Genomic DNA, 55,439 nt, shown 5'->3' with positions numbered 1-55,439 from the left:
TAGATGGCCGAATAGCCATCGAGATGGCCGAAGCTGGCATAGCGGTGCGTGTCGGGCAGGGCCTCGAACGGGCTGAGCGCGGACTGGCGCTCGTTCCAGATTGCGTCGAAATCGACTTCGTCCGGCGGGCGATTGTAATAGTTGAGGGAGACACCCGCATAGAGGAGCTGGCGCAGCGTGCCGAGGCCGGTGCCGAAATCGCGCGCGGCATTCATCTTCGCAACGAGGTCACGCGGGATGGTTTCACCTTCGGCATTCACGGCGAACCTGGCCAGCGTGTCATAGTCCCAGATCCAGTTTTCAAGCATTTGCGAGGGGGCTTCGATAAAGTCCCATTCGAGGTTGCTCATGCTGAGGCTGGCGAAATCCGGCTGGCCGGAGAACATCTGGTGGATGAGGTGGCCGAACTCGTGGAGGAAGGTTTCGACTTGGCGGTGTTCCATCAGGCCGGTCGTGTGATCGCCCGCGGGGAAGTTGCACATCAATGCGCCGACCGGCACGCCGTCGGAGGTCGGGCCAAAGCGGATCGGGAAGGCGGCGGCGTGTTTGAACTTGCCGTCGCGCGGGTGCATGTCGAGATAGAAGCGACCGACGAGAGTGCCGTTACGGCGCATTTCATGCGCTGTGACGCTGGCGTCCCAGACCGGTGCGCCTTCCCAAGGGGTGATCTGGACGCCGAACAGGTCTTCGACCAGCGAGAAGATACCGGCACGGACATTGTCATAGGCGAAGTATTGCCGGACTTCCTGGGAATTGAGGGCGTAGTCGGACTGGCGGATCTGCTCGGAGAGATAGGAGCTACTCCATTCAGGCACGGCCGTGGCATCCGGCTGGGTCTCGGCCAGCTTGGCGAGGAGGCGGCCATACTCAATGCCGGCCGCGTTCGTGGCAGCGGCCTCGACGCGTGACAGGAAGGCCTCTGCGACCTCCGGAGACCCTGTCATCTTGTCTTCGGTGATATAGGCCGCCCAGTTTGGATAGCCGAGAAGGGTGGCAAGCTCGTAGCGTTTTTCGAGCAGCTGGCGGAGTGGTGCGACATTGTCAGGATAAGCGCGATTGCCGGTCGCCCGCAGCAGGTCCTTGCGAAGGGACTCGTTCGATGAATAGCTGAACACCGGACCCGTATCGGGATAATCGGTCGTGATCGTTATCTTGCCGTCCTCGCCGGGCTGGTGGGCGTCGATATAGTCCTGCGGCAGGCCGATCAGTTCGTTCACGGAGTCGAGCTGGACGCTGCCCTGGATTTCGCGGAGGTTCTTGCTGAACACCGTACTGATTTCGGCAAGTTCAGCGTTCAGCGCGCGAACCTTGTCGCGGGTCTCTTCATCCTTGTCGATGCCGGCCCGGCGATAGTCGCGCAGGTTGCGGGCAAGGAGACTGGCTTCGCGCGGGTTGAGCGCGGTTGCGTCGATGGACGCAAGGCGATCATAGATCGGCCGCGAGAGGGACAGGCGGGTCAGCACGTCAGACGTGCGCTGCTGGCAGGTGTCGCCGACTTCGCGCAGAGCCGGATCGGGATTGGCCTCGGCGATAACAGCAGCTTCGCCGAATCCCACGGAGACGCCGACATTGACCAGCGTATCGAGGAAGGCGATGTCGGCCGCGCCTGCAACCGAGTCACGCCCTTCCAGATCGGCGATCATCCTGGTCATGAGGTCGAGGGCATTGTTGCAACGGATTGTGAAGGCGTCTGCACTTTCGGGCGCGACAACGAGATCAGACATTATCGACTTCGCTTCGCTGACGAGGACGTTCACCGGGGCGGGTGCGCGCGTGTCGGCCTTGTTTGCAGCAGGCGCGCAGGCTGAGACAACAAGCGCGAGGCTGGCGAGCGGCGCGGCAAAGGGAATGAATTTCATCTGGAGCTTTCCTCAACAGCTGGCGGGGATACCTTCGCTGAGGCGCCGCCGGGATATGGCGGGCAATATGGGCCGCGCGAGCCCTGCGTGTCCAGTCACAAGCGGCCCGGCATGGCGCACAAAAAAGGCGGCCCGAAAGCCGCCTTTTCAAATTCTGGAAGCGCTTGTCAGCCTGCTTTCGACGCGGTGAAGATGCAGTCGATCGTGTCGGCCAGCTTTGCGTTGAATTCAGCGTCGCTCTGCCGGGCCGAAAGCCCTTCGGTGAGCGCGCGCGAGAAGCTGGCAATCATGCCCGTATTGCAGGACAGTTTGTCGTTGGCGACGTCGCGGCTGTAACCGCCCGACAGGGCCACGACGCGCATCACGCGCGGATGGTCAACCAGCGACTTGTACTGGTTCTTCTTTTCCGGGAGCGAGAGCTTCAGCATGACCTGCTTGTCTGCTGCAAGCGCATCAAGCTGCTTGGTGATTTCGGCGAGCAGGATGTCTTCTGCCTCGGCCTTGTCCTTGATCGTGATCGTCACTTCCGGCTCGATGATCGGCATCAGGCCGTGACCGAGAATCTGGCGACCGACGTCGAATTGCTGGGCGACGATTGCGGCAATGCCCTTGGCATTTGCAGCATGGATCACCGAGCGCATCTTGGTGCCGAAGATTCCCTTGGAAACGGCACGCTCCAGCAGTGCGTCCAGTTCCGGCATCGGTTTCATCAGCTGCACGCCGTCAGCCTCGTCGGCGAGGCCCTTGTCGACCTTCAGGAAGGGGACCACGCGGCGCTTTTCCCAGAGGTATTGCGCGGTTGGAACACCGTCGATATCGCCATCCATGGTGCGCTCGAACAGGATCGCACCCATGACCTTGTCGCCGGTAAAGGCAGGCGACTTGATAATGCGGGCGCGCATCTCGTGGATCTTGCCGAACATTTCCTCGTCGTTCGCATATTCGCTTTCCTCGACGCCATACAGGCGCAGGGCTTTCGGGGTCGAACCGCCCGACTGGTCGAGCGCGGCGATAAAGCCGTCTTTCCGGGCGGCCTGTTCGGCCATTGCTGTCTTGTCCATGATCATCACCGCGTCAAAACTCATTGTTTGGGGACCTGCTTGTTGGTTTGCAGGGGCTGCTTTCAAGTACCGTGCCCAAACCCGGCGTCAACAGCCGGAACTGTTCGGCGACACCAGCGCGGAAACCGCTGCATTTCCGGGGGATTGCAGCGTCTGGTGCGGTTAGCGCTCTGTAAATCGACGTGTAAACCGGCCAAGCGCTGCAGGCCGGATTCTTCTGCCATCAGGACGCAGCACGAATGGGATCGCTATCATTTTATCTTGGCTGCGCGATATGCCGCAGGGTGTGCCAATCAGGGTCAGGCCTTCAGGGCGTCAACACCGGGAAGGGGCTTGCCTTCCATCCATTCCAGGAACGCACCGCCGGCGGTGGAGACGAAGGTGAAATCGTCCGCGACACCTGCATGATTGAGCGCGGCGACGGTGTCGCCGCCGCCCGCCACCGCGACCAGCTTGCCTGCCTTGGCACGTGTCGCGGCAGCCTGCGCGGCGGCCACGGTGGCGGTGTCGAAGGGCGTCAGCTCGAAAGCGCCAAGAGGACCGTTCCAGACCAGCGTCTTCGCGGTATCCATGGCGGCAGTAAGCGCCGCAACAGTTTGTGGCCCGGCATCGAGGATCATTTCGTCGGCAGCGACCTCATCAAGGCCACAGGTGCGGTGAGGAGCGTTGGCGGCAAAGTCCCTGGCGACGACTAGATCGGTCGGCAACAGGATTTTGCACCCATTCTTCTTTGCGATGTTTTCGATTTCGTCGGCTGTTTCAGCCAGGTCATGCTCGCAGAGCGACTTGCCCACCGCATGGCCGCGCGCGGCGAGGAATGTGTTCGCCATGCCGCCGCCAATGGCCAGCATGTCGACCTGCGTGACGAGATTTTTCAACAGGTCGATCTTGGAGGAGACCTTGGCGCCCCCGACGACGGCGAGCACGGGCTTGTCCGGTGTGCCAAGGGCCTTGTCGAGGGCGTCGAGTTCGCGCTCCATGGCGCAGCCGGCATAGGCGGGAAGGAGTTCGGCAAGGACGGCAGTCGAGACATGGCGGCGATGGGCTGCGGAAAAGGCATCGTTGACGTAGAGGTCGCCGAGCGCGGCGATTTCCTTTGCGAGCGCCATGTCGCCGTTTGACTCGCCTTCATAGAAGCGGGTGTTTTCCAGCAGCAGCACGCCAGCTGGCTGGAGATCGGCAATCGCGGCCTTCACATGATCACCCTTGCAGTCGGCCACGAACGAAACATTCGAGCCCAGCACTTTGGCGAACGCGCCGGCGATGGGCGCGAGGCTCATCTCCGCGACGCGCTTGCCCTTGGGGCGGCCAAAGTGTGCCAGCAGCACGACCTTGGCGCCCTGCGTGCGCAGGGTCTGTACCGTCTCTACGGCAGAGCGCAGGCGCGTGTCATCGGTGACAAGGCCCTTGTCCATCGGCACGTTGAAATCGACGCGGACGAGAGCTGTCTTGCCCGTGAGGTCGCCGGCGTCGGCGATGCGTTTGAAGTTCATCGCCTTCTGGCCTTTACAGGAATTTAGACATCACGAGCGCGGTGTCGCTCATGCGGGTCGCAAAGCCCCATTCATTGTCATACCAGGTCAGGATCGAGACGAAATTGCCGTCCATGACCTTGGTCTGGTCGAGGTGGAAGATCGACGAGCGGTTGTCGTGGATGAAGTCGGACGAGACGTTCGGCTGGTCAGTGAAGCCCAGCACGCCTTTCATCGGGCCTTCATTGGCCGCAGCGATGATCGCGGCATTGATTTCTTCCGGTGTCGTCTTCTTCTTGGCGACGAATTTCAGGTCGACGACCGAGACGTTCGGCGTTGGCACGCGGATCGAGATACCGTCGAGCTTGCCTTTCAGTTCCGGCAGGACGAGGCCGACGGCCTTGGCGGCGCCGGTCGAGGTCGGGATCATCGAGAGCGATGCGGCGCGGGCCCGGTAGAGGTCCTTGTGCATCTGGTCGAGCGATGGCTGGTCATTGGTGAACGAATGGATCGTGGTCATCATGCCCTTTTCGATGCCGATCAGGTCGTTGAGGACCTTGGCAACCGGCGACAGGCAGTTCGTGGTGCACGATGCATTGGAGACGACCATGTCGTCCTTGGTGATCGTGTCATGGTTCACGCCGTAAACGATGGTCTTGTCGGCATTGGTGGCCGGGGCAGAGACCAGGACACGCTTGGCGCCAGCCGCAAGGTGGGCCGAGGCCTTTTCCTTGTCAGCGAAGATGCCGGTGCATTCCATCGCGATGTCGATGTCGAGTTCGCGGTGCGGCAGGTCTTTCGGGTCGCGGATGGCGGTGCAGAGGATCGGCTTGCCATTGATCACGATCTTGTCGCCGTCGACCTGGACGTCAGCCGGGAAACGACCGTGAACCGAGTCGAAGCGCAGGAGATGGGCATTCGTGGCGACAGGGCCGAGATCATTGATCGCGACGACTTCAATGTCCTTGCGGTCATGCTCGATGATGGAGCGAAGGACGAGACGTCCGATCCGGCCAAATCCATTGATTGCAACACGTATTGCCATTTTGAAAATTCTCCTCAGACGGGACAAAAACTGCGACTTTGCAGGCCCTTTACGATGCTGCGCTCGCCCCGTCCACCCGGATCGCCTGCGGTATCGGGCCGCAAAACGGGACTTTGGGAGATGAGTCAGCGCAAGGCCGGGTTCAATTGGCGCCGCCTGCAAGTTCCATGCAATTCCAGTGTGGACTTGGACCGGGGGGGCTGTATTGCCTGTTCGCCTGCTGTCAGGGGGCCATCCGGTTGAAACGTCGTTTTCATTGCAAGGTATCATTGCGGCGGCCGTTCGGGTGTGCACGCGCATGAAACCTGCCGGCCGTTCTCTCGCCGATTGGGGCCTGTTCTGGCTGCTCAGCCTGATCTGGGCAGGCGCCTACATGCTGACGCGGATGGCCGTCGACAAGGGACATGCCGATGCCGGCCTGCCAGCCGAATGGGTGATATCCGGCCGCCTGACAATCGGCGCTTTGGCACTGTGGATCGTGATGCTGGCCAAGCGCCAGCACCTGCCGCCGCTATCGGACCGGGGCCGGTGGGGCGCCATTGTGGGCATGGCGCTTGTCGGGTCCGTGATTCCGTTTCTGCTGATCACGATTGCGCAGGAGACGGTCAATTCGAGCCTTGCGGCGCTTTACACGGCCGCCGTGCCAATCTTCGTGGCTGTCGGCGCGCATTTCCTGTTTCGGGACGAACGGATGTCCGCCGGGTCGGTTGTCGGCGTCCTGATCGGGTTTGGCGGGGTGGCACTGCTGTTCGGCCCCGAGGCGATGAAGGGGCTGGGCTCTGCCAGCGCCGTGGCGCAATTGATGCTGGTCGGCGCGACGATGGCCTATGCCGCATCCAGCCTGATCGCGCGTGGCGCGCCGCTGATGAGCGCCATCCCGTTCGCCACGGCCTTCGTGTCGGTCGCTGCGGTCGTGTCATGGCCGCTGGCGGCGATGGTCAATCCCGCAGACGTGAACGCCCGATGGGAGAATTGGTTCGCGGTTGTCGGCCTGGGGCTTGGCCCGACGGCGTTCGCGCAGGCCTTGTACATGCTGTTGATCGCGCGGACGTCTGCCACCTTCCTGTCATTGACCGGTTACGCCATCCCGGTCGTCGCTGCCGTGCTCGGATTCGTGTTCTTCGGCGAGATGCAGAGCTGGCAGTCGCTCGCGGCTTTCGCCATGATCCTTGGCGGCGTCTGGCTCGCCCGCCATGGCGGCGGTGGGCGCCGGGCCTAGAGGCCGAGGCTTTCGAGGATGGTCTCGGTATCGGCGCCGAGACAGGGCGGATCGAGGCGGATGCTGGCCGGGCTGTCGGAGAAGGTGACCGGGTGCTTCATGGCGCGATAGGCGCCTGCAACAGCGTGGATGCGTTCCTGGAAAAATCCGACCTGGGTCAGGTGCGGATCGGTCAGCACGGCGTCCATCGTATTGTAGCGCATGGCGGGGATGTTGGCCGCATCCAGCAGGGTGAGCCATTCATCCGTCGTCTTGGTTGCGGCGACTTCCTCGATCATGGCGTAGAGGTCGTTGATGTTTTCGGTACGGGCAGAATAGGTTGAGAAGCGCGGATCCTGGAAGACTTCCGGGCGGCCGCCGATCTCGAAGAACTGGGCCCATTGCTCGTCGGAATAGGGAACGAGCCCGATATAGCCGTCCTTCGTGGGGTAGGGCTTGCGGTTGGCATTGATCGAGCGGGTATAGGCCAGGCGCCCATTACCCGGGATGAAGGTCTCGCCATAGAGGTTTTCGACCAAGTTGAAGAAAGTGAAACTCTCCATCATCGGGACCTGGACGAACTGGCCACGCCCGGTGCGCTCGCGGTGAAACAGCGCGGCGAGCGTGGCGTAGGTGGCGAACAGGCCAACAGTCTTGTCGGCGACGAGGGAGGGGGCGTATTCGGGCGCGCCGCCGGAGCGCATGGCATTGAGTGCGGCAAAGCCTGAAGCGCCCTGGATCAGGTCGTCATAGGCCTGGCGATGTTCGTATTCGCCGCCGGTGCCGAAGCCGGCGCAGTGGACGTAGATGATGTCGGGGTTGATGGCCTTCACGGCCTCGTAGCCGAAGCCCAGCCGGTCCATGCCGGCAAGGCGGACATTGTGGAAGAAAACGTCGGCATCTTTCAGGAGGGCTGTCAGGGCAGCCTTGCCGTCAGTGGTTTTCGCATCAAGGACTATCGAGCGCTTGTTGCGATTGAGGGCGGTATAGATCGGGCCGAGATCGCCGGTCGGCGAGGCGCCGGCATAGCGCATCATGTCGCCCGCCTTGCCCTTCTGGCCCGCCTCGACCTTGACCACGTCGGCACCGAGATCACCGAAAATCAGCGTCGCGAAAGGGCCGAGCACGACCGAGCTCATGTCGACAATCTTGATACCGGCGAGGGGGCCTGAAGGGGCGGGTTCGGTCATGGCAAGGGTCTCGTGAGGGAATGGCTAAGGGGTGGTAAGGGCGTATCTGGACCGCACATCGGCTCAGGGCGCAAGCGCGGAGCGGGCAGCCTCGAGATGCGCCAGCTTCGCGTCGAAGGCGGACCAGTCGTCGTTCTCGGCGATCGGCGCCCAGAGGGATTCGACATCCTCTATCAGGAGGACAACCGGGGAGGCTGCCTGGAAGTAGGGGAGGGCGAGACGGTCGGCGTGGGTCGGCGAGCGGGCAGCGAGCGCATCGCGCACGGGGGTAAAGTCGGCGGTCTCGTAGAGTGCAGCCTGGGGCGAGTCTTTCATGCGCGCCTCGCTGGCAGCGCCGCCATAGAGATCGAAGAAGGTCTGGGGCCAGGAGGCGCCGCTGGTGGTCATCCAGCCATAGAAGCCCTGCAGGAAGGTGAGGTCGGCGCGCAGGTCGCCGGAGCCTTCGAGGCCGAGCAGGAGGTGCGTGTGGGCGGCGAAGGCATGCTGGTAGGCGGCTTCATAGGGGGCAAGGCCCCGGGCGAGGTCGTCGGCGTCTGCCAGCGGCAGGAGGGCGGAGGCGAGCTGTTGCAGCGCCCAGGCGCCCTGCGTCGGCTGGCGTCCGAAGCGGTAGAGGCCGTGCTCGTCGAAATAGGCGGCGGTGAAGTTCGGGTCGGACACGGGCAGGAAGCGCCACGGGCCGAAATCGAATGTCTCGCCTGTCACGTTGAAATTGTCGGTGTTCATGACGCCGTGCACAAAGCCGGCAGCCATCCACTGGCCGATCATGCTGGCGGTGGCGCGGGTGACATGGCCGAGCAGGTTCACCGCCCGGGTGGCCATGTCAGGGGCATCTGCGCCGGGATGGAACTGGGCGACGCAATAGTCGACGAGACGGGCAAGGCCGTCGCGGTCATCGAGATAGGCTGCGCGCTGGAAGGTGCCGAAGCGGACATGGCTTTCCGAGAGGCGGACCAGAACCGCACCGCGGGCTGGCGAGGGCTCGTCGTTTCGGTGCAGCTGCTCGCCTGTTTCGACCAGGCTGAACGCCTTGGACGTGTGCACGCCCAGCGTTTCGAGATAGGTCGCCGCGAGGATTTCGCGGACGCCGCCCTTCAATGTCAGGCGGCCATCGCCCTGGCGTGACCAGGGGGTCTGTCCGGAGCCTTTCGTGCCGAGGTCGAGCAGCCGGCCAGACCGGTCGCGCACCTGTGCGTAGAGAAATCCGCGGCCGTCTCCCAACTGGGGATTGTACGTTCCGAACTGGTGGCCGTGATACCGCATGGCCAGCGGCCGGGGCAGGTTTCCGGGCAGCGAATTGAATCGCGCAAAATGCGCCAGCCACTGGGCGTCATCCAGCGTGCCGAGGCCCACCGCATTTGCCCAGCGACGGTTGCGAAAGCGCAACACTTCTGCAGGAAAGTTTGCTGGTTCTACCGCATCTGCGAAATAATCTGCCAACGCAAGAAAGGGGGCATGAGTGGGGGTTTCGCGCAACATCCATTCATTTCTGACCTGATTTCAGCGGCTTGCGCAACAGGTTTGCTCGAATGCATGGCAGTATTGCAATATTGCGGTGCAGCATAAGTCGGCCCTATCGCTGCGTCAGCATGTGTCTAAGGTTACAAGCCAGTGAGGGAAAAGCCCGGAAGCATAATCCGGGGGACGTCACAGGTATAAACGGAGGAAACCAAATGAAATTGACCACACGATTGGTGCTGGGGGCGTCTGCTCTTGCGCTTACAACGGCTTTGCCGGCCTTTGCGCAGGAAGGCGACGAATCTGAACGCAAGTTGACGACGGTTACCGTGACCGGTTCGTTCATCCAGGGTACGCCGGAAGATGCGGCCCTTCCCGTCGACGTGCTGACAGCCGGCGACCTGAAACTCGAAGGCCAGCCTTCGATTACGGAACTGATCCGCAACCTCGGCCCTTCTTCGGGCGTGGACGGCCAGACCAACCAGTTCGCCTCGAACGGCCTTGAAGGCACATCGAACATCAACCTGCGCGGCCTTGGCCCTGCTCGCAGCCTTGTGCTGATCAACGGCCACCGCCAGACCTATCACCCCTATTCGATCGGTGAGCAGGCTCAGCTCTTCGTCGACACGAACAATATTCCCTCCGTTGCTGTTGGCCGGATCGAAGTGCTGAAGGATGGTGCTGCCGCCCTTTACGGCTCGGACGCCATTGCCGGCGTTGTGAACTTCATCACCAATCGCGACCTTGATGGGTTTGAAGTCGGCGGATCGTTCTCGTCCTTTGACGGTTCGGATGGCGACTATGACATTTCGGCTGCCTACGGCCTGCAGGGCCAGAATTTCAGCTGGGTCACGTCTGTTGGCTACAACAAGCGCAGTGAAGTCGGCCTGATCGAGAAAGACTGGGCCATCCTGCCATATGCGGACAACCCGGTCGGTGGCTGGTCGTCGCTTTCGAACCCTGGCTACTATGTTGCGCTCAACGGGTCAGGCACGGTCCTGGACAACGGGTGTACGGCACTCGGCGGCGTCGAAGCGCCAACTTGCCGCTTCCAGTACACGCAGTATGACAACCTTGTAGAAGAAGAAGAGCGCTACCAGATCTTCTCTGAATACAATCGCAACCTGTCGAATGGCTCGGAAGTTCACCTCGAGGCACTTTATGCCTATTCCGACGTTCCGACCTGGAAGACGTCTCCTTCCTATCCGCCGCAAGCCCTGTTGAACCAGGTTGTCCCTGCCAGCCATCCCGGATTGCAGCAGTACATCACTGACAATCCAAGTGCCGCCGGTCTTGGCGTTGCGGGCGGACTGTTCATTGGCCGCTCATTCGGTTGGGGCGGTTTCCCCGGCACGGGCGGTGCTCAGGAAGGTTATCGCACGAACGAAACCTATCGTTTGTCCGGCTCCTATATCGGCGACTTCGATAACGGCGTTCATTACGATGCCGCGCTCAGCTATTCGGCCACCGAAAGCGAACGCCTGACCAATGACACCTACATCGTCGGCCTGACGGCAGCCCTGCGTGGCTTCGGTGTCTGTGTCGATCCGAACACTGGCTTCGACCCGGCAACCGGAACCCAGCCATGGGCAGCAGGATATGCCGGCTCGCTGACAGCAGGCGGCGGCGCTTGTGAATATTACAACCCGTTCTCGAACGCCATTCCGGCAAGCGGTGTGACCGGCGCAGCCAACCCCAACTATGTGGCTGGCCTCGAAAACTCGGTCACGCTGGCGAACTGGATTACCGACCCGAGCCAGACGACTGCCAACACAGACCTCCTGGTCTTTGATGGCGTCCTTTCAGGACAGAGCAATGTGCAGGCTGCAGGCGGAAGTGTCGGCTGGGCTGCGGGCGTTCAGGTTCGCCGGGAAAGCTACAAGCTGGAACCATCGGCCCTGACCGACCTGAACGTGACGCCGGGACCCGGCGGCACGGGTCCGTACTCGTTCCTTGCAGGGACGACATCGGCCGATGAAGACCAGACGATCTTTGCCATCTTCGGCGAATTGCAGATTCCGTTGTTCGACAATGTCGATATCCAGGCGGCTGTTCGTTACGAAGATTATGGTGGTGACATCGGCTCGACCTTCGACCCGAAAGTGGCAGCCAAGTGGACGTTGACGGAGAATTTCTCCCTGCGTGGCTCGGCCCAGACCTCGTTCAAGGGGCCGACGCTGAACCAGCTGGGCGGTGTCGGTACGACGCTGCAGTTTGTTGCGCCAACCTCCGCGTTCAAGGCGGTCGATACGTTCGGCAACCCTGACCTGAAACCGGAATCGGCCTTCAGCTTCAACATCGGCGGCATCTATGAGATGGGCAACTTCTTCGCCTCGCTCGACTATTACAATTTCGACTTCTCCGATCCGGTCATCGTGGAAGAGCAGTCGAACATTGTGAGTGCAGCGGTTGCCGCGCTTGGGACTGCCACAACGGATGATGATGCCATCCTCAGCCGGATCTCCTTCAACGATCCGCTGAACCCGACTGCGTCCACCATCTCGCGTATCCGTGTGAACATCACGAATGGTCCCGACATCAAGACGTCCGGCATGGACCTGCGCCTGCAGAACAGCTGGGACTTGAGCAATGGCAGCGAATTCGCTGTTGGCGCCGACGCGACCTATATCATCGAGTATGATGTCGATCCTTACTTCGTTGAGGGCCTCGGTATCGGTGGCGGTGACTATGTCGGCCAGTTCAACCGGTCGAACTTCACACGGTCGATGCCGCAATGGAAAGCGAACCTGTTCGCCAACTATTCACTCGGAGATCACAACTTCCGGGGTGTCATGCGCCACATCGACAGCTACAAGGATGAGCGAGCGCTCGGCTTTGGCAACAAGATCGACAGCCAGACGACGTTCGACCTGTTCTATAACCTGCAGTCGGAAGCCTTCGGTGGGTTCGACTTCGGCCTGTCCGTGGTCAACGTGACCGACGAAGACCCGCCGTTCGCGGCCTTCGACGTCAACTACGATCCTTACACGCACAACCCGTTCGGTCGTACGTTCAAGGTCAGCGTGACCAAGCGGTTCGGCGGTTCGGGCAACTAGGCCCCTCCGTCAAAACCCACAAACAAAAAAGGGCGGCCCCAAGGGCCGCCCTTTCCTTTTGGGGTGAGGTTCGAAAAGCCTAGCGGCTGATCGTGAACTCAAGACCGAGCACGCGGCCCTGCTGGAGCGGGGAGAATGTACCCGCAGCCGGATGGTTCGCGAACGGCGCATTGACGCCGGTCGAGTAGTTCGTGCCACCAGGCGCAAAGGCCGCCAGCGTTCCGCCGAACGGGATTTGCGTGTCGCCCCCGGCAACGACTTCGTCGAGCAGGTTCTTACCGAAGAATGACACCGAGACGCCGTCCATAGGCGTGTTCCAGGTCAGGTTACCGTCCAACTGGTCGGCGGGGTTGATCCAGCCAAAGTTGTTGTCGGTATAGGCAAACTTGTCGCGGTGCTGGAAGTTCATGCGCGAAACAAGCGAACCACGCTCGCGCAGGTCGAGATCATAGATGAAGCCGATGCCGTAAGTGGCGTCCGGCACGCGGGGAAGGGCTAGACCGAGGTCTGTGCCGTCCACCACGCCGTCACCCGAGATGTCGTGGCCGACGTCGGTATATTCGGCATCGATCAGACCGAGATTGGCCGTGACCAGGAAGGAATTTGTGATCGCATAGCGGCCTTCAAGCTCGAGACCGAGGATTTCGGCGTCAGCTGTATTGATGATGGTCTGGGCCACGCCGGAGGATGGCGAGGACAGGTTCAGCTCGCGCTGCATGTTCTTGATGTCGTTCAGGAACACAGCGGCGTTGAGCTGGCCACGGCCATCAGCGGTGTTGTGCTTCATGCCGATTTCGAAGCTGTCGACTTCTTCCGCGTCAAAGGCGCGCGATGCGCTTGCCGGGAAGAGGGCTTCGAAAGCTGCCGCATTGGTGATGCGGAAGTTGTAGCCACCCGAACGGAAACCCTTGGTGTAGGTGCCGTAGAACTGGGTGTCGTCGGTATGGGCATATTGCAGGCCGAGCTTTGGCGTGACTTCGCTCCAGTCGTCCTTGTCGGAGAAGCCGTTTGGCTCGCCCGGTACGAACGGGTTGGTGCCGGTTGTCGGGCAGGTGCCGCTCACGACCGAGCAATTCGGGCGAGGACGGACGTAGGTGATGTCAGCGTCCTTTTCCTCGTAGCCGTAGCGCAGGCCGACGATACCGGTCAGCTTGTCGGTGAGGGCATAGTCGACCTGGCCGAAGATGCCGTAGACCGTGTGGTCCTGCGCCCCGCCGCCATTGAACTGGGCTGCCGTCACAGTCGGCAGGTTGCGCCGTTCCGTGTAGGCGATTTCCTGGTCGAAGTAGAACACGCCGGTGGTGACGTCGGCCTTGCCGAACGTGCCCGAATAGCGCAGCTCGTTGGACACCTGTTCCTGCGACAGTTCGGTGTCGGAGTGGAACAGGAACAGCGGCGTTGCATCGATGTCGGCGTCCGTTGCCGAGTCCACCTTGCGGTAGCCGAGGATGTTCGTGACCCGGCCATTGCCGAACGCCACATCATAGTCAGTGCGCAGGGTGGCCAGCGTCGACTCGCTGTCGAGCAGGCCCGGATTGTTGATCGCGATGTCGAAGCTGTTGCGATCGTAGAAGCCACGGTTCTGGCCGTTCGGGCCGTCGGCGCGGGTCTGGAAATGTTCGACCTTGGCAAGGAAGGTCAGGTCTTCGGTTGCCATCCACTCAAGGCCGCCGCGGACGATCGTCGTCTGGGATTCGCCCAGATTGTCGCCGGTTGCGAGGTTCTTGAAATAGCCGTCATCGAAATTGTGGTAGATGCCGAACTTGCCGTTCAGCTTGTCCTCGACCAGCGGGCCGGAGATGGTGCCCTGGAGGGTCGTGTTCGGGCCGCCGCGGCCGTCATCGACAGGCGTTTCGACGGTGGCGCGGGCCTTGTAGTGGAATTCGTCGGTCGGGTTGCCGGTATTGATGAGGACGGCGCCGCCGGTCGTGTTGCGTCCGAAGAGCAGGCCCTGCGGGCCGCGCAGGATTTCGATGCTGTCGAGGTCGAACAGGTCGAGCACGACGCCATTGTTGATGCCGAGATACACGCCATCGACGAACACGCCGACGGTCGGGTCAATCGACGGGATCGACGAGTTGATGCCGAGGCCGCGGATCGAGAAGTTAGCCGTACCCTTTGAGGTGCCGATATCTTCGAGCGAGACGTTGGGGGAGGAATAGCTCAGGCTCTGGAGGTCGCGAACGTTGAGCGCGTCCAGCGTTTCGCTGTTGAACGCGGTGACGGCCACGGGCACGTCCTGCACGTTTTCGACATTGGCCTTCTTGGTGGCGGTGACGGTGACGGTTCCCAGGACGCGGGCAACGGCGTTTTCACGCTCCGGTGCAGTGTCTGCTTCCTGTGCGATGGCTGCGCTTGTGGCGAACACGAGCGCGGATGCTGACAAAGCCAGCATGCTCTTCAATTTCATTCTGTGTTTCCTCTGGATTTTACAAGTTTTCGAAGGCACCCCGAATGCTCTGGGAGGAGGGCGGGTGCACGCGACCCATAGGGTGGAACCGGCCTGTGGAGAAAGCCGTTTTGGATGTTGCCGCGCTGTTTGCGGGCAACCGTCTCAAAAATGCAACGAAAGGTTAAGCAGGGTTTACGGGGCGGCTGTTCAGACCGCGCCCAGCGCCTTGCCGACGACATGCCCGGCATCCCTGATCGCGAGGCGAACCGTGTCCGAAAGGGCTGTCATGTTCATGAAACCGTGGACCATGCCGGGATGTTCGCGAACGGTGACGCGGACGCCGAAACTGGCCATCTTGTCGGCATAGGCGAGGCCCTCGTCCTTGAGCGGATCCCAGCCACAGAGCACGAAATGGGCAGGCGGCAGTCCCTTGAAGGCGTCTGGGCCGGCAAACAGGGGCGAGACGCGCACGTCCATGCGCTGGCTCTCATCGGTGATGTAGCTGTCGCGGAAATATTCGAACAGGTTGGCCGAAATGAAGAAGCCGCCTTCCTGGAAGGTCATCTTCTTGGCCCGGATGTCGACGAACTGTACGAGCGGGTAGAGCAGCAACTGGAACGCCGGGCGCGGGCCGCCGGTGCGGTTCATTTCCTGCGCGAGATAGGCCGAGAGATTGCCGCCGGCACTGTCGCCGCTGACGGCAAGGCGGGCGGGGTCGAGGCCGAGTTTCGCCGCGTTGGCGACGATCCAGTTCCAGGCAGCGAGGGCGTCCTCATGGGCGGCCGGGAAAGCGTGTTCGGGAGCGAGCCGGTAGTCCACCGCGATCACCCGGCAGCGGGCCCCTTCCGCGAGGCGCCTGCAGACCATGTCATGGCTGTCGAGGTCGCCGAGCATGAAGCCGCCGCCATGGAAGAAGACGATGGCGGGGCCGGGCGGCAGGCCGGCGCCGAGCGGGGTGTACAGGCGCGCCTTGAGCGACCCCGCCGCGCCAGCGACCTTCAGGTGCGAGATGTTGGCCATCTCGGGCGCGTCGCGCTCGATGGCCCGGCTGGCGACATGGAATTGTTGGCGCAGCTTGTCGGTCGAGTTTTTCCAGTCGAGCTGGGACAGGTCCGGTATCTGGAACCGGTCCATGAATTGCCGAAAGGAATCGTCGCGCGCCATGGCCGCAAGATGGGAGCGAATTTCGGCCTTGTGAAGGCACAAACCAGAGGCCACACTCCGATTTATGAAAACTGTCGATGTCTACTGGTCGTTCCGCTCTCCCTATTCCTACCTGGCGACAAAGCGCCTGCGCGCCTTGCCGGATAAATGGGATGTCAGGGTGCGGCCCCGACCCGTCTATCCGATCGCCATACGCACGCCTGACTTCTTTTCAGGAATACGGCCGCAATGGGTGCCCTACCTGCTGCGGGATGTCGTGCGCCTGTCGCAATATCTCAAGCTGCCGTTCGGCCCGCTGAACCCGGACCCGGTGGTGATGAACATGATGACGCGTGAGATTGCTGAAGAGCAGCCGTATATCCATCGGCTGACACGGCTGGGCATACTGGCCTGCGACGCGGGTGACGCGGCCGGCTGGGCTTTCATGGACGAAGTGTCAACGCTGATCTGGTCCGGCGGCGCGTGGACAGAGGGCACGGCGCTGGCCGAGGCGGCAGAGCGTGCGGGCTTTGACCTTGCCGAGCTCGACCGGCGCGAGCAGGCCGAGACAGAGCGACTTGAAGCCGTGATTGCCGAGAACCAGGCAGCGCAGGACCCCCATCATTGGGGCGTGCCGCTGATGGTGTTCGAGGGTGAAGCCTTTTTCGGGCAGGACCGGCTGGATGTGCTGGAATGGCGCCTTGGCCAGTCGGGCGTCGCGCGGCGGGACGCCTAGAACTGAGGCAAACTGCCAAGGCCGCCGCCGCCGAGTTCCATTTGGTGCACAATGTCAGCGAAGGCGCGGCCCTTTGTATCCTGGGGCAATGTCTTGATGGCCGAAACTGCCGTTGCGCCGAGATCGCAGACATTGAGCGACGCGACGAGCTCGCGTGAATCTGTTCCGGTCTGTGCGGCCATCAGGAGCGGCATGACCTGCGGATCGGATACCATGGACATGACGACACCCTGCATGGCGGCCTTGTCGGTATGGGTGAGGGCGCCGCGGCTGACCGGATGGGCCCCGGCATCTTCAATCGCGACGAGAAGGTGCGTCATAAGTTCGAAGCCATAGTCGCGCAGCGGTTCTTCCAGCATTGCGAGTTCGTGGTTCAGCGCGTCCTTGTCGCCAAGGATGGACTGGTCGATGTCGGCAAACTGGCGGCCTTGGCACCAGGTGTTCCCGGCATGGGACGCAGACTTCAGCCGGTCACGGGTCATCGTGAGAATCGCGTCGACATGGCGCGTATCGGCCCGGGCGAGATCTGCCGCATGGTCCTTCAGCAGGCCGGTGGCGTGGTCGAAGACGATCCCGGCCTGTTCGACCTGCGGACGCCTGCGGGCCTTTGCAAGGCGTTTTTCGAGAACAGAAGATGCGCCGGGATCAATGCGGGCAAGTGTTTCGAAATAGGCTTTTGCGGGCTTGGACGTGAACGCTGCCGGGATGGTGGCGGGCCGCGCTTCTGCAGCCGCGACAACAGGCCTAGCCTCCTGCTCTTCCGCACCGGGTTTTGACGCGCCGGGAAAGTTCAGGGCAAGGAAAAAAGCGCCGCCTACAACAGCGATAGTCGCGGCAGCGAATATGGCGTTGCTGCCGCGTGCCGGATGCTTGCCTCCGCGAGCGTCAAACGTCATGAGGGAACCCTCCCGAGTGGAGGGAAACCTAGCTGAAAATCCCTGACAAGGCTTTAAGAGGCGGACGGATCAAAGCTGAACGACGCCGGTCGCAGGCGGATTGGCATAGATACCCGTTACCAGATCGGCGCGCCGGTCGATTACGAGACGCTGGTTGACATAGCCCTTGTCCGTTATCTCGCCGGCATCGATGGAAGGTGGTTCCGTGAGCACGAGAAGGCGCTTCAGGCGCCGAGAGGAGCCCGGCTCACCAGCATTGAAGGCTTTCGCCTTCTCCGCGACGGCATCCGTAAACGCCTGCAGGGCCTTGTCGGTATCGTTGCCTGCGGCTTTGACGTATTGCTCCATCACAGCCTGGGACGGCCAGACCATGGCGGATGCGAAATCCTTGTCCTGACCGGCAATGACAGCGTCAAAGATGAGCGGTGAGCAGGCGGCGACAAAGTCCGGACGCAATGTGCCGACGCTGACCCATGTTCCTGACGAGAGTTTGAAATCTTCGCCGACGCGGCCATCGAAGACTAGACCCTTTTCGGGGTGTTCCTCATCGACGAACGTCACGGCGTCGCCGAGGCAGTAAAAGCCTTCTTCGTCGAATACTTCTGCGTTCTTCTCTGGACTGTCGAGATAGCCCGGCATGACGGAGGGGCCTTTGACGCGTACCTCCAGCTTGGATCCGTTCGGGACCAGCTTGAGGGTCATGCCCGGAAGGGGCAGGCCAATCAGGCCGACGCGTTCGGCTTCCCAGTGAACTACAGTGATCCCCTGCGTTTCGGTGGCGCCGTACATGGTGATGATCGGAATGCGGCGTCCGGTGGCCTTGATGGCAAGCGCCTGGAGACGGTCATAAAGGTCGTCGGACAGGGTTGCGCCGCCGTAACCGATTGAACGCATGTTCCGGAAGAAAGCCCGCAGCAGCGTATCATCTGCCTCCATAGCGTCTGCCAGCATGGCGAGTGCGATGGGCGCGGTGCCGAAGGAAGACGGCGAGCAATCGCGGATGTTCTCGATCGTCTGGGAGAAGAGGGCGGGCGTGGGCTTGCCGCCATCAATCCAGAACGTGGCGCCATTCCAGATGGCGCCGTTGAAGTTCACATTGGAGCCGGAAATATGGTTCCAGGGTAGCCAGTCGAGTACATTATGGACCTGTTCCGGATCATGTTCGGGGTCGCGCGCATCGTCACGCAGGCCTTCCTGGCCGCCGATCATTGAACACATGGCGCCCTGCGTGGTCGGAACGGGCTTGGGCAGGCCGGTCGAGCCGGACGTGAAGAGATACTTGCCGATGGAGGAGTCGTTCAGCTTGGCCATGGCGTCGGCAACAGCCGATGTTGGCGCGGTTGCGGCAAGCTCGTCATAGTGGCGCACAGTATTCTCACCACCGGGATCGGCGGAGAAAATCTGGCAGCCATCGGCCTCGAGCGCCTCGATGGCTTTGCGGAATGGTTTGTACTGCTCAGCGAAGATGACGGCTGGCTTCACGGCGCCGAAACAGTGTTTCAGCTTTTCATAGTCTGTCGACATCAGGGAATAGGGCACCGATATGGGCGCAGCCGGCGCACCGATCTTCTGGGCGGCGAGGATGACCATGGCAGAGCGTGTGGAATTGCCCGACAGGATCATGACCGGCGCGTCGGGACCCGCACCCAGATCAAGGAAGGCCTGCGCGAGGCTGTCGGTGATTGCCTTGGCTTCACCATACGTAAGAGTGTTCCATTCATCGGTCTGGACGTCGCGCTCTTTAAGGAAGGCCCGGTCCGGGTGTTCAGCTGCCCGCTCGTCCAGGCAATGCGGGACGGTCTTCGGGCGGTTACCGGGGGCCTGGCGGGGCGTGAGATAGATCGCACCATCATCCGAACGTGTCATGCGAATGTCCGGTGCCTTCATCGGCAACAGGCGAAATTGCGGCAGGCTTTGCCCTTCGGCCATGGCTGCGTACTCCCTTGGATCTGATTATTCGGTTTTGGCCAGTGTATTTCAAATGTGGGGGTTTGCCATACACCAAAGCAAAATCAGGCGCCTGGACACCGACCTGACGTCGAGGCAAGCAGGGGCGGATGCGCTTGCGCCGCGAGGGAAGACCCTATCATTCCTGATAGGGAGCGACGTGCTGTCAGAGAGGCTCAGGCCTCGGCTTCAACCGCGTCGACGACAAGCTGGAGGGCTTGCTTCATCAGGCTGGCTTCAAGAGCTTCAGCCATCACGCGGATCAGGGGCTCGGTGCCGGACTTTCGCACGACCATGCGTCCGTTCCTGCCCATCAGGGCGTTCGCCTCAGAAAGGGCCGATTTCACCCGCGCGCTGTCCATCGGATTGGCGCCCGAATAGCGGATGTTCACGAGTTCCTGCGGAGCCGGCTCAAACACTCGGGCAAGTGCCGACATTTTCTGCCCGCTGTCTGCGAGCACCGAGAGAACCTGAAGGCCAGCCAGCAGGCCGTCTCCGGTGGTCGATACGTCAGACAGGATGATATGGCCTGACGGCTCCCCACCGAAATTGAACCCATGTGCACGCATATGCTCGCCGACATACCGGTCGCCGACGCGGGTGCGCGCAAGCGTGAGGCCAAGCGACTGCAGATATCGGTCGAGCCCCATGTTGGACATCACGGTGGATACGATGCCGCCGCCCTTCAGGCGCCCGGTTGCATGCAGTTCCCGGGCAATCAGCGCCATGATCTGGTCACCGTCGATTTCGGCGCCTGTTTCATCCACGACGATCACGCGGTCTGCATCGCCATCGAGAGCGAGGCCGATATCGGCGCCGCGATTCAACACGGCCGCTTTCAGTGCTGCTGTGTCGGTCGATCCGTACCCGGCATTTATATTGATCCCGTCCGGGCCGGCGCCGATCACTGTCAGGTCTGCGCCGCAATGCAGCAAGGCTTCCGGAGCGGTCTCATATCCGGCGCCATGGGCGCAATCGAGCACGACCTTCATGCCTTTGATCTTGCTGCCCGAACCGACCGTCGCGAGGCAGCTGCGAACGTAGTCGTCGCCGACACCAGCCATCCGCTGCGGCATGGCAATCGTCGCAGGCAAGGCAAAGCTGCCATCAAATGCTTCTGCCATGGCAGCTTCGAGAGCTTCTTCGGTCGGGTCGTCGAATTTCAGGCCTTCAGGGCTGAACAGTTTGATACCATTGTCCTCGTACTTGTTGTGCGAGGCGGAGACCATGAGGCCGAAGCGGGCACCTGTCGTACGGGCTGTCATGGCGACGGCGGGAGTGGGCACGATTCCAGCGAGTTGGGGGGTTAGCCCCATGCTGGTGAGGCCTGCGACGAGGGCCGCCTCGATCATTTCTCCGGACCTGCGCGTGTCGCGGCCAATCACGACAATGCCTTTGCCATCGGGCGCAAAGGTGCGCGCAGCGGCGATTGCGAGCCGGAGCGCGGTTTCCGCCGTCATCGGCTTCTGGTTCACGCGACCGCGAATGCCGTCGGTTCCGAAATACTGCCGTGTCATGCGCTACGTCTCCCTGCTCGTTCCTTGGCAGATTTGTGTCCTTGAATCGAGAGGGCGGTTCAGCAGGGCGTCACGTCGCCATAGACGATGAAGTGTGGATTGTCGTACCCGCGTTCGCGCTTGCCATAGAGGAGCGGTGTACCCTCTTCGGTCAGGACGCGTCCGCCTGCGGCTTCGACCACAGCATGGCCGGCTGCGGTGTCCCATTCCATCGTCCGACCCATGCGCGGGTAAAGATCAGCTTCGCCCGCTGCGATCAGGCAGAATTTCAGGGATGATCCTGCGCCCAGCGTCTCGTTGACCTTGTGCTTGTCCAGCCAGGCGTCCGTCTCCGGTGTGCGATGGGATTTCGACGCGATCGCGGTGGCGCCCGCATCGGGGCAGGGGCGGATTTTCAATGGCGTGCGCCGGCTTGGCAGATTGGCGCCGGGAGCTGCCTCGGCTTGCCAGCCGGAATTGTGGCTTTCGGCGACGAACAGGCGGCTCTTCGCAGGTGCATAGACCACACCCATCACCGGGCGGCCGTGTTCGATGATGGCAATATTGACCGTGAATTCGCCATTGCGGCTGACAAATTCACGGGTGCCGTCGAGTGGGTCGACCAAGGCGAAGCGATATCCGTGTTCAGGCACGCGACCTTCGCTGGCTTCCTCTTCGGCAATAACCATCAGGGTCGGGTCAGCCTTGGCCAGCGCGGCCAATATCAGCGTTTCAGCCTTCTGGTCTGCTGCGGTCACCGGCGAGGCATCGCCCTTCTGGTCGACATCGAAATCGCTCTCGTAAATGTCCATGATCACTTTACCGGCGTCGAGGGCAATCCGGGCGAGCGCGTCAGCTGTAAGGGTCATATCGTGTTTCCGTCTGGTCCAGCGCCTAGCCGCGCTTCATCACGTCCATCATTTCGACTTCGAAGATCAGCGGTGCGTTTGGCGGGATCGGGCCGCCGGGCGTGCCCATTTCACCATAGCCGAGGTCGGACGGGATATAGCACATCCAGCGGTCACCGGGTTTCATCATGGCGAGGGCTTCGACCCAGCCTTCGATCAGCTGGTTCGACGGGAAGACTTCCGGTGAACCGCGCTCGAAGGAACTGTCGAACAGTTCGCCCGTCTCGGCGAGGCGACCTTCATAGTGGACGGCTACCATTTCACCATTCTCGGGCGACGGACCGGAGGGATCGCCACTGGTGAGGATGACATATTCGAGGCCGGAACCGGTTTTCTTGACTTCCGGCAGCGCGGAATTCCAGGGCATGTATTTTTCCCAGGCGGCGGTGTCGGACACTTTCGGCACCATCACTTCGAGCAGCTGGACGCGGAAGACGAGGTCGTCACCGGCCTTGATGACGTTGCCGCGCGCCGAATTGCCATAGGCGAGGGCGTTCGGGATGTAGAAGAGATAGTCGTCGCCTTCGCTCATCAGCTGGAGGCCTTGCGTCCAGCCCGGGATCACCTGGTTCAGGCGGAACTGCGAAGGCCTGCCGCGCTCAAAAGAGCTGTCGAACTTCTCGCCTGCGGCGGTACGACCGTCGTAATTGACGCTGACCATGTCGGTCGGCACGGGCGACTTGCCGTTTTTCGGACCCTTCTTGAGGACGATATATTGCAGGCCGCCTTCGGCGGACTTCACGTCCTTGCCGGCGGCATCCCAGGGCAGGTGCTGTTCAAATGGGGCGTTCACGTCGGTAATGTCCTTGGTCTGGCTGCAGGCAGCGATCATGAAGAATGCAGCGCAGGCTGCAGCGAGTGTGCGGATCATCTTGGCTCAGGCTCCGTCCGGTTCAGGTCTGGCGCGGGTTTAGGGCGCTTTCCCGCGCAAGTCACCTTACAGCTACAGGGCGCGTGGCGGGTAGCCTTCGGCGGTCAGCGCGTCGATGACATCCTGCGTGTGTCGGGCGTCACGGGTTTCGATAAGAATGTCGAATTCTGCCCCCTTGGCCGGGACATCGAGTGCGAGCCGGTTGTGCTGGACTTCCATGATGTTGGCGCCATTGTCGCCGATAATCTTGGAGACGAGGGCGAGCAAGCCCGGCCGGTCGTCGCCGATGATGCGGATCGAGGCCAGGCGCTTTTCCCTGACCAGCGCGCGGGTGAGGACCGAGGCCAGGAGGCGCGTATCGATATTGCCGCCGCAGAGGACAAGCCCAACCTTCTGGCCGCGGAATTTTTCCGGATGGGCCAGCAAGGCCGCGAGGCCAGCGGCACCCGCGCCTTCGGCGATGGTTTTCTCGACATTCACGAACAGGGTGATCGCCTGTTCCAGGTGTTCTTCTTCGACAAGCAGGACTTCGTCGACCAGCTCGCGGGTAACCTGCAGGGGCAGGCGGCCGACATCGCGTACGGCAATGCCTTCGGCGATGGTGGCGCCGCCGACCTTCACCTCCCGGCCTTCGAGTTCGGCGAGCATGGCCGGGTACATCGAGGTTTCCACGCCGACGATGCGGATGTCAGGATTGATGCCCTTGGCGGCAATGGCCATTCCGGCGATCAGCCCGCCGCCGCCGATCGGCACGACCAGCGTGTCGAAATCCGGCTTTTCTGCAAGCATTTCAAGAGCGATCGTTCCCTGCCCGGCGATGACATGGGGGTCGTCAAAGGGGTGGATGAAGGTGAGGCCTTCACGCTGGCAGATATTATAGGCTTCGGTCTTGGCTTCATCGAAGCTGAGGCCGTGGAGCACGATCCTGGCGCCATGGCTGCGGGTCTGCTCGACTTTGCTGAATGGCGTGGTGCGCGGCATGACGATGGTCGCCGGGATGCCGAGGCGGCGGGCATGGTAGGCGACGCCCTGGGAATGGTTGCCGGCCGAGGCGGCGATGACACCCGCCTTGCGCTGGGCCTCACTCAGGTGGGAGAGGCGGTTGAGCGCGCCGCGTTCCTTGAAGGCCGCCGTGAATTGCAGGTTCTCGAACTTCACCCAGACGTCTGCGCCGGTAATGGTTGAAAGCGTCCGCGAATGATGCATCGGGGTACGCACGATCTGGCCTTCAAGGACGCGGGAAGCGGCTTCGATATCAGACAGCGTCACGGGCAGGGTGGTGGTCAATGTATCAGGCATTCAGGTGGTCCCGGATCAGGTCGGGCGCACCCTATTCGCGCATTCCTGCGAGAGCAAGGCGGGTACGCGGCAGAGGGAGCGTCAGGACACGTGGAGGCCTTCACTGCCCAGGACGGCGTCGTGTTCGGCAACGAGGTGGCCGGGTGCGATTTCGACTAGCTGGGGCTGGTACTGCTCGGCGTCCGGGTCGTCGATCCGCTTCGACTTCAGGAAGCGCAGGGGTGCCCGGCTGTCGAGCGGGCTTGGCAGGTCGCCTGTCAGCTTGATGCGTTCACGTGTGCGCTCGAGCTTCGGGTCGGCGGCCGGAACGGCAGCGATCAGGGCCTTGGTATAGGGGTGGCGGGCGTCTTCGTAGATGGCCGTGCGACCGGCCAGTTCCACAACACGGCCGAGATAGAGCACCATCACCCGGTGGCTGATCTCGCGCACGACCGAGAGGTCGTGGCTAATGAAGATCATGGCGAGGCCGAATTCCTTCTGGAGCTCGATCAGGAGGTCGACCACCTGGGCCTGGACCGACACGTCGAGGGCGGAGACCGCTTCGTCGCAGATCACGAGTTTCGGCTTCAGGATCATCGCGCGGGCAATGCCGACGCGCTGGTTCTGGCCGCCGGACAGCTCGTGGGGATAGCGATTGATCAGGGCCGGGTCGAGGCCGACGCGGGGCATGATGGCCTGAACGCGCTGGTCGCGCTCGGCGCGGGTGAGGCGAGGCTCGTGCACTTGCAGCGGTTCGGCGATGGAGGCCCCAATGGTCATGCGCGGGTCGAGGCTGGCAAGCGGGTCCTGGAAGACGATCTGGAGGTCATCCCTCAGGCCGTCCATTTCGGACTTGCCGGCCTTCGTTATGTCCTTGCCGAGCCAGGCGATGGTGCCATCGGTGGGCGGGATCAGCCGCAGCACGCCGCGCGCGAGCGTGGACTTGCCGCAGCCGGACTCGCCGACCACGCCGAGTGTTTCGCCCGGGCGCAGGTCAAACGACACGCCATTGACGGCTTTCAGGGGCTTCACCTTGCCGAACAGGCCGCCTTTGATGCGGATCGGGAAGTGGATTTTCATATCGTCCACTTCGAGCACGGGTTTCACGGCTGGGTCGGGGGCGGGGCCAAGGGTCGGCCGGCCGCGCCGGTCAGGCTGGTCGATCCGGGGTACGGCGTCGAGCAGCATTTTCGTGTAGGGGTGCTGGGGCTTGTAGAAGATGTCGTCGACGCTGCCACGCTCGACGATTTCACCATGGCGCATGACGATGACGCGGTCGCACATGCGGGCAACAACGCCCATGTCATGGGTGATGAGGGCAATGCCGGTTCCGGTGTCGCGTTTCAGGTCGTTCATCAGGTCTAGTACCTGGGCCTGAACGGTGACATCCAGCGCGGTTGTCGGCTCATCCGCCAGCAGCAGGCGTGGTCCGCACAGCATGGCAATGGCGATCATGACCCGTTGGCGCATGCCGCCTGACAATTCATGCGGGAACTGGTCGAGGCGCCGGGCGGCTTCGGGAATGCGGACGTTTTCGAGCCATTCCACGCACCGTTTGTCGGCTTCCTCGCCCTTGAGGCCCTTATGGAGAGCCAGCACTTCGCGCATTTGCGCGCCGACGGTCATGTGCGGTGTCAGGCTGGTCAGCGGGTCCTGGAAGATCATTGACATTTTTGCGCCGCGCACCTTGCGAAGCGTCTCGATAGGCGCATCCAGCATGTTGGTGCCGTCAAAGTCGATTTGGCCGCTTGCGGTGCCGTTTTCCGCAAGCAGGCCGAGGGCGGCGAGGGCCGTCTGGCTCTTTCCGGAACCGCTTTCGCCGACAATGCCGAGGCACTCGCCTTCGGCGACTTCAAAGCTGATACCGCGCACAGCGTTCACGATGCCATCGGGCGTGTCGAATTCGACCTTCAGGTCTTTCACGGACAGAATACTCATGGCCGTAATCTCTACAGGCGCAGGAAAGGTGTGCAATGATTTCAATGCACAAAAAAACCGCGCCGGCTAAGGCGCGGTTTGAGTTGGCGGGTCCGGCCCATCGGGAGGCAGGCCGGTCGCCGAATTTTCAGAACTTGTAGCCAAAGCCGACCCCGACCACGAGCGGGTCGATATCGACGTCTGCATTGACCGTGGCGCCAAGCGCCGTGGTGAAATTGACTTTGACGTCTGTGTTGATCCAGATCTTCTTGACGTCGGCATTGAACGCCCAGCCACCCGGCTCGCCGTCAAGGTCATAGTCGAAGCCGACCTGCAGGGCTGGGCCGAAGCTGGAATCATAGGAGATACCGTCGGCAACCGGGCCTTCGTCCTCATTGAAGAAGAACGTCGCGTTCACGCCTGCGCCGACATAGGGCTTGAACTGGCCCATTTCGGTGAAGTGGTATTGCACCGTCAGCGTGGGCGGCAGCAGCCAGACATCGCCAAGATCGACCGTCGCATCAGTCAGCGCGCCGGGCACGGTGACGTTGACGGCCTTCACATCGTGCGGCGTGACCGCAAGGATAAGTTCCGCCGCGATGTGCTCGTTGAAGAAATAGGTGATGTCGAATTCCGGAACGTACTGGTTGGAAATATCGACATCGCCTGGCAGCGTTGCGCCGCCGGCTTTCAGTGTGCCGCTTTCGTCCGGCATGACGCCAAGCACGCGTGCCCGCAGCATCCAGGGATTGTCTTCAGCCTGCGCGGTGGCGCTGATGCCGGTCCAAGCTGTGCTCGTCATGAGCGCGGCGATGAGTAGTTTTTTCATTGGTCTGTACCCCGCAATGTGTGTTCCAATGCGGCTGATGTAGGCGTCCGGTTTTACGCTGGTAATGGCCCGTTTTGACGCGCGGTTGCACGCCGCGCGACATGTGCGCGCTTCTAGGTAGAAGTCCCGATTGCGCGCGGTGCCCGGCGGCAGGATATTGGTGAATTTAGCCTGAACCATTGGCCGGTGCGGCGTGATGACAGGGCCTTTCTCCTTGCGACAGGCTTGAACTTGTCGGCGCGAGCGCTGAACATGCCCCGCAGACCCATGCCGGAAACGGCCATCACAGGATACCGCTCATGCCCGTCATCAATTTCCTCACGCCCTGCATCTTTGACTCCGGTGCGCTGAAGCAACTGGAGGTCACGGCGAAGAAGCTCGGCATCACGCGGGCCTTCATCGTTACCGATCCCGGCATCAAGGCCGTGGGCATTCTCGACAAGGTGGTTGCTGCACTCGGCAGTGCGCCTGCAGGCATTTTTGCCGAAACGGTGGCCAACCCGACTGAAAAGCAGGCCAAGATCGCGACGCAGGCCTACAAGGATTCAGGCGCGGACGGCATCATCGCTGTCGGTGGTGGTTCGTCGATGGACCATGCCAAGGCGATCGGCCTGATGGCATCGCATGACGAGCCGCTGGAAAACTATGCCGCGATCATCGGCGGCGCGAAAAAGATCCACAAGATCCCGCCGCTGATCGCCATTCCGACAACGGCGGGCACGGGATCCGAAGTCTCGGTCGGCATGATCACGACGATGGAGAATGGCCGCAAGGAGACGTTCGCGTCACCCCACCTCATCCCGTCGACGGCGATTTGCGATCCGGACCTCACACTCGGCCTTCCGACTTTCATGACAGCAGCGACCGGCATGGATGCCGTGACGCATTGTATCGAAGCGGTTCTGACGCCGACCGTGAACCCGCCCGCCGAAGGGATCGGTTACGATGGTGCGACACGTGCGCTGGGCGGCGGCTGGCTCCTGAAGGCAGTCAAGGACGGCAGCGATCCCGAAGCGCGCTGGCACATGATGATGGCGAGCTATGAAGGCGCGCTGGCCTTCGTGAAAGGCCTTGGCGGCGTGCATGCGCTCAGTCATGCGGCCGGACGCCTGCACGAGAAGAAGCTGCACCATGGTACGCTGAATGCGATCTTCCTGCCGCATATCCTGCGCTTCCACGAAGGGTCAGCTGACGCGAAGTATGTTCGCCTGCGCCAGGCCATGGGCCTGAAGCCGAAGGCCGACCTCGGCGATGCGATCCAGGACCTGAACGATGCCATCGGTATTCCGAAAACCCTCTCCGACATTGGCCTGACAGCGGCTGACGGCCCCGGCATTGTCGAATATGCCCTCAAGGACCTGGCGCATTTCGGCAATCCCAAGACCATGACCGCCGATGATTATGCCAAGGTCTACGAAATCGCCCTCGGATAGGGTCGGTCGGCATGGGCACGTTTGAGCCAGTTATTGCGCACGCCACCCGCCATCATGGTGGACGCGACGCGGTGCTGGCGCAGGCGGCCAATTCACATCGGGTCAAGGACCTGTCCAAGGTGCCCGCCGACCGTTTGCTGTCGGTGATGACGCGCTGCGTGTTCAATGCTGGCTTCAACTGGAAGGTAATTGACGCCAAATGGGACGGGTTCGAGGCGGCGTTCGAGGGGTTTGATCCGGCCAAGCTGGCCTTTTTCGGCGACGAGATGATGGGCGATCTCGTGTCGGACGAACGGATCGTGCGCAACGGACAGAAGATCAAGGCGACGCTCGAGAACGCGAAAATGGTCGCCGACATCGAGCGCGACGCAGGCGGGTTCGGCAATTTCCTGCAGAACTGGCCGGCCGCCGACCAGCTCGGCCTGATGGCAGAACTCAATGCGCGCGGATCGCGCCTCGGCGGGGCGACAGGGCAGTATTTCCTCCGCTTTTGCGGCTGGGACGGCTGGATCACGTCGAAGGACATGTGCGCCGCGCTGGTGCGCGAAGGCGTGCTGGACAAGCCGGCAGCGAGCAGCAAGCGCGACCTCGCCAAGGTGCAGGATGCGGTCAACAGATGGCACAACGAAAGCGGCCTGCCGCGCGCTACGATCAGCCGTCTGCTGGCGCTGAGCGTCGGCTAGACGTCACCTCGGTTTCACAGCAACGGCGCTGAAGACCGAAACGCAGAAGGGCACCAGATAGCTAAGGCCCATCTTCCACCAGTTCAGCGCTTCAAGGGAGATCACGCGCTCGAACTGGTTGATCAGGGTCAGAATGGTGCCCACAAGAATTGCCACGACGACGCCGCGGATGAGGATGGGGCGCATGGTCTCTCCTCCTGCCTGGCACGCAGCTGCGCGGAATTCGCTTCCCGTTGCCGCGCGAATCCGCCCATTATCAGCACATGATCGCAGAAATACAGCAATATGCAGGTGGATTGGGTGTAGCCGCCAGCGCCATGGCGATTGGTGCAGGCTGGGTCGTGACCATTGCGTCGCCCAATTGCAGCTTTGACAAGCTGGATGGCAGCCGGGCCGACCGGCATGTGCGGGAATTGCTGCACCAGACGGCTACGCCGATCGCCGGGATCATGCTGGCGGCAGCGGCGCTGTTCATGCTGGCAACGAGCTGGGCAGCAGCAGTGACAGCGGCGCTGGCCGCGTTCGGCTTTTTCTCCACGCGGCTCATGCTGGCGCCGAAGGAAGGCAAGAATCCGAAAGGCGTGAGAACGCGCCGGAAAGACCAGCGGGCCGTTTCGGTCAGCCTGTCGCTGATGTTCATGCTGATTGCCGTGATCGCCGGGATTCTCGGCCTGATCGGGATCTAGGCGTAGACCAGCCAGAGACAGCCCATCTCGTGAAGCGCCCGAAAATCATCGACTGAGCGTGTTGCAGCCCTGCGGGCAATCTCGCCGGCAGATTTACGGTTGGCGCCGAGCATCAGCACGCAGATGGCGAGGCCGGGCATGAAGGCCCACCAAGCGACGGCAAACGAGGCCAGAACGCCGAGCAGGCAGATCAGGTAGGCGAGGGCGTCGAGCACACGGAATCGCACATACATGTTGCGTCCGAAGGCGTTGAGGAGTTCGGGGCGCTTGTGCAATTCTTCGGCGTCGATGGCGAAACGCTGTCCCGGAACGTGTTCCATGAACAGGGCGCGCGTCATGCGGCCGGCACGATGCGGATTTGCTGCGCACTTAAGGAACATGGATTCTTCCTCCCTGGAGGCTGAATTAAAACAGCGGCTCGTTAATCGTCCGACGATCCGGGACCGAAAATTTCATACAAATTCAATCTTTCGGGCGCGCAATCGGCCAAACGCCCGTCTGGTGAATCCGTTTGCTACCGGGGAATGTTGTACTTATGTTGCAATGCAGCATGAAAGGTTTGTAACGCGATGCTTTACTCACTTGTCGAAATGAACCGTGTGGCGATGGCGCCAATGCGATTGGCTGCGCGGGCTGGCCGGGCCGCCCTGATGTCACCGCTGAACCCGCTTGGTCAGACCGATTACGGCAAGTCGCTCGCCGCCTTTGCAGACGTTTTCGAAAGCTCGACGCGCTATTATGGCAAGCCTGAATGGCGGATCGATAGTGTTCGGGTCAACGGCGTATCGATTCCTGTCACTCCGACGGTCGCCTGGCGCTCGCCCTGGTGCAATCTCATGCATTTCAAGAAGGATCCCGACGCGCTGGCCGCCGTGCGCAAGCCCGGATCGCCGCCCTTGCCGCGCATGTTGATCGTGGCGCCCCTGTCAGGACATTATGCGTCCTTGCTGCGCGGAACAGTCGAAGCATTCCTGCCGCACCACGACGTCTATATTACCGACTGGTCGGACGCGCGTATGGCGCCTGTCTGGCATGGGCGGTTCGACCTTGACGACTATATCGACCATGTCCGCAAGATGCTGACCCATATCGGCGGCGGCGCACATGTGCTGGGCGTCTGCCAGCCGGGACCGCCGGTGCTGGCGGCCCTGTCGATGATGGCCGAGGATGACGATCCGGCGCGTCCAGCGTCGATGACGTTCATGGGGTCACCGATTGATGCCCGCCGCAGCCCGACCGTGCCGAACGAACTTGCTGAACAGCGCGCATTTGGCTGGTTCGAAGAGAACATGATCCACACCGTGCCCGGGCCTTATCCGGGCGTGATGCGCCGTGTCTATCCGGGCTTTGTCCAGCTTGCCTCGTTCATGCACATGAACTGGGGCCGGCATGTCGACGCGCAGTGGAAATTCTTCAACCACCTGGTCGAAGGGGACGGTGACAGCTCCGACAAGCACCGCGAGTTCTATGACGAGTACCTGTCTGTGCTCGACCTGACCGAGGAATTCTACCTGCAGACCATCCAGCGCGTATTCCAGGAACACCACCTGGCGCGCGGCATCTACAAGTATCGCGGGACTCGCCTCGTGAAGCCGCAAGCCATTCGCGACATCGCTCTGATGACTGTCGAGGGCGAACTGGACGACATATCCGGCATCGGCCAGACGCAGGCGGCGCATGATCTTTGCACGAATATCCCCGAGGACATGCAGGCCGACTATATCCAGCCGGGTGTCGGTCATTATGGCGTGTTCAACGGTGCGCGCTTCCGCACGGAAATCGTGCCGCGCGTGACCCAGTTCACGCGCCGGTTCATGGATGTCGAGGCCGAAGCGGCCGCGAAGGACGCGGCAAAGTCGGCCTAGGCCGGGCAGCAGGTCGCTTCAAAGCCTAGCAGTTCGATCTCGGGACTGAGATAGCCTTCCTTGACAGGCTCGGCCCCTGCGAGCGCGGTCGAAAGGTATTTCTTGTTGTCGTCGCAGAAGACTGTGGCGACTGCTGCGTTCGGGCCAAGGCGTTCGGCAGCCATCAGTGTACCAATCAGGTTGGCGCCAGAGGAAATGCCGACACCGAGGCCGAGTTCGCGGGCCAGTGCCTGCGCCATGAGAATTGCGTCGCCGTCCGAAACTGCGATCACCTCATCCAGTTCCGCGAAATTGACGATGGCCGGGATGAAATCATCCGAAATGCCCTGGATGCGGTGGCTGCCGACCTTGTGACCAGTCGACAGGGTGGGGGATTCTTTCGGCTCCAGCGGGTGGATCTTCACGCCTGGCGCGGCAGCGCGCAGGGCGCGGCCAACGCCCATCACCGTGCCGCCCGTGCCGACACCCGCCACGAAAGCGTCCGGCGTGAGACCAAGGATAGCCATCTGTTTTAGGAGTTCAGGACCGGTCGTGTCGCTGTGGCCGATCGCATTGTCGCAATTGGAAAACTGGCAAGGCAGGAAGACATCGTCACGCGTGGCCGCGAGCTTTTCGGTCGCGGCAATGGCGCCGATGAAGCCGCCGTCTTCGCGGGTGACGAGATGGAGGTCTGCACCGAGGCTGCGCAGCAGGACCTTGCGCTCGTCGCTCATCCAGTCGGGCATGTAGATGTCGACCTTGTGACCGAGCGCCCGGCCCAGCGATGTGAGAGCGATTCCGGCATTGCCGCTGGTCGCCTCGGCGATCCTGTCGCCCGGACGCAGGGCGCCGGACCGGATGGCGCGGCTGAGGATCGACAGGGCCATGCGATCCTTGATCGAGCCGGTGAGATTGTAGTGCTCGGCTTTGGCATGGATGACGCGCTCGACGCCGCGATAGCGCAGGTGGATCGAGAGGAGCGGCGTGCGTCCGATCAGGCTGGCGAGTGCGCGCAGGCGCGGATGGGCGACGGTTGGCGCGGAGAATGCGCGGAAGTCGCCGTCTACGGTGGCGAGGGCAACTGGCGGCATGGCTGTGGTCTCCATCTGGAAGAGTGGAGAGATTTACATGGAGTTCGTCAAAATTCATCGCAGGTTTGCGAATAATAATCTGGAAGTTGGATAAAATTTTCGATATTTATTGAGAATGGAAGAAAAAATTGATGATGTAGATCGGATTCTCCTGCGCGCCTTGCAGGCTGATGGCACCCAGTCGCTCGAATTGCTGGCGGGCCGCGCGGATATATCGACCAACACGTGCTGGCGAAGGGTCAAGCGGCTGGAGGACAGCGGCCTGATCGCGCGCCGGGTTGCGCTGATTGATCCGGAAAAGCTGGGCCTGAACCAGACGATCTTCGTTGCGATCCGCACGCGTGACCATTCGGCGGGCTGGCTGAAGCGGTTTTCCGATGCAGTGCGCACCATTCCGGAAGTGGTGGAATTCTACCGGATGGCGGGCGATGTCGACTATTTGCTGAAAGTGCAGGCGCGCAGCGTCCAGGACTATGACCGGGTCTACAAGGCGCTGATTGCGCGCGTTGATATCGCCGATGTCAGCGCAACTTTTGCGATGGAGTGCCTGAAGAACACGACCGAGCTGCCAGTCTAGCGCAGCATGGCCGTTTCGGTGAAACCGGGGACATGCAGCATGCGGTTGAGGCCGAGACAGGCGGCAAGGGGTTCATCCTTTGGGGTCTTTTCCACGCTGTCGGGCTTCTTGAGATAGGCCAGAAGGTCGCCTACTGCGCCGCGCTCCAGTTCGTCCAGCGTGATGTCATCCGTGACGTCACCGAGAAGGGTGGATTTGCGACATGTCAGCTGTTCGGCGATGACAAGGGGCTCTGCAGCCTCGCCTGAGCGGATTGCGCGCCAGGCTGCCTGCTGCGGTGCGGTGCGGATCAGGATGGCGGCGGGCAGGCCATTTCCGGAGGGAACGGCGAGCCAAAGCGCGCTTACACTTGTGCGTGATTCGCGCGCCGCGTAGCGGACCGCGTAGATCGTCCCGTCCGAAAATTTACGGGCTGAAAGTTGAGCTGCATCCGAAGCATCAAGCCCGGCGAGCCAGTCAGAGATGGCAATATTGCGGGACTCGCGAGCGCGGGCGGCGTCGCCGGTGACCATGAGGGCGACTGCCTGGTCCATGCGTGCGGAAGGTTTGAGCCTCGCACCAGCCTGGATAGCCGCGCCATAATGGGCGACGGCGCGGCTGGCATTTCCGAGGTCGACCGCGGCGCGGGCGGCAATGACATGCGCCTCGCGGATTTCCAGCCGGTCAGGGCAGGCGTCGATGAAGGCTTCGGACGTGCGCAGGAAATAGGCTGGACTGCCTTCCTCGGTGGGGGAGGTGATTGCCTCGTGGAAACGTCCGGCCTCAGATAATCCACAGGCGCTTTCGCCATGAGCGTACTGCGTGAATCCGATGAGGGTGCTGACGCTTGAAGCGATGACCGCTGAGGCGAGTTTGAGGGCGAAGCGGGGCTGAGCCATTGGAAACATCCTTGCTATTCCGACAAGGAAAATTCTCAGACCTGCAGGAACGCCCGTTCAATCGCCCACCAGAGCCCTGTTGCCCCGATGACGGCTGAGACGGGCCAGACCAGGACCGGCCGGTAGAGTTGCATCTGCCCGACCCGGCTGAGAACGCCCTTGAAGTAGAGCGATGCTGCAAAGGCCATGCCGATCACGGCGAGCTGGCCGAATTCCACGCCGACATTGAAACCGAGCAAGGCGGGCAGGAATACATTGTCCGGCAAGCCAAGGTCTCCGAAGGCGCCGGCGAAGCCCATGCCGTGGATGAGGCCGAACCCGAAAGCGAGCAAGGGGCGCCAGGCCACGGTGTCCTTGAAAAGGATGTTCTCCAGTGCAGCCCAGGCAATGGTCAGCGCGATCAGCGGCTCGACGATTCCCGGCAGCGGCGCGATCATCCCGGAGGCCGCCAGCCCAAGCGTGGCGGTATGGGCAATGGTGAACGCCGATACCTGAAGGAGCAGCGACCTCATGCGTAGGCTGGACAGGAAAAGCGCCAGCACGAAAAGGATATGGTCGATGCCTCCCGGCAGGATGTGCTGGAACCCGATATGGATATAGAAAGCGAAGGTCGCGAAACCCGGCCGTTCGAGGTTTACTTCATCCGGCTCTGCCGCTGTGTCGGACACCGGCTTTTCAGGCATCACATTTTTCTGGTCGAGCTTTGCCAATTCGCGGCAGAGCGCGGGATCCATGCCCCCGTTCGGCGTGCAAAGTTCGTCTTCCGGATGGGCATGGGCCTGAAGCGGGACAGACGTGCTGACAACCATGAAACAGGCCAGCGCGGCGATCAGGCGGATGGCCAGCGCCATCATGGGCGCATATCGATAAGGTCGTGCGTGCCGAACGGGCCATCATGAGGCGACCGGTCCGGGCCGTGAATCGGCAGCACGGCGATCAAGACTGCGATAAGCACGCCGCCGCCGAGCGCCAGGAAGCTGCGCAGGGGTGGCTCTTCCTTCAGCGGCTCCATCAACGGACCGGTTGCCACATAGAGCAGAAGGCCCGCCGAGATGGCGAACAGGTTGCCGACGGCTTCGGCCCCGAGCCCGTACATGAAAGGTACAGAGGCGATGACGCCCAGAGGGGTCGAGACAGCGGCGGCGAGGAAGGCGAGCAGGAAAGATCGGCTGTTGCGAAAGCCATGGTGGCGCAGGATCGCAAAAGCGATAATGCCTTCGGGAAACTTGTGCAGCAGCAGTGACGAAGCGGCATAGACGCCGGAGGAAAAGCTTGCGGCGAACGTGACCGAGTAGATGATCCCGTCGATGAAGGAATGCAGCGCAATGGCCATGACGGGTGTTGCTGCCGCAGCGTGGCCATCTTCGCCGCCTTCTGGGAACAGAACACGGACCAGGAAACTGAGCAACAGCCCGCCAAGGAATCCGGTGAGGATGAGGGCCGGAGCGTGGCGGCTGAGCGCGAAGGCTTCCGGCGTGATGTGAAGCAGGCTGAGCGTCACCAGCATGCCACCAGCCGCCAGCGCGAACAGGCCGGAATGGCGCGCGCTCCAGTCACCACGCGCGGCAACGGCGATCAGGGCGACCGTTGTCACAAAGGCAGCGATCAAGCCGAAGAATAAAGGTGCCTGCATGGATTGGAGCATAGGTGGGAATGCGGTCTCAAGGGGGCCGCGCGGGCCGGGAAAGAAATATCAGGACAAAGCTGCGGCGAATTGCGTTGATGTGCCCTTGTGCAAGAATGTTATATAGTCTCATTATCCAAATCGCGAGAACAAATTTGCTGTTCGTGTGTTTTCCCGCAGTGTGGCATCAGGAGGCCCTTCGACGATGTTTACTTCACCGCGCCTGCTTTTGTGCCTGATGATTGGCGTTCCGATGCTGGGTCTTGCAGGTTGCGGACGCGATTCGGCGCCCGCTGCGCCGCATGAGCCGGTGGACGCCGACGTGCCAGTGACCGAAAACGTTGAGCCGGTGGTTACTCAAACGGCCGACGTGGAAAATCCCGCAGCCGGCGGCGAAGCGCACGTGCATGGAGCCGGCGAGTTTGCTGTGGCGGTCGATGACGATGTGCTGACGGTGACGCTGGACGCGCCGCTGGCGAATTTCGGCCTGGGCGAAGGCGATACGGACGCGCTGGAGGTCAGCACCGGTATTGCCGACGGACTCGTGCGTTTCGAGGGAGGTGCCAATTGCCTGCCCGGTGACCGGCGTATCGAAACACGAACCGAGGGCGGCCATAGTGGGCTGACACTGACATTGTCCTTTACCTGCACAGATATCGAAAAACTTGAAGGCGTCCGCCTGAATGCATTTACTGAGTTCCCGGGATTTGAGACGGTCAGCGCCATCTTCATCGGCCCTGAGTCTCAGGTTGCCAGCGTTCTGACTCCGCGCAATCCTGAACTATCGACGCGCTAGACGCCGGAACGACTGCATGATTGACCCTGCCATACAGATCGAAGGCCTGCGCTTTGCCTGGACGGACGGCGAGCCTGTGCTGGATGTGCCTGCCTTCTCCCTGGCGCGCGGCGAACGCCTGTTCCTGCGGGGGGCTTCGGGCTCTGGCAAGTCGACGCTGCTGGGCGTGATTGCCGGCGTGCTGCAAGCCGATGCCGGGCGCGTTGAAGTGCTGGGCAAGGAGCTGGGGAGTCTCTCCAGCGCGGCGCGCGACCGGATGCGGGCCGACCATCTCGGCGTGATTTTCCAGATGTTCAATCTCGTGCCTTATCTCTCGGTAGTCGGGAATGTGACCCTGCCGCTGAAATTCTCGCGCCTGCGACGCAAGGCCGTTGGCGGCGACGCAGATGAAGAAGCCCGGCGCCTGCTCGGTCGCCTCGGCCTGACCGATGAAGCGTTGCTGGAGCGGCGCGTTTCGGACCTCTCGGTCGGCCAGCAGCAGCGCGTGGCGACGGCGCGGGCATTGATCGGCGGCCCCGAAATCGTAATCGCCGACGAACCGACCTCGGCGCTTGATGCGGATGCCCGCGACCGGTTCATTGAATTGCTGTCCGAGGAAGCTGCCCGCACCGGCGCAGCGCTGTTGTTTGTCAGCCATGATGCTTCGCTGGCGCGCATGTTCGATCGGGCTGTGGACCTCACCGAAATCAACCGGGCGAGGATTGGCGCATGAGAGCCATCCTTTCGCTTGCATGGAAGAGCCTGGTGAACCGAAAGGGCTCGGTAATCCTGACCCTGTTGGCGGTTGCCCTGTCGGTGGCATTGTTCCTGGGTGTCGAGAAAGCACGGACCGGTGCGCGGGATGGATTTGAGAACACGATTTCGGGGACCGACCTGATTGTCGGCGCGCCGACGGGCACCGTGAACCTGCTGCTGTATTCCGTTTTCCGGATGGGCAATGCGACAGCGGAAGTTTCCTGGCCGACTTACCAGAAAATCGCGGCGCGCCCGGACATTGGCTGGACGGTGCCGATCTCGCTTGGCGACAGTCATCGCGGCTTTCGCGTGCTGGGGACGACGGGCACCTATTTCGACCGCTATAAATATGGCCGAGGGCAGGGCCTTGAATTCGGCAGCGGCGCGCGGTTCGATGACCTTTTCGATGCGGTGATCGGCGCCGATGTGGCGCGCGAGCTCGGCTATGAGATTGGATCGCCTATGGCGCTGAGCCATGGACTCGGCGATGCGAGTCTGGGCGGCGGGCACGAAAACCGCCCATTCCGGGTCGTGGGCATCCTGGCGCCGACCGGTACGCCGGTGGACCGGACCGTGCACGTCTCGCTCGAAGCGATCACGGCCATCCATGTTGGCTGGGAGACGGGGGCGAAGAATCCGCTCTCGGACACGATCGACGAAACGATGATCCGCAGCTTTGACCTGACGCCGAAAAGCGTGACCGCGATCCTGGTCGGGCTGAAACAGAAAGGCACGATCCTGACGACGCGCCGGGCGATCAATACAAACAAGGGCGAGCCGCTGATGGCAATCATGCCGGGCGCGGCGCTGGCTGAATTGTGGAGCGTCACGGCCTTTGCCGAGCGGGCGCTGATGGCGGTGTCGGTATTTGTTATCGCGGTGGGCCTGGTCTCGATCCTGACCTCGATCCTGACAAGCCTGAACGAGCGTCGGCGCGAGATGTCGATTCTCCGGGCCGTAGGCGCGCGCCCGGGGCATATTTTCAGCCTGCTGGTGCTGGAAGCCGGCCTTGTCGGTTTCCTCGGCGCGCTGGCTGGTATCGCCCTGATCCATGCCGTGCTGGCGGTCGCCGGCCCGGTGGTGGAGGCGCGCTATGGCGTGTCGCTGGCGGGTACGGGACCAGGATTGACCGATGTCTACACGTTGCTTGCGGTGACGCTGGCGGCGCTGCTGATTGGCATGGTGCCGGCCTGGGCGGCGTTCCGCCGGTCGCTGGCCGATGGCCTGTCTGTGAAACTGTGACAGTCCGAACCGATGAAACCGTCTGGCCCTGCCAGCACCCGGAGCCTATGTAGAAACCCATGAAACTGATCCAGAGCCTTGCTTCCGCCGCGCTGATTGCGCTTGTCGCCGCCTGTGGCCAATCCGGCGAGACAGAGACGCCGCCCATCGCGGCGGTCGCTTCCACCGCAGATGCGGGACCGAAAGTCGGCGACAAGATCGGCGAAAGCGATGCCGAGAAGGCCGCCCGGAAGGCCGAGAAAGACGCCGCCATTGTTGCCAAGGCGGCAGAGACGGCACGGATCAAGGCAGAGTTGGAAGCGCGCGGCATTCGCAGCGTTCAATGGGAAGACCTGATGCCGGAAGGCGAGGAAGAGCGCCGCGCCCAGATGTATCAGGCCCAGATGGCGACGCTCTATTCCAGTGCGCCAATCGCCGAAGGTTCGGCCGCAGATACGTCGGTTCAGATCGGCACGTTCAATACGGTAGGCGCACTGAACGGTGTGAAGGTGCGTATCCCGGGCTACACGGTGCCGTTCGAGTACGGATCGAAAGCCGAGATCACGCAATTCCTGCTGGTGCCGTATTTCGGCGCCTGTATCCATTCGCCACCACCACCGCCTAACCAGACGATTTTCGTCAGGACCGATACGCCGATCAAGCTCAAGGACCTGGCGCAGGCCGTCTGGATCGAAGGCACGATGCTCACGCAGACGCAGAATTCCGATCTCGCAGACGCCGCCTATACGATCGAGATGACGAACATCGAGAAATACGAGTACTGAGACCAAAAAGAAGGGCAGCCAATCGGCTGCCCCTCTCATACTCTACCTGGTACTCTACTGCTCGCAAGCCTTAAGGAAAAAGTCCTAACGCTTTACGAACCTCGTAGTGTCGGCCTATTTGGCGCCCTTGGCCAGCAGGTTGCGGATTTCCTCGAGGAGGACTTCCTGGCGCGGTGGCGCTGCCGGTGCGGCCTCTTCCTTTTTCTTCAGCGAGTTCATGCCCTTGATGATGATGAACATCACGAAGGCGACGATGATGAACGAGATCAGCGCGCTGAGGAATGCACCGATATCGACGATCGCAGCGGGCTGGACCACTTCGCCAGCGGCGTCGAGGACAGCCGGTGAAATCGTGTAAGTCAGTGCTGCCAGATCGATACCGCCCATGATCGGCGCGAGGATCGGCAGGAACACGCCCTGGATGAACGCGGTTACGACGGTTGCGAACGCGCCGCCCATGACAAAGCCGACGGCCATGTCGATGAGATTGCCCTTCATGGCAAATTCTTTGAATTCCTTGAACATTAAATACCCCTCCTAAGGTTGGTTGTCCCACTCGCCAGTGGAAATAATTCCTACTTCTCGAATAGAGGGTCAAGAAGCTTCAACAGCAGGGCGAGTCGGCTGGCGGCGGGCCTATCTGGCTTCGGGGTCTTCGCCGCCATTGACGCGGGCACGCAATTCCTTGCCTGCCTTGAAGAAGGGGACTGCCTTTGCCGGAACCTTCACGGGCTCGCCCGTACGAGGGTTGCGGCCTTTGCGGGCATCTCGCTTGCGGACGGAGAACGCGCCGAAGCCACGCAGTTCGACCCGATCACCGCGCGCGAGGGCTTCGCCGATTTCGTCGAGAATGACATTGACCACACGCTCTAGGTCCTCCTGGCGAAGGTGACTGTATTCCGAAGCGAGTTTCGCGATGAGTTCAGACTTTAGCATGTGGTTGTTATTAAACGCATTTGCGGCGGGAGCGCTAGGCCCCCGCCGCAAACATTTCGCCGAATTTAGGAAGCGGTTTCCCGCTTCGGATCAGGCTTCGTTCATGAACGCTTCGGCCTGGCCCTTCCAGTCGTCACGTTCCATCCGGCCCTGGAAGCTGAGTTCTTCCTCGAGTTCGTTGATCTGAGCCTCGTTGAGAGCGGCAACCTGCCAGAAGTGGAAGATGCCGGCTTCGTGGAGCTTTTTCTCGAACGCCGGACCGACGCCCTTGATCTGCTTCAGATCGTCGGCGTCGCCCTGCGGCCCGGCCAGACGGCCACGCGCGTCGAGCGATGCTGCGTCGCCTGCCGGAGCAGCCGCCGCTTTCTTCGCCTTGGGCTCTGCCTTTGGCTCAGCCTTGCCAACTGACGAGGAGGCGAGGGCTGCACCGAGGATGTCGCCGAGCGAGGCACCGGCATCAGCCGAACCGTATTGTGCGACGGCATCTGCCTCTTCGGCAATCTCGAGCGCCTTGATCGACAGCGACACGCGGCGCGAGCCGCGGTCGATGGTGAGGACCTTGGCGTCGACCTTGTCGCCGACAGCAAACCGTTCGGGGCGCTGATCGGCCCGGTCGCGGCTGAGGTCGGAGCGGCGGATGAAGGATTTCATCGCTGGCGAACCGAATTCGACTTCGATACCGCCCGAGGTGATCTCGGTGACGGTGCAGGTGACGATCGAGCCGCGCTTCACGCCAGCGCCGCCGTCTGCAGGAGCTGCGATCGGGTCGCCGCTGAGCTGCTTGATGCCGAGCGAGATACGCTCTTTTTCGATGTCGACGTCGAGCACCTTGGCCTTGACCATGTCGCCCTTGTTGAAGCCTTCAATGGCCTGCTCGCCGGACTTGTCCCATGCGATGTCATTGATGTGCACCATGCCGTCGAGGTCGGGGCCGAGGCCCACGAACAGGCCGAACTCGGTGATGCCGCGGACTTCGCCCTCGATTTCAGAACCGACCGGATGGTCAGCGACGAATGCGGTCCATGGATTGTCCATGGTCTGCTTGAGGCCGAGCGAGATGCGGCGCTTTTCGCTGTCCACATCCAGAACTTCCACGTCAACTTCCTGTGTCGTGGACAGGATCTTGCCGGGATGAACGTTCTTCTTGGTCCAGCTCATTTCGGAGACGTGGATCAGGCCTTCGACACCATCTTCCAGTTCCACGAACGCGCCGTAGTCTGTGATGTTGGTGACCTGGCCCTTGAGGCGAGCGCCGACCGGATAACGCGAGTCGATACCGTCCCATGGGTCGGAACCGAGCTGCTTCATGCCGAGCGAGATGCGCTGGGTATCAGGGTTGATCTTGACGATCTGCACTTCGACTTCCTGGCCGACTTCAACAACCTGCGAGGGGTGGTTGATACGCTTCCAGCTCATGTCGGTGACGTGCAGCAGGCCGTCGATGCCGCCAAGGTCCACGAACGCACCGTAATCGGTGATGTTCTTGACGATACCTTTGCGGACATCGCCTTCCTTCATGTCCGAGACGATCTCGGCACGCTGTTCGGCGCGGCTCTCTTCAAGGATTGCGCGGCGCGAGACAACGATGTTGCCACGGGTGCGGTCGAGCTTGAGGATGGCGAATGGCTGGATCTCGCCCATGAGCGGACCCACGTCGCGGACCGGGCGGATGTCCACCTGGCTGCCGGGAAGGAAGGCGTTGACGCCGCCGAGGTCGACGGTGAAGCCGCCTTTGACGCGGCCGGAAATAGCGCCTTTGACGGGCTCTTCCTTGCCGAAGCTGCGCTCGAGCTTGATCCAGCGCTCTTCGCGGCGCGCCTTGTCGCGCGAGAGGACAGCATCGCCGAGGGCATTCTCGATACGGTCGAGATACACGTCGATGATGTCGCCGGTCTTGGGCTGCTCATCTTCGAGTGCGAATTCCTTGGTCGGGATACGGCCTTCGGTCTTGAGGCCGATATCGACGAGAACGTTTTCGTTCTCGATGCGAATGACGGTGGCCGGGATTACCTGGCCTTCCTGCATTGCGCCCGCGGCAGCGGACGATTCGAACATTGCCGCGAAATCGTCGGTTGATGGGTTCATCTTGTCAGTCATTGTGTCTCCGGGGACGGGGCGAACGGTTCAAGGCGGGCGTGCACCATTGCAGCCCGCGTCGGAACGACCCGTTAGAGTGGTCTGTCATCTTCAGAGCGGTACCACCTGTTTGGATTTGAGCCCTTTTGAGGCCCTTCAGGCGGTCTTTCCACGGGCGAGAACGGCCTCAACAGCAGCAATCGCCTTCTCCACTGCGGCGTCTATAGTCAGATCAGTGGTATCGATCAAGACCGCATCTGTTGCGATGGTGGCCGGGGCATCCTTGCGCGACTGGTCGCGCTCATCGCGGATGCGCAGCTGCTTGATGACCTCTTCAAGCGTAATGTCCTGTCCGTAGCCGACATATTCCTTCCAGCGCCGGTAGCCGCGCTGTTCGACATTTGCATCGACCCAGAGTTTCACATCAGCGTCTGGCGCAATCACCGTGCCGATATCGCGTCCGTCCAGCAGGGCGCCTCCGGCCTGAAGCGCAAAGGCGCGCTGCAGGTCGAACAGGGCCTGGCGGACTTCGGGAACAACGGCGACCTTGCTGGCCGCCTTGCCGGCCTCTCCGGTGCGCAGGTCGGCTTCGTCAAAATCGGTGAGGTCGAGGCTGGCGGCGATGGTAGCAAGGCCGGTAGCATCATCCAGCGCAACACCCTGTTTGATCGCGGCAACGGCCGTGGCGCGGTACAGGCGACCGGTGTCCATGTGCGGCAAGCCGTAGCGCGCCGCGAGGCGTTTCGCGATCGTGCCTTTGCCTGAGGCCGTGGTTCCGTCGATGGCGATGATCATGCGCGCGGGGAGTGAGCGAAGGGCGCGGCAATGTCAAGCAGGTGCGACGCTTGAGTGGGGGCGGGGTCAGGCAGGTTCCTGAACGAAGCCCTTCCACGTTTTCATATAGTTGACGAAGGCGTCGCCGAGACCCTCCTGGCGAAGGTGAGGCTCCGGCACGGGCAGGGCAATCGGCGTGAAATCCGGATCGGCTTCAAGCTTTTCCGGGAAATCATGGTGGAGGATCGCTCCGCGGCCGATAACGACGAAGTCCAGCCCTTCGTCGAGCGCCTTCTGGCAGGCGGCACCTGTCGTCAGCTTGCCGGCGGCGCCGAGGCGGCAGTCCCCGCGCGGCAGGTCTGTGAACCAGCCGAGCAGGCTGCGCGAATGGTGGGCCTCGTCAGCAGGCAATTTGAATGTGTCCCACAGCGACATGTCGAGATAGTCGAGCTTGCCGGACACCATAAGTTCTCCGGCGAGGCGGCGGATCTCCATGAGGTCCATCCCGAACCGCTCTGGCGAGAGGCGCACGCCGAGCGAGAAGTCCTTGCCGCATTCGGCACGCACTGCATCGATCAGATCCTTCAGGAATTTCACGCGGTTCTCGTAGGAGCCGCCATATTCGTCATCCCGCTGGTTCACTTCCGCGCTGATGAACTGGCCGATCAGGTAGCCATGCGCTCCGTGCAGCTCGACGCCGTGGAAGCCAGCCTTCTCGGCGCGCCTGGCGGCAGCGACGAAGGCATCGAAGGACTGCCTGACTTCATCGCCCGACATGGCGCGCGCGCCGAATTCGGCATTGTCGGACGGGCAATGTGGCGCTTCGCCGATCAGCTCTTTCGGTGAGCGCATGCCGGCATGGTGCAGCTGGACAACGGAATGGCTGCCAGTCTGGTTGATGGCTTCAGCGAGGCGGGCGAGGCCTGGCAAGTGCTTGTCATCGAAGATACCGAGTTGGCCGGGAAAGCCCTGGCCGGTGGCCTGAACATGCGCTGCGCAGGTCATGGTCAGGCCGAAGTTGCCTTCGGCCCGCATCGTGAGCCAGCGGAACTCGTCGTCACTGAGCGTGCCGTCCGTGTGGCTTTGCAGGTTTGTGAGCGGCGCCAGCATGAAGCGGTTCTTCATGGCCGGGCCATGGGCGAGCGGGAGGGGAGAGTGAAGCGAAGTCATTCCCCGACAATCGCGTTGCCAGTGCCGCCGTCAAGTTTGCCGCAGGGGAAGCTCAGCTGTCCGAAATATCCGCGCCCAGCGCGGCCATGTGGGCAAGGAAGTCCGGATAGCTGGTCGCAATCATGGCGATGTCGTCAACGCTGACCGGTTTCTGTGAGGCGGTGCCCATGACGAGGGCGCTCATAGCGATACGATGGTCGTGGCGGGTCTCGACCAGGCCGCCGCCGGGTGGCGGGCCGCCGCATCCCTGAACGATGAAGCCGTCTTCGCGCTCTTCGGCTTCGACGCCATTCACGCGCAACATGTCGACCACGGCCTTGACCCGGTCGGTTTCCTTGACGCGGAGTTCCTCTGCGCCCGTGACAATAGTCTCTCCCGTCGCAAAAGCGGCGAGAACCGCCAGGATCGGGAATTCATCGATCATGGAGGGAACCAGCCGTTCGGGCACAGACCGGCCGATCAGGGCGGCGCTGCCGGATTGGATGTCGATCAGGCGTTCGCCGGCGGCGTCGCCTGTGTCTTCCGCGCCGAGGCGCGCGCCCATCAACTCAGCCATGTCGAAGAAGCCGGACCGGGTCGGGTTGGACATGACGCCCTCGACCATGACGTCACCATTCGGCGAGATCAGGCCAGCTGAGATGAGGAAGGCGGCCGAGGACGGGTCGCCAGGAATGGCCGCCTCGATGGCCGAAAGGCGTTGGCCGCCGACAAGCGATATCGTGCGGGCCTGTCCGGCGCCGCGCGTGACGCCGACGTCAGCGCCGAAGCCGCGCAGCATGCGTTCGGTATGGTCGCGCGTCGGTTTGGCCTCTTCGACAATGGTGGTGCCCTGCGCGTTGAGGCCAGCGAGCAGGACAGCCGACTTGACCTGCGCGGAGGCTTGAGGTGGCGCATAGGTAATGGCCTTGAGCGCTTTCGTGCCCGTCAGGCGGAAGGGGAGGCGACCGTCAGGCTTGGCGGTATCTGTCAGGCCCATGAGGCGCAGCGGCGCGAGAATGCGGTTCATCGGCCGGGCGCTGAGGCTCGCATCGCCGCAGAGCTCGGCAGTCAGGCCATAGCCAGCCATCAGCCCCATCATCAGGCGCGATCCCGTACCGGAATTGCCGAAGTCGAGCGGGGCAGCGGGCGAGGTGAGGCCGCGGGGCCCGGTGCCAGTGACCTGCCACTGGCCGGGGCCGGTCTGCGTGACCGTGGCGCCGAGCGCGGCCATCGCGGCGCCGGTGCGCAGGACATCGTCACCTTCCAGCAGGCCGGAGAAGTGGCTGGTGCCGCTGGCGATCCCGCCAAGGATAAGCGCGCGGTGGCTGCAGGATTTGTCTCCCGGCGCGCGGATTGTGCCTTGCAGGCGGCTTACGGGGCGGCTGGTCCAGACCATGGGAAGATTCCGATTGCGCTGTTCTTACATGAATTCGGGCTTTGACAGCGCGCGGCGTTCATGGCAAGCGCCCGCCCAGACCAAAATCATTGAAACGCTGGAGGGAGCCGCCCCGTGTCGAAAGACAAACTCGGAACCAAGCAAGTCTGCCCGGACTGCGAAGCCCGCTTTTACGACCTCCACAAACGCCCCGCTGTTTGCCCCAAATGCGGAACGGAATTCGATCCTGAAGACGAGGTCATCAAGACCACGATCACGAAGGTGAAGGCAAAAGCAGCCCGCGCGGCCGTCAAGTCTGACGATGATGACGACGAAGACGATGATGACGAGGACGCTGCTGCCAAAGGCACGGACGACGATGACGACGAAGTCGACGACGAGGAAGACGCTAAGGAACTCGGCGGTGAAGAAGCCGAAGTGATCCTCGAAGGCGCGACTGATGACGACGAGGAAGAGACGAGCGGCACCAAGGTTCCGGCCGGCTTCACCGAGGAAGGCGTCGACGATGACGACGATGACGATGCCGTTCTCGCTGATGACGACGATGATGCGTTCGCCATCGACGAAGATGACGATGACGATGATCCGCTCGTGCTCGATGATGAGGATGAAGATTAGGGCTTGAAAGGCGCGCCCGGCGCGTCTACTTCTCGCCCTTCCCAGAATGGGGCCATAGCTCAGTTGGGAGAGCGCTTGCATGGCATGCAAGAGGTCGTCGGTTCGATTCCGTCTGGCTCCACCATTCTTTCTTGATTCAGCAGGTTCCGTATCGGCCCTTCGGGGCTCACCCGAAACGGGATCGGGGCTATTACAGCTCTGAAAATATTGCTAAATCAACGGTGCAAGGTGCTGGATGACGGTCACTTGTTTGTGAACACTATCTCACTTCCGCCATATCCCCGCGCTTGAAGCGGCCATATTGCTCCCCCATCTTGAACCTGAACGAAGGGTCCGCCCCTTGAAGGCACAGTCACCGGCTCTTGGCGTTCGGTATCTGTCTTGTGACGGAAAGGATTGGAATGATGACGACTGAACTGAAAACGAACCCGTTTGAAAGCGACGCCTTCGTCTACATCCGCCACCTGGATGCGGACGAATTGCAGAGCCTTCTGCCCGCAAATGAAGTCAACCAGATCAAGGATCCGGATGAGCTCTTTGTGGTCCTGTCAGCCGACGGCGTACGTCTGGCTGTTGTCGAAGGCCGTGAAGCCGCCTTTGCTGCAGCGCTTGCAAATGACCTGAAGCCGCTCAGCGTACACTGACAACGGCTTAACCACCCCTTGCTTTTCCCCGGTTTGAAGTTGACACTTGTGTCACCGAAAGCCGGGGAGGACACGGGACAATGAAATTTCATGGAACCTGGACTGCAGCAGTCGCTTTGTTGGCGCTGGCCGCGTGTAGCCCGAAACCGGCGCCTGAGGCCACCGCGCCCGCGCTGCCGTCTGTCGTGTCTGCCGAAGGCGACTTCGCCGCCAATCTCCAGACTGCCCTCATCGAGGCCAAGCCCGGTGACACGATCCGCCTGCCGGAAGGCGTGTTCAACCTGACCACGGGCCTGTCGCTCGATGTCGAGGGTGTGACCGTGCTGGGCGCCGGGCAGGACAAGACCATTCTCGACTTTTCCGGGCAGACCGGAGCGGGCGAAGGCCTCCTGGTGACGTCTGACAACGTCACCCTGATGGCGTTCGGCATTCGCGACACCAAGGGCGACGGGATCAAGTCCAAGGGCGCTGACGGCATCACCTATCGCGACATTACGGTCGACTGGTCCGGCGAACCGGACGAAAGCAATGGCGCCTATGGCGTTTACCCGGTGGAATCACGGGATGTGCTGGTCGAGAACGTGACCGTACGCGGGGCTTCAGATGCCGGTATCTATGTCGGCCAGTCGGAAAATATCATCGTGCGCAATTCATTGGCCGAGTTCAATGTTGCGGGCATCGAGATCGAGAATTCCAACAATGCGGATGTGTACGGCAACATTGCCCGCGATAATACCGGCGGCATCCTGGTTTTCGACTTGCCGGACCTGCCGGTCATCGGCGGTCATTCGACGCGGATATTCAACAACCAGATCGTGCACAATAATACGCGCAATTTCGCGCCTGCGGGCAATATTGTCGCCGGGGTACCGTCCGGTACGGGTGTGATCATCCTGGCCAATCGCGACGTGCACGTGTTCGACAATGATTTTGCCGACAATCGCTCCGCGCATGTGCTTTTGACCGCTTACACCGAGCCGTTCACGGATGAGCGGTATAATCCGCTGCCGCGCGATATCGTGGTGCGGAACAATCGCTGGTCGGGCGGTGGTACGGACCCGCAGGGCATGATGGCGCCCATGGCGGAGGCTCTGGGCGGCACGCTGCCGGCGATCGTGAGCGACGGCGTGACGCGCTGGCCGGGCGTCGAGGCGCAGGTGGTGAATATCGTCATCGACGAATCGCCGGAGGTGGGTTTCGTGAATCTCGGAGTCGGCGCGTATCCGATCAATCCGGAAACACTGGCGCCAAGCATGGACCGTCCTCAGGGCACGCCGGTGGCCGAACCAGCCGCCGTGAAGCTGCCGCAGGATGCTGAATAGGACGCTGCCGCGATGATGCGACTGGCCGGCCTCATTACAGCGCTTCTGCTGCTTTCTGGCTGCAGCGCGCGGGGCGGTGAGGTCGGCGGACCGGACGCGGCCCTGTTGCTGGCGGACGCGGCAGCGCCGAGACTGGCGGACTACGGCTTCTTCAGCGATGCTGCAGCGGACCATCCGGTGGATGGCGTCGTGCCCTATGACCTGATCAACCCGCTATTCTCGGATCATGCGATCAAGCATCGATTCGTGTACGTGCCGAAGGGCAAGTCGGCCACATATTCGGCAGACAGCGTGATGGACTTCCCTGTCGGCAGCGCGCTGATCAAGACGTTTGCTTTTGCGCCCGACCTGCGGGCGCCGGGCGTACGCGAATACAAGGTCGAGACGCGGGTGCTGATCCGCAAGGCGGATGGCTGGGCGGCGTTTCCCTATGTCTGGAATGCGGAAGGTACCGAAGCGCTTTATGCGCCAGCAGGCGCCCGGCAGGCAATTTCGGTTGTGGGTCCGTCAGGAAACCCCCTTTCGATCGATTATGCCGTTCCGAACAAGAACCAGTGCAAGACCTGCCACCAGGATGGAGACGCGGTGCTGCCGATCGGGCCAAAGGCGCGCAACCTGAACCATGACGGCCCCGCCGGCGTGAACCAGGTTGCCGACTGGCAGGCGCGCGGCTTGCTGGTAGCCGTGCCTGAAGACGTGCCGGCGGCGACGGCCGTGTATGATATCAGCCTTCCGGTTGCAGGCCGGGCGCGGGCCTATCTCGATATCAATTGTGCCCATTGCCACAAGCCAACAGGGTCTGCGTCGAATTCGGGGCTCTGGCTCGGGGCAGGGGAGACGTCTCCGGTCAAGCTCGGGATCGGCAAGCACCCGACAGCGGCGGGGCGCGGGTCGGGCGGCATCACCTATGTGATCGCCCCCGGCGACCCGGATCGTTCGATTCTGGCCTACCGGATGGCCTCGGACGAGGCAGGTGTCGCCATGCCCGAGCTAGGACGAAGCGTGATCGATGATGACGGCGTGGCGCTGGTGCGCGACTGGATTGCCGGCATGGACGCCGCAACCGCGCCTGCTAAAGAGCAGCCATGAGCACAGATTTACAGATATTCATTGATGGCGACGCCTGCCCAGTGAAGGACGAAGCCTATCGTGTGGCGGTGCGTCACGGCGTGCCAGCGGTGCTTGTGTCCAATTCCTATATTCGCATTCCCGAACACGCGCTGATTTCGCGCCAGATCGTGACGGATGGGTTTGACGCCGCCGATGACTGGATCGCCGAGCGGGCGCACGCCAGGAGCGTTGTCATAACGGCCGACATCCTGCTGGCTGACCGCTGCCTGAAGGCCGGGGCGAAAGTAATCGGAACGACTGGAAAACCGTTTACGGACGATTCCATCGGCGCCGCTGTGGCCACCCGGGCTATCCTGGCGGACCTTCGCGTCGGTATCAGTGAGGCCGGGGCCCCGCGCGCCGGCGGCCCGGCGCCATTCACCAAGGCGGACCGGTCGCGCTTCCTGTCGGCGTTGGATGAGGCGCTGGTTGCGCTGAAGAAGGCCACTTAGGCGCCCTCACTTGCGCCGTTGCGGTCTTCTTGCCATGAGGGGGCAAGCCCGCGCCGCCTTGGCGCCCATGCCGGGGATGCCGTTTGAGCCAGTCGTCAATACGTCTTGAGATCCATGCGCCGTTTGGCGAGATTATTCTCAACAAGCCCGGCAAGCGCAATGCGTTGTCGGTCGACATGTGGGCGGCCATTCCGGAACTGATCCAGCGGGTCGAAGCAGCGGAAGCCGTGAAAGTTGTAATCCTGCATGGCGGCGAAACCGGCGCATTCGCGGCAGGCGCGGATATTTCGGAATTCTCGACCATCTATTCAACACCGGAAGCGGCGGCACAATCGGGCGAAACGATTGCTGCTGCATTGAACGCGATCGAGCACTGTCCGAAACCGGTGATTGCGGCGATTGACGGCGCCTGCGTTGGCGGGGGTATGAGCCTCGCCATGGCAGCCGACCTGCGAGTCGCTGGCGAGGGCGCACGTTTCGGGATCACGCCAGCCAAGCTGGGCATTGTTTATCCAGCGGGAGATACGCGGCGACTGGTAACCGCCATTGGCGCGTCGCGGGCGAAAGACATCCTGTTCACAGCACGCATCTTTGATGTGGCGGAGGCAAGCGAGCTCGGCCTGCTCAACCGTGTTGTCGGCGCAGGCGAGGCGCTGGCGGGCGCACGTGCGCTTGGCGAAGCAGTGGCGGCGACCTCGCAATGGTCGGTGCGCGCGATCAAGCGGATGGTTGCCGGAGTGGAAGCCGGGTGGGAGGAGACCTCGCCTGAGGCGGCGGCCTTGTTTGTCGACGGATTCTCCAGCGAAGACTTCGTCGAGGGGTATTCGTCCTTCCTCGACAAACGCCCTGCAAAATTCACGTTCAAATGATCGACACGGCATTCGCGCAATTGCGGGCCCTGAAGCCTGGTCCGGCCCGGGTATATATCGCAGGCTGCAGCGGCGAGCCCGTGGCGCTGGCGGCTGCCCTGCGCGCTGAACCGGAACTCGCGCGCGACCTGACTTTTGTGGGTGTGCCGGTGCCAGGCCTGAACCGGACCGACTGGGCTGGCTTGCACGAGTCCGCCCGCGCCGAGATGCCGTTCCTGTATGATGACATGCGCGCGTCCTTCGATGCCGGGAAGATACGCCTGCGCCCTATGCATTATAGCGACAGCTATCGCGACATGGTCAGCGGGCCGATTGACCTGGCCGTGGTCATGGTGTCACCGCCGGACGCGGATAGGCAGGTCAGCCTTGGCGTGTCGGCAGATTTCTCGGGCGCGGTTCTTGCCCGGACAGACATTCCCGCCATGGCGATCGTGAACCCCAACATGCCTGCGCCAGCAGATGCGCCGCGCGTGCCGCTGTCGCGGTTTTCTGTTGTCGCCGAGGATGACACGCCGTTGGTGGAGCTGAGCGAATCCGCCCTGCCGCCGACCTTTGCGCGGATCGGCGAGACGATTGCCGGGCTTGTGGGCACGGACGCGGCCTGTTTGCAGTTCGGGATCGGCAATGTGCAGCAGGCGGCTCTCAAGGCATTGTCCGAGGCTGGCGGCCCGGCAAACCTGCGCATCCATTCCGGATTGGTGACCGATCCCGTGCTGGGCCTGATCGATGCCGGGCGTGTGGCGGATGATGCCGGTGCGATCCTGACAGGTGTCGCGATGGGTACAAGGGCACTCTACGAGCGGGTGGCGCGTGACAAACGATTCCGTTTCCGTGCCGTCGATGTGACGCATGGCATAGACGTGCTGGCAGCGATTGAGCGCTTCGTGGCGATCAACTCTGTGCTGGAAGTGGACCTGTTCGGTCAGGCCAATGCGGAATTCATGAGAGGGCGGCAAGTGTCGGGCATTGGCGGACTTGCGAATTTCCTGCGCGGGGCAGCTGCGTCGAAAGGCGGTATGCCGATTGTTGCACTGCCGTCGACTGCGGCGAAGGGAACCGTCAGCCGCATCGTGCCGCGTCTTGGGCCGGAAGCGGTGAGCTTGCCACGTTCGGATGTTTCCTGGGTCGTGACGGAACATGGCGCGGTTGACCTGCGCGGCGCCGACATCGACATGCGGGCCGAACGCCTGATCTCGATTGCCGATCCGGCCCACCGTGATGGCCTGGCGGATGCGTGGGCCGGGATGCGCCGCACGGTCTAGAGGTTGAACTGTGTCTGGGTGGTCAGGCTGACCAGTTTGCCGTCTTCGGTTTCGACGCGTGTCTGCCAGACCTGCAAACGTCGCCCGATGCTGATGGGCAAGGCTGTAGCGCGCAGGACCGTACCCGCTGGCGCGGCGGCAATGAGATTGGTCTTGCTCTCTGTCGTGGTCGTGCCCTTGGCGCCTTCAGGCAGGTTGAGGAAGGCGGCGACCGCGCCGACGCAATCGGCCAGTGTCATCAGGAAACCACCATGAGCGATGCCGCCGGCAGTACACTTGTCTGCCTCGACCGTCGCTTCGGCGACTACGCAGTGTTTCGTGGCTTTGACCATTCTGAGGCCGATCAGGCTGGCAAACGGCATTGAGGCGACAATGGCCTGCATGGGATCCTTGGTCATGGCAGGAATTCCGGACTAATCGTCGTCGTGATGACGGTGGTAATCGTGGTCGTCATAATCGTCATAGCGGTCGTGGTAGTCGCGCCGGGCACCGTCGAGCGAGCGCTCGCGTTGCCAACAGGCGCAATCGCTGTCCCAGGCATAGGCTTCGCCGCGTCCGTTCACGCGCAGGTGGGCACTGGAATAGGACCCGTCATCGGTGTTGCCGTACATGTCGGCATAGCCATCGCCGTCGCTGTCGCAGGTGTAGAAGGCTCCTGTGTTCGAACAGCCCCATGGGCCGAGGTACTGGCCGTACGAATAAGCAGACGGCCAACCGGAATAGGTCGAGAAGGCATAGGGAGCGTAGGGCGAATAGGACGTCGTGGCGGGGGAGTAGTAGGGGGCCTGGTACGACGCTTCGGCCAGACCTGCGGAGAAAGCGGCGAGATCGTCTGACGTGCAGCCGGCCAGAGCAGCGGTGAAGGCGCAGGCGGCTATCCAGTGTGTGTTCATCGGTCCCCTCCTTTGAGACAGCAGGCTATCGCGAGGCCCGAGGGAAGGTCAAACCGGAATCTGTCCTGTTTACGGCATCGCGACTGATCATTTGCCCTTCACGCTGGCCATGCTAAGCCCGGCGGATGAACGGAATCACATTGCACAAGGGCGACCTGCCCAAGACGATCGATTTTGGCCCCGTCGTGGCCATCGATACCGAGGCCATGGGCCTGAACCCGCTGCGCGACCACCTGACCCTGGTGCAATTGTCATCCGGTGACGGTACGGCGCACCTCGTCCAGCTCGGACGCGATTTCAACTGCCCTAACCTCAAGGCGCTGCTGACCGATCCCAAGGTGATCAAGCTGTTCCATTTTGCCCGGTTTGACGTCGCCATGATCAAGCGCTGGCTGGGTGTCGACTGCGCGCCGATCTGGTGCACCAAGATCGCGTCCAAACTGGCACGTACCTATACCGACAGGCATGGCTTGAAGGATGTCGCTCGCGAAATCGCAGGGGTCGACCTCTCCAAGGCACAGCAGAGCTCCGACTGGGGCGCGAAGGAATTGACCGATGCGCAAATGCAATACGCCGCGTCGGACGTGTTCCACCTGCATGCCATCAAGGAGGGCCTCGAGGCCATGCTGATCCGCGAGGGACGGCTCGAGCTGGCGCAGGCCTGCTTCAACTTCTTGCCGACCCGTGCCGCGCTCGACCTCGCGGGCTGGGGGGAACAGGACATTTTTGCCCATTCCTGACGCAACCGTCATGTGCTGGACGCTTTTGTTTCGCCCTTATCAAAGGTAAACACGGCTCAGGACACCTTGTAACAGGCCGCAGGCGCTTTCATGGACGCAGTCAAGCATCACGACCCGGCATCGCTCTGGGCGCCGCGGCGGCAAATGACGCTGGAAGACGCGCGCAGGCGGTCAGGTCTGGTGCGGGGACTTCGCGTCCTGTTCATGGCCTGCGCTGCTGTCTCGATCGGCCTGTTCTTCGGATACATCATCAAGAGCGCCTTCTCCCGCGACGCTGTTCCGGTGAAGATATCGGGCGATGAAGTCGTCACCATGCTCAATCCGCGCTTTGCCGGGCGTGATTCCACCGGTCAGAGCTTCACGATCACGGCGGACGCGGCCCGCCGCAAGGAACTGACCGCCAATGCCGTCGATCTGGTCGGACCGATCCTGCGGGACGCTGCGGGAACCGAAGTGCGCGCGCCATCCGGCATGTATGACCGCGATGCAGGAATCCTGGAGCTCTATGACGACGTCGAAATTACGGACGCATCAGGCTATTCGTTCAAGACGGCAGCGGCGCGCGTGCATGTCGGGCAGGACTGGGTTGAGGGGCTTTCGCCGCTAGAAGGCAAGGGACCGCTTGGCGATATTCGCTCGGACTCGTATGAGATTCTTGAAGGTGGCAACCGCGTCGTCTTTCAGGGTAACGTAAAAACAGTGATTTATCCGGCCGAGCCCGATGTGCCGGCAACCGATGAAGGTGGTGCAGATGGCAATCCTTAAATTTCTTGGCGCAGCCCTGGCAATCTCGGCCATCGCCGCTCCGGCCATGGCACAGATCTCGTCCGAAGGCGGTCCCATCTATATCGATTCCGAACGCACAGAGAGCCTCGAGCGTGAGCGCAAGGTGTTACTGATCGGCAATGTCGACATCCAACAGGGTACGGCCCGGTTGCGCGCCGATACCGTGACCATCATTTTCAGCGGCAAGGCTGGTGGTGCAACGGCCGGGGTCGGCTCGGGCTTCGGCCAGATCCAGACCATGATTGCTGAAGGTAATGTCTTCTACGTGACGCCGGAAATGAAGGCCAAGGGTGATCGGGGCGTCTATGACGCGGCCATCGATACGATCACGATGACAGGCAATGTGGCGCTGATGCGCGAGCGGGATGTGGCCGAAGGCCAGATCCTTAAACTGGAAGTCGGCAAGCGCCGGACCACGCTGGATGGCGGCACGGGACGCACGAGAATGGTGATCGAGTCGGACAAGGACTCCGCCGGAAACTGAAAAATTCGAGCAAAGGCGTGAAGCCGATCTTAAGTATGTCAGGCTATGCCAAGAACGGGGCGACGAAACTGCCCGTGATCAGGGACGAATTCACGAGATGACCGAAGCGGCCGAAGGCCTTGTCGTTAAGAATATTGCCAAATCCTTTGGCAAGCGACAGGTGGTGCGCGACGTTTCTCTGTCCTTGCAGCGCGGAGAAGTTGTTGGCCTGCTTGGACCCAACGGGGCCGGCAAGACGACCTGCTTTTATATGATCATGGGCCTGATCGGCGCAGATTCCGGATCGATTTCGATCGATGGGGAAGATGTGACGCGCCTGCCCATGTACCAGCGCGCACGCCTCGGCGTGGGCTACCTTCCCCAGGAAGCATCTATTTTCCGGGGGATGACAGTGGAAGAAAACGTCATGGCGGTGGCAGAACTGGTCGAAAAAGACCGGTCTGCCCGCATGGCACAGGTCGACAGCCTGCTGAGCGAACTGCATGTGGAACATCTGCGCGGCCAGGCGGCCACGTCCCTTTCGGGAGGTGAACGTCGCCGGGTGGAGATTGCGCGTGCCCTCGCATCCCGTCCGAGCTTTATGCTACTGGACGAACCGTTCACCGGTATCGACCCGCTTGCCATTTCCGACATTTCCGAACTTGTCCGCTACCTGAAGCAACGTGGCCTGGGCGTCCTGATTACGGACCACCAGGTACGCGAGACGCTTCAGATCGTGGACCGGGCCTATGTCATGTATGATGGCGACGTTCTCTTCAACGGCACACCGGAAGATGTGCTGAAGAACGAAGACGTGCGCAGGGTCTATCTGGGTGAACAGTTCGCC

The 55,439-nt window shown here is 61.9% G+C and carries 52 protein-coding genes, 1 tRNA gene and 1 pseudogene (2 of these 54 cut by a window edge); 24 read left to right on the top strand and 30 right to left on the bottom strand.

What is annotated here, in order from left to right; translation table 11 throughout:
• The 4 genes from AC0L7I_RS02395 to gap all read right to left on the bottom strand — a co-directional run.
• Positions 1–1,859, bottom strand: the 5' portion of a protein-coding gene (locus AC0L7I_RS02395; protein ID WP_473397938.1) for a M3 family metallopeptidase. Its footprint begins 241 nt before the window's first position; 1,859 of the gene's 2,100 nt are visible here — the first part of the coding sequence; the start codon lies at positions 1,857–1,859; its stop codon lies beyond the left edge, outside the window.
• A 167-nt stretch (positions 1,860–2,026) separates the two neighbouring features.
• The gene (locus AC0L7I_RS02390; RefSeq protein WP_473399106.1) at positions 2,027–2,920 is read right to left on the bottom strand and encodes a fructose bisphosphate aldolase; all 894 of its coding nucleotides are present in this window, start codon (positions 2,918–2,920) and stop codon (positions 2,027–2,029) included.
• 299 nt (positions 2,921–3,219) lie between these two features.
• Entirely contained in the window at positions 3,220–4,413 is a 1,194-nt protein-coding gene (locus AC0L7I_RS02385) for a phosphoglycerate kinase (RefSeq protein ID WP_473397937.1), read from the bottom strand.
• A 13-nt stretch (positions 4,414–4,426) separates the two neighbouring features.
• Entirely contained in the window at positions 4,427–5,437 is a 1,011-nt protein-coding gene (gene gap / locus AC0L7I_RS02380; protein WP_473397936.1) for a type I glyceraldehyde-3-phosphate dehydrogenase, read from the bottom strand.
• Positions 5,438–5,735: 298 nt separating this feature from the next.
• On the opposite strand from gap, the gene AC0L7I_RS02375 reads away from it, so the two are divergent.
• Complete coding sequence (locus AC0L7I_RS02375) at positions 5,736–6,656, top strand: DMT family transporter (protein ID WP_473397935.1); 921 nt, start codon at positions 5,736–5,738, stop codon at positions 6,654–6,656.
• On the opposite strand, the gene AC0L7I_RS02370 is transcribed toward AC0L7I_RS02375, so the two are convergent.
• Both AC0L7I_RS02370 and AC0L7I_RS02365 read right to left on the bottom strand, forming a co-directional pair.
• Positions 6,653–7,825, bottom strand: coding sequence for a CaiB/BaiF CoA transferase family protein (locus AC0L7I_RS02370; protein WP_473397934.1), 1,173 nt, complete (start codon positions 7,823–7,825; stop codon positions 6,653–6,655). The two genes, AC0L7I_RS02375 and AC0L7I_RS02370, sit on opposite strands and share 4 nt — an antisense overlap.
• A gap of 63 nt (positions 7,826–7,888) precedes the next feature.
• Entirely contained in the window at positions 7,889–9,301 is a 1,413-nt protein-coding gene (locus tag AC0L7I_RS02365) for a protein adenylyltransferase SelO family protein (protein WP_473397933.1), read from the bottom strand.
• A 194-nt stretch (positions 9,302–9,495) separates the two neighbouring features.
• Here AC0L7I_RS02365 and AC0L7I_RS02360 point away from each other — a divergent pair, with 194 nt between their 5' ends.
• The gene (locus tag AC0L7I_RS02360) at positions 9,496–12,336 is read left to right on the top strand and encodes a TonB-dependent receptor domain-containing protein (protein WP_473397932.1); all 2,841 of its coding nucleotides are present in this window, start codon (positions 9,496–9,498) and stop codon (positions 12,334–12,336) included.
• Between the two features lie 79 nt (positions 12,337–12,415).
• On the opposite strand, the gene AC0L7I_RS02355 is transcribed toward AC0L7I_RS02360, so the two are convergent.
• Both AC0L7I_RS02355 and AC0L7I_RS02350 read right to left on the bottom strand, forming a co-directional pair.
• Positions 12,416–14,746, bottom strand: a complete 2,331-nt coding sequence (locus AC0L7I_RS02355) for a TonB-dependent receptor (protein ID WP_473397931.1) — start codon at positions 14,744–14,746, stop codon at positions 12,416–12,418.
• Between the two features lie 189 nt (positions 14,747–14,935).
• Positions 14,936–15,892: an alpha/beta hydrolase gene (locus tag AC0L7I_RS02350; protein WP_473397930.1), complete on the bottom strand. Its 957-nt coding sequence runs from the start codon at positions 15,890–15,892 to the stop codon at positions 14,936–14,938.
• A gap of 64 nt (positions 15,893–15,956) precedes the next feature.
• Here AC0L7I_RS02350 and AC0L7I_RS02345 point away from each other — a divergent pair, with 64 nt between their 5' ends.
• Complete coding sequence (locus tag AC0L7I_RS02345; protein WP_473397929.1) at positions 15,957–16,607, top strand: DsbA family protein; 651 nt, start codon at positions 15,957–15,959, stop codon at positions 16,605–16,607.
• Here the strand turns inward: AC0L7I_RS02345 and AC0L7I_RS02340 are convergent.
• The 8 genes from AC0L7I_RS02340 to AC0L7I_RS02305 form a co-directional block, all read right to left on the bottom strand.
• Positions 16,604–17,503, bottom strand: a complete 900-nt coding sequence (locus AC0L7I_RS02340; RefSeq protein ID WP_473397928.1) for a hypothetical protein — start codon at positions 17,501–17,503, stop codon at positions 16,604–16,606. The two genes, AC0L7I_RS02345 and AC0L7I_RS02340, sit on opposite strands and share 4 nt — an antisense overlap.
• A gap of 69 nt (positions 17,504–17,572) precedes the next feature.
• Entirely contained in the window at positions 17,573–19,432 is a 1,860-nt protein-coding gene (locus tag AC0L7I_RS02335) for an AMP-binding protein (protein ID WP_473397927.1), read from the bottom strand.
• Between the two features lie 194 nt (positions 19,433–19,626).
• Positions 19,627–20,967: a phosphoglucosamine mutase gene (gene glmM, locus AC0L7I_RS02330; RefSeq protein WP_473397926.1), complete on the bottom strand. Its 1,341-nt coding sequence runs from the start codon at positions 20,965–20,967 to the stop codon at positions 19,627–19,629.
• A 59-nt stretch (positions 20,968–21,026) separates the two neighbouring features.
• A complete protein-coding gene (gene cysQ, locus AC0L7I_RS02325) occupies positions 21,027–21,815 on the bottom strand; it encodes a 3'(2'),5'-bisphosphate nucleotidase CysQ (protein WP_473397925.1) in 789 nt (262 codons plus the stop codon).
• A gap of 25 nt (positions 21,816–21,840) precedes the next feature.
• Positions 21,841–22,725, bottom strand: coding sequence for an FKBP-type peptidyl-prolyl cis-trans isomerase (locus AC0L7I_RS02320; protein WP_473397924.1), 885 nt, complete (start codon positions 22,723–22,725; stop codon positions 21,841–21,843).
• Positions 22,726–22,797: 72 nt separating this feature from the next.
• A complete protein-coding gene (locus tag AC0L7I_RS02315; protein ID WP_473399105.1) occupies positions 22,798–24,000 on the bottom strand; it encodes a threonine ammonia-lyase in 1,203 nt (400 codons plus the stop codon).
• A gap of 105 nt (positions 24,001–24,105) precedes the next feature.
• Positions 24,106–25,941, bottom strand: a complete 1,836-nt coding sequence (locus tag AC0L7I_RS02310) for an ABC transporter ATP-binding protein (RefSeq protein WP_473397923.1) — start codon at positions 25,939–25,941, stop codon at positions 24,106–24,108.
• A gap of 127 nt (positions 25,942–26,068) precedes the next feature.
• The gene (locus AC0L7I_RS02305) at positions 26,069–26,749 is read right to left on the bottom strand and encodes an OmpW/AlkL family protein (RefSeq protein ID WP_473397922.1); all 681 of its coding nucleotides are present in this window, start codon (positions 26,747–26,749) and stop codon (positions 26,069–26,071) included.
• Positions 26,750–27,048: 299 nt separating this feature from the next.
• Here AC0L7I_RS02305 and AC0L7I_RS02300 point away from each other — a divergent pair, with 299 nt between their 5' ends.
• Both AC0L7I_RS02300 and AC0L7I_RS02295 read left to right on the top strand, forming a co-directional pair.
• Complete coding sequence (locus AC0L7I_RS02300; RefSeq protein ID WP_473397921.1) at positions 27,049–28,182, top strand: iron-containing alcohol dehydrogenase; 1,134 nt, start codon at positions 27,049–27,051, stop codon at positions 28,180–28,182.
• An 11-nt stretch (positions 28,183–28,193) separates the two neighbouring features.
• Positions 28,194–28,865, top strand: a complete 672-nt coding sequence (locus AC0L7I_RS02295) for a DNA-3-methyladenine glycosylase I (protein ID WP_473397920.1) — start codon at positions 28,194–28,196, stop codon at positions 28,863–28,865.
• Between the two features lie 3 nt (positions 28,866–28,868).
• Here AC0L7I_RS02295 and nrtS read toward each other — a convergent pair whose 3' ends face one another.
• Positions 28,869–29,051, bottom strand: coding sequence for a nitrate/nitrite transporter NrtS (nrtS, locus tag AC0L7I_RS02290; RefSeq protein WP_473397919.1), 183 nt, complete (start codon positions 29,049–29,051; stop codon positions 28,869–28,871).
• A gap of 77 nt (positions 29,052–29,128) precedes the next feature.
• Here nrtS and AC0L7I_RS02285 point away from each other — a divergent pair, with 77 nt between their 5' ends.
• A complete protein-coding gene (locus AC0L7I_RS02285; RefSeq protein WP_473397918.1) occupies positions 29,129–29,551 on the top strand; it encodes a hypothetical protein in 423 nt (140 codons plus the stop codon).
• Here AC0L7I_RS02285 and AC0L7I_RS02280 read toward each other — a convergent pair.
• On the bottom strand, positions 29,548–29,931 hold the full coding sequence (locus tag AC0L7I_RS02280) for a hypothetical protein (RefSeq protein ID WP_473397917.1): 384 nt from the start codon (positions 29,929–29,931) through the stop codon (positions 29,548–29,550). The genes AC0L7I_RS02285 and AC0L7I_RS02280 overlap by 4 nt on opposite strands.
• Before the next feature lie 189 nt (positions 29,932–30,120).
• Here AC0L7I_RS02280 and AC0L7I_RS02275 point away from each other — a divergent pair, with 189 nt between their 5' ends.
• Positions 30,121–31,416: a polyhydroxyalkanoate depolymerase gene (locus tag AC0L7I_RS02275; protein WP_473397916.1), complete on the top strand. Its 1,296-nt coding sequence runs from the start codon at positions 30,121–30,123 to the stop codon at positions 31,414–31,416.
• On the opposite strand, the gene AC0L7I_RS02270 is transcribed toward AC0L7I_RS02275, so the two are convergent.
• The gene (locus AC0L7I_RS02270; protein WP_473397915.1) at positions 31,413–32,486 is read right to left on the bottom strand and encodes a PLP-dependent cysteine synthase family protein; all 1,074 of its coding nucleotides are present in this window, start codon (positions 32,484–32,486) and stop codon (positions 31,413–31,415) included. The two genes, AC0L7I_RS02275 and AC0L7I_RS02270, sit on opposite strands and share 4 nt — an antisense overlap.
• 115 nt (positions 32,487–32,601) lie before the next feature.
• Between AC0L7I_RS02270 and AC0L7I_RS02265 the strand changes: the two genes are divergently transcribed.
• Positions 32,602–33,063 carry an Lrp/AsnC family transcriptional regulator gene (locus tag AC0L7I_RS02265; protein WP_473397914.1) on the top strand — a complete coding sequence of 154 codons (462 nt, stop codon included), beginning with the start codon at positions 32,602–32,604 and terminating at the stop codon, positions 33,061–33,063.
• Here AC0L7I_RS02265 and AC0L7I_RS02260 read toward each other — a convergent pair.
• From AC0L7I_RS02260 to AC0L7I_RS02250, 3 genes are read right to left on the bottom strand one after another with little or no spacing between them, the layout of a single operon-like run.
• Complete coding sequence (locus tag AC0L7I_RS02260) at positions 33,060–33,941, bottom strand: hypothetical protein (RefSeq protein ID WP_473397913.1); 882 nt, start codon at positions 33,939–33,941, stop codon at positions 33,060–33,062. The genes AC0L7I_RS02265 and AC0L7I_RS02260 overlap by 4 nt on opposite strands.
• 35 nt (positions 33,942–33,976) lie before the next feature.
• Positions 33,977–34,795, bottom strand: a complete 819-nt coding sequence (locus AC0L7I_RS02255; RefSeq protein WP_473397912.1) for a HupE/UreJ family protein — start codon at positions 34,793–34,795, stop codon at positions 33,977–33,979.
• A complete protein-coding gene (locus AC0L7I_RS02250; RefSeq protein WP_473397911.1) occupies positions 34,792–35,574 on the bottom strand; it encodes a ZIP family metal transporter in 783 nt (260 codons plus the stop codon). The genes AC0L7I_RS02255 and AC0L7I_RS02250 overlap by 4 nt, the downstream gene beginning before the upstream one ends.
• 196 nt (positions 35,575–35,770) lie before the next feature.
• Between AC0L7I_RS02250 and AC0L7I_RS02245 the strand changes: the two genes are divergently transcribed.
• From AC0L7I_RS02245 to AC0L7I_RS02230, 4 genes are read left to right on the top strand one after another with little or no spacing between them, the layout of a single operon-like run.
• The gene (locus tag AC0L7I_RS02245) at positions 35,771–36,361 is read left to right on the top strand and encodes a ZrgA family zinc uptake protein (RefSeq protein ID WP_473397910.1); all 591 of its coding nucleotides are present in this window, start codon (positions 35,771–35,773) and stop codon (positions 36,359–36,361) included.
• A 16-nt stretch (positions 36,362–36,377) separates the two neighbouring features.
• Positions 36,378–37,073: an ABC transporter ATP-binding protein gene (locus AC0L7I_RS02240; RefSeq protein WP_473397909.1), complete on the top strand. Its 696-nt coding sequence runs from the start codon at positions 36,378–36,380 to the stop codon at positions 37,071–37,073.
• A complete protein-coding gene (locus AC0L7I_RS02235; protein WP_473397908.1) occupies positions 37,070–38,338 on the top strand; it encodes an ABC transporter permease in 1,269 nt (422 codons plus the stop codon). Before AC0L7I_RS02240 ends, AC0L7I_RS02235 begins: the two co-directional genes overlap by 4 nt.
• A gap of 59 nt (positions 38,339–38,397) precedes the next feature.
• Positions 38,398–39,102: a DUF3299 domain-containing protein gene (locus tag AC0L7I_RS02230; RefSeq protein ID WP_473397907.1), complete on the top strand. Its 705-nt coding sequence runs from the start codon at positions 38,398–38,400 to the stop codon at positions 39,100–39,102.
• Between the two features lie 114 nt (positions 39,103–39,216).
• On the opposite strand, the gene mscL is transcribed toward AC0L7I_RS02230, so the two are convergent.
• The 6 genes and pseudogenes from mscL to aroA form a co-directional block, all read right to left on the bottom strand.
• Positions 39,217–39,627 carry a large conductance mechanosensitive channel protein MscL gene (gene mscL, locus AC0L7I_RS02225; RefSeq protein ID WP_473397906.1) on the bottom strand — a complete coding sequence of 137 codons (411 nt, stop codon included), beginning with the start codon at positions 39,625–39,627 and terminating at the stop codon, positions 39,217–39,219.
• A 111-nt stretch (positions 39,628–39,738) separates the two neighbouring features.
• Positions 39,739–40,089, bottom strand: coding sequence for an integration host factor subunit beta (locus AC0L7I_RS02220; protein WP_340694015.1), 351 nt, complete (start codon positions 40,087–40,089; stop codon positions 39,739–39,741).
• 366 nt (positions 40,090–40,455) lie between these two features.
• A pseudogene (gene rpsA / locus AC0L7I_RS02215) lies at positions 40,456–42,135 on the bottom strand (30S ribosomal protein S1); the annotation flags it as partial.
• Between the two features lie 135 nt (positions 42,136–42,270).
• On the bottom strand, positions 42,271–42,909 hold the full coding sequence (cmk, locus tag AC0L7I_RS02210) for a (d)CMP kinase (RefSeq protein WP_473397905.1): 639 nt from the start codon (positions 42,907–42,909) through the stop codon (positions 42,271–42,273).
• Between the two features lie 66 nt (positions 42,910–42,975).
• Complete coding sequence (locus tag AC0L7I_RS02205; protein WP_473397904.1) at positions 42,976–44,058, bottom strand: NADH:flavin oxidoreductase; 1,083 nt, start codon at positions 44,056–44,058, stop codon at positions 42,976–42,978.
• Positions 44,059–44,110: 52 nt separating this feature from the next.
• A complete protein-coding gene (gene aroA / locus AC0L7I_RS02200) occupies positions 44,111–45,433 on the bottom strand; it encodes a 3-phosphoshikimate 1-carboxyvinyltransferase (RefSeq protein WP_473397903.1) in 1,323 nt (440 codons plus the stop codon).
• A 114-nt stretch (positions 45,434–45,547) separates the two neighbouring features.
• On the opposite strand from aroA, the gene AC0L7I_RS02195 reads away from it, so the two are divergent.
• The 8 genes from AC0L7I_RS02195 to AC0L7I_RS02160 all read left to right on the top strand — a co-directional run bounded on the left by AC0L7I_RS02195 (position 45,548) and on the right by AC0L7I_RS02160 (position 51,710).
• Positions 45,548–46,051: a TIGR02300 family protein gene (locus AC0L7I_RS02195; protein ID WP_473397902.1), complete on the top strand. Its 504-nt coding sequence runs from the start codon at positions 45,548–45,550 to the stop codon at positions 46,049–46,051.
• A gap of 48 nt (positions 46,052–46,099) precedes the next feature.
• A tRNA-Ala gene (locus AC0L7I_RS02190) sits at positions 46,100–46,175 on the top strand.
• 277 nt (positions 46,176–46,452) lie between these two features.
• The gene (locus AC0L7I_RS02185) at positions 46,453–46,695 is read left to right on the top strand and encodes a DUF1150 family protein (protein ID WP_473397901.1); all 243 of its coding nucleotides are present in this window, start codon (positions 46,453–46,455) and stop codon (positions 46,693–46,695) included.
• Positions 46,696–46,775: 80 nt separating this feature from the next.
• Positions 46,776–48,017, top strand: a complete 1,242-nt coding sequence (locus AC0L7I_RS02180) for a parallel beta-helix domain-containing protein (protein ID WP_473397900.1) — start codon at positions 46,776–46,778, stop codon at positions 48,015–48,017.
• Positions 48,018–48,029: 12 nt separating this feature from the next.
• Complete coding sequence (locus AC0L7I_RS02175) at positions 48,030–49,106, top strand: SO2930 family diheme c-type cytochrome (protein ID WP_473397899.1); 1,077 nt, start codon at positions 48,030–48,032, stop codon at positions 49,104–49,106.
• Positions 49,103–49,579, top strand: coding sequence for a YaiI/YqxD family protein (locus AC0L7I_RS02170; protein WP_473397898.1), 477 nt, complete (start codon positions 49,103–49,105; stop codon positions 49,577–49,579). Before AC0L7I_RS02175 ends, AC0L7I_RS02170 begins: the two co-directional genes overlap by 4 nt.
• 83 nt (positions 49,580–49,662) lie before the next feature.
• Complete coding sequence (locus AC0L7I_RS02165) at positions 49,663–50,448, top strand: enoyl-CoA hydratase/isomerase family protein (protein WP_473397897.1); 786 nt, start codon at positions 49,663–49,665, stop codon at positions 50,446–50,448.
• Positions 50,445–51,710: an acetyl-CoA hydrolase/transferase family protein gene (locus tag AC0L7I_RS02160; RefSeq protein ID WP_473397896.1), complete on the top strand. Its 1,266-nt coding sequence runs from the start codon at positions 50,445–50,447 to the stop codon at positions 51,708–51,710. The genes AC0L7I_RS02165 and AC0L7I_RS02160 overlap by 4 nt, the downstream gene beginning before the upstream one ends.
• Here AC0L7I_RS02160 and AC0L7I_RS02155 read toward each other — a convergent pair.
• Both AC0L7I_RS02155 and AC0L7I_RS02150 read right to left on the bottom strand, forming a co-directional pair.
• Complete coding sequence (locus AC0L7I_RS02155) at positions 51,707–52,108, bottom strand: PaaI family thioesterase (protein ID WP_473397895.1); 402 nt, start codon at positions 52,106–52,108, stop codon at positions 51,707–51,709. The two genes, AC0L7I_RS02160 and AC0L7I_RS02155, sit on opposite strands and share 4 nt — an antisense overlap.
• Before the next feature lie 15 nt (positions 52,109–52,123).
• Complete coding sequence (locus AC0L7I_RS02150) at positions 52,124–52,603, bottom strand: hypothetical protein (protein WP_473397894.1); 480 nt, start codon at positions 52,601–52,603, stop codon at positions 52,124–52,126.
• A gap of 125 nt (positions 52,604–52,728) precedes the next feature.
• On the opposite strand from AC0L7I_RS02150, the gene AC0L7I_RS02145 reads away from it, so the two are divergent.
• From AC0L7I_RS02145 to lptB, 4 genes are all read left to right on the top strand, one after another.
• Positions 52,729–53,343 (top strand): ribonuclease D, encoded by a 615-nt coding sequence (locus AC0L7I_RS02145; RefSeq protein WP_473397893.1) that lies wholly within the window; start codon positions 52,729–52,731, stop codon positions 53,341–53,343.
• A 90-nt stretch (positions 53,344–53,433) separates the two neighbouring features.
• On the top strand, positions 53,434–54,108 hold the full coding sequence (gene lptC / locus AC0L7I_RS02140) for an LPS export ABC transporter periplasmic protein LptC (RefSeq protein WP_473397892.1): 675 nt from the start codon (positions 53,434–53,436) through the stop codon (positions 54,106–54,108).
• Complete coding sequence (locus AC0L7I_RS02135; RefSeq protein WP_473397891.1) at positions 54,095–54,613, top strand: LptA/OstA family protein; 519 nt, start codon at positions 54,095–54,097, stop codon at positions 54,611–54,613. Before lptC ends, AC0L7I_RS02135 begins: the two co-directional genes overlap by 14 nt.
• Positions 54,614–54,710: 97 nt before the next feature.
• Positions 54,711–55,439, top strand: partial view of an LPS export ABC transporter ATP-binding protein gene (gene lptB, locus AC0L7I_RS02130; protein ID WP_473397890.1) — the 5' portion only. It continues 6 nt past the right edge of the window; 729 of the gene's 735 nt are visible here — the first part of the coding sequence; it begins with the start codon at positions 54,711–54,713; its stop codon lies beyond the right edge, outside the window.

Source organism: Hyphomonas sp. J20-32 (genome assembly GCF_055808555.1).
Note: the sequence above shows the minus strand (reverse complement) of the source record. Positions and strands in the feature narration are given on the sequence as shown.

What these genes read in the sequence shown, in the direction of transcription:
- AC0L7I_RS02340 (WP_473397928.1), bottom strand. Translation starts at nt 17,503, where the DNA reads ATGACGTTTGACGCTCGCGGAGGCAAGCATCCGGCACGCGGCAGCAAC.
- glmM (WP_473397926.1), bottom strand. Translation starts at nt 20,967, where the DNA reads ATGACACGGCAGTATTTCGGAACCGACGGCATTCGCGGTCGCGTGAAC.
- AC0L7I_RS02275 (WP_473397916.1), top strand. Translation starts at nt 30,121, where the DNA reads ATGCTTTACTCACTTGTCGAAATGAACCGTGTGGCGATGGCGCCAATG.
- AC0L7I_RS02175 (WP_473397899.1), top strand. Translation starts at nt 48,030, where the DNA reads ATGATGCGACTGGCCGGCCTCATTACAGCGCTTCTGCTGCTTTCTGGC.
- cmk (WP_473397905.1), bottom strand. Translation starts at nt 42,909, where the DNA reads ATGATCATCGCCATCGACGGAACCACGGCCTCAGGCAAAGGCACGATC.
- aroA (WP_473397903.1), bottom strand. Translation starts at nt 45,433, where the DNA reads ATGGTCTGGACCAGCCGCCCCGTAAGCCGCCTGCAAGGCACAATCCGC.
- AC0L7I_RS02160 (WP_473397896.1), top strand. Translation starts at nt 50,445, where the DNA reads ATGATCGACACGGCATTCGCGCAATTGCGGGCCCTGAAGCCTGGTCCG.
- AC0L7I_RS02365 (WP_473397933.1), bottom strand. Translation starts at nt 9,301, where the DNA reads ATGTTGCGCGAAACCCCCACTCATGCCCCCTTTCTTGCGTTGGCAGAT.
- lptC (WP_473397892.1), top strand. Translation starts at nt 53,434, where the DNA reads ATGGACGCAGTCAAGCATCACGACCCGGCATCGCTCTGGGCGCCGCGG.
- AC0L7I_RS02135 (WP_473397891.1), top strand. Translation starts at nt 54,095, where the DNA reads ATGGCAATCCTTAAATTTCTTGGCGCAGCCCTGGCAATCTCGGCCATC.
- mscL (WP_473397906.1), bottom strand. Translation starts at nt 39,627, where the DNA reads ATGTTCAAGGAATTCAAAGAATTTGCCATGAAGGGCAATCTCATCGAC.
- AC0L7I_RS02335 (WP_473397927.1), bottom strand. Translation starts at nt 19,432, where the DNA reads ATGGCCGAAGGGCAAAGCCTGCCGCAATTTCGCCTGTTGCCGATGAAG.
- AC0L7I_RS02375 (WP_473397935.1), top strand. Translation starts at nt 5,736, where the DNA reads ATGAAACCTGCCGGCCGTTCTCTCGCCGATTGGGGCCTGTTCTGGCTG.
- AC0L7I_RS02255 (WP_473397912.1), bottom strand. Translation starts at nt 34,795, where the DNA reads ATGATGGCGCTGGCCATCCGCCTGATCGCCGCGCTGGCCTGTTTCATG.
- AC0L7I_RS02385 (WP_473397937.1), bottom strand. Translation starts at nt 4,413, where the DNA reads ATGAACTTCAAACGCATCGCCGACGCCGGCGACCTCACGGGCAAGACA.
- AC0L7I_RS02350 (WP_473397930.1), bottom strand. Translation starts at nt 15,892, where the DNA reads ATGGCGCGCGACGATTCCTTTCGGCAATTCATGGACCGGTTCCAGATA.
- AC0L7I_RS02230 (WP_473397907.1), top strand. Translation starts at nt 38,398, where the DNA reads ATGAAACTGATCCAGAGCCTTGCTTCCGCCGCGCTGATTGCGCTTGTC.
- AC0L7I_RS02320 (WP_473397924.1), bottom strand. Translation starts at nt 22,725, where the DNA reads ATGATCCGCACACTCGCTGCAGCCTGCGCTGCATTCTTCATGATCGCT.
- AC0L7I_RS02270 (WP_473397915.1), bottom strand. Translation starts at nt 32,486, where the DNA reads ATGCCGCCAGTTGCCCTCGCCACCGTAGACGGCGACTTCCGCGCATTC.
- AC0L7I_RS02205 (WP_473397904.1), bottom strand. Translation starts at nt 44,058, where the DNA reads ATGACTTCGCTTCACTCTCCCCTCCCGCTCGCCCATGGCCCGGCCATG.
- AC0L7I_RS02355 (WP_473397931.1), bottom strand. Translation starts at nt 14,746, where the DNA reads ATGAAATTGAAGAGCATGCTGGCTTTGTCAGCATCCGCGCTCGTGTTC.
- AC0L7I_RS02180 (WP_473397900.1), top strand. Translation starts at nt 46,776, where the DNA reads ATGAAATTTCATGGAACCTGGACTGCAGCAGTCGCTTTGTTGGCGCTG.
- AC0L7I_RS02250 (WP_473397911.1), bottom strand. Translation starts at nt 35,574, where the DNA reads ATGCAGGCACCTTTATTCTTCGGCTTGATCGCTGCCTTTGTGACAACG.
- AC0L7I_RS02265 (WP_473397914.1), top strand. Translation starts at nt 32,602, where the DNA reads ATGGAAGAAAAAATTGATGATGTAGATCGGATTCTCCTGCGCGCCTTG.
- AC0L7I_RS02170 (WP_473397898.1), top strand. Translation starts at nt 49,103, where the DNA reads ATGAGCACAGATTTACAGATATTCATTGATGGCGACGCCTGCCCAGTG.
- AC0L7I_RS02360 (WP_473397932.1), top strand. Translation starts at nt 9,496, where the DNA reads ATGAAATTGACCACACGATTGGTGCTGGGGGCGTCTGCTCTTGCGCTT.
- AC0L7I_RS02345 (WP_473397929.1), top strand. Translation starts at nt 15,957, where the DNA reads ATGAAAACTGTCGATGTCTACTGGTCGTTCCGCTCTCCCTATTCCTAC.
- AC0L7I_RS02155 (WP_473397895.1), bottom strand. Translation starts at nt 52,108, where the DNA reads ATGACCAAGGATCCCATGCAGGCCATTGTCGCCTCAATGCCGTTTGCC.
- AC0L7I_RS02260 (WP_473397913.1), bottom strand. Translation starts at nt 33,941, where the DNA reads ATGGCTCAGCCCCGCTTCGCCCTCAAACTCGCCTCAGCGGTCATCGCT.
- AC0L7I_RS02285 (WP_473397918.1), top strand. Translation starts at nt 29,129, where the DNA reads ATGATCGCAGAAATACAGCAATATGCAGGTGGATTGGGTGTAGCCGCC.
- cysQ (WP_473397925.1), bottom strand. Translation starts at nt 21,815, where the DNA reads ATGACCCTTACAGCTGACGCGCTCGCCCGGATTGCCCTCGACGCCGGT.
- AC0L7I_RS02310 (WP_473397923.1), bottom strand. Translation starts at nt 25,941, where the DNA reads ATGAGTATTCTGTCCGTGAAAGACCTGAAGGTCGAATTCGACACGCCC.
- gap (WP_473397936.1), bottom strand. Translation starts at nt 5,437, where the DNA reads ATGGCAATACGTGTTGCAATCAATGGATTTGGCCGGATCGGACGTCTC.
- AC0L7I_RS02150 (WP_473397894.1), bottom strand. Translation starts at nt 52,603, where the DNA reads ATGAACACACACTGGATAGCCGCCTGCGCCTTCACCGCTGCTCTGGCC.
- AC0L7I_RS02185 (WP_473397901.1), top strand. Translation starts at nt 46,453, where the DNA reads ATGATGACGACTGAACTGAAAACGAACCCGTTTGAAAGCGACGCCTTC.
- nrtS (WP_473397919.1), bottom strand. Translation starts at nt 29,051, where the DNA reads ATGCGCCCCATCCTCATCCGCGGCGTCGTCGTGGCAATTCTTGTGGGC.
- AC0L7I_RS02390 (WP_473399106.1), bottom strand. Translation starts at nt 2,920, where the DNA reads ATGGACAAGACAGCAATGGCCGAACAGGCCGCCCGGAAAGACGGCTTT.
- AC0L7I_RS02300 (WP_473397921.1), top strand. Translation starts at nt 27,049, where the DNA reads ATGCCCGTCATCAATTTCCTCACGCCCTGCATCTTTGACTCCGGTGCG.
- AC0L7I_RS02280 (WP_473397917.1), bottom strand. Translation starts at nt 29,931, where the DNA reads ATGTTCCTTAAGTGCGCAGCAAATCCGCATCGTGCCGGCCGCATGACG.
- AC0L7I_RS02240 (WP_473397909.1), top strand. Translation starts at nt 36,378, where the DNA reads ATGATTGACCCTGCCATACAGATCGAAGGCCTGCGCTTTGCCTGGACG.
- AC0L7I_RS02145 (WP_473397893.1), top strand. Translation starts at nt 52,729, where the DNA reads ATGAACGGAATCACATTGCACAAGGGCGACCTGCCCAAGACGATCGAT.
- AC0L7I_RS02245 (WP_473397910.1), top strand. Translation starts at nt 35,771, where the DNA reads ATGTTTACTTCACCGCGCCTGCTTTTGTGCCTGATGATTGGCGTTCCG.
- AC0L7I_RS02370 (WP_473397934.1), bottom strand. Translation starts at nt 7,825, where the DNA reads ATGACCGAACCCGCCCCTTCAGGCCCCCTCGCCGGTATCAAGATTGTC.
- AC0L7I_RS02305 (WP_473397922.1), bottom strand. Translation starts at nt 26,749, where the DNA reads ATGAAAAAACTACTCATCGCCGCGCTCATGACGAGCACAGCTTGGACC.
- AC0L7I_RS02235 (WP_473397908.1), top strand. Translation starts at nt 37,070, where the DNA reads ATGAGAGCCATCCTTTCGCTTGCATGGAAGAGCCTGGTGAACCGAAAG.
- AC0L7I_RS02295 (WP_473397920.1), top strand. Translation starts at nt 28,194, where the DNA reads ATGGGCACGTTTGAGCCAGTTATTGCGCACGCCACCCGCCATCATGGT.